This is a genomic window from Cytobacillus depressus, assembly GCF_008923245.1.
Lineage (GTDB): Bacteria > Bacillota > Bacilli > Bacillales > Cytobacillaceae > Cytobacillus > Cytobacillus depressus.
In genome coordinates, this window is record NZ_WBOS01000021.1 from 1 (window position 1) to 57,671 (window position 57,671).

The 57,671-nt window shown below is 40.8% G+C and carries 52 protein-coding genes, 1 tRNA gene, 1 other RNA gene and 1 riboswitch (1 of these 55 running past the window's edge); of the genes, 8 read left to right on the top strand and 46 right to left on the bottom strand.

Annotated elements, in window-relative coordinates:
- Window positions 1–464: 464 nt before the first annotated feature.
- Window positions 465–1,148 carry a YjjG family noncanonical pyrimidine nucleotidase gene (locus F7731_RS23130; protein ID WP_151537159.1) on the bottom strand — a complete coding sequence of 228 codons (684 nt, stop codon included), beginning with the start codon at window positions 1,146–1,148 and terminating at the stop codon, window positions 465–467.
- 202 nt (window positions 1,149–1,350) lie between these two features.
- On the bottom strand, window positions 1,351–2,244 hold the full coding sequence (locus tag F7731_RS23135; RefSeq protein ID WP_151537160.1) for a DMT family transporter: 894 nt from the start codon (window positions 2,242–2,244) through the stop codon (window positions 1,351–1,353).
- 131 nt (window positions 2,245–2,375) lie between these two features.
- On the opposite strand from F7731_RS23135, the gene F7731_RS23140 reads away from it, so the two are divergent.
- Complete coding sequence (locus F7731_RS23140; RefSeq protein ID WP_151537161.1) at window positions 2,376–3,245, top strand: LysR family transcriptional regulator; 870 nt, start codon at window positions 2,376–2,378, stop codon at window positions 3,243–3,245.
- A gap of 120 nt (window positions 3,246–3,365) precedes the next feature.
- Entirely contained in the window at window positions 3,366–3,893 is a 528-nt protein-coding gene (locus tag F7731_RS23145; protein ID WP_151537162.1) for a dihydrofolate reductase family protein, read from the top strand.
- 159 nt (window positions 3,894–4,052) lie between these two features.
- On the opposite strand, the gene ssrA is transcribed toward F7731_RS23145, so the two are convergent.
- The 5 genes from ssrA to secG form a co-directional block, all read right to left on the bottom strand.
- Window positions 4,053–4,411, bottom strand: a transfer-messenger RNA (tmRNA) gene (gene ssrA / locus F7731_RS23150).
- A 148-nt stretch (window positions 4,412–4,559) separates the two neighbouring features.
- Entirely contained in the window at window positions 4,560–5,027 is a 468-nt protein-coding gene (gene smpB / locus F7731_RS23155) for an SsrA-binding protein SmpB (protein ID WP_151537163.1), read from the bottom strand.
- Between the two features lie 173 nt (window positions 5,028–5,200).
- Window positions 5,201–7,534, bottom strand: coding sequence for a ribonuclease R (gene rnr / locus F7731_RS23160; protein WP_151537164.1), 2,334 nt, complete (start codon window positions 7,532–7,534; stop codon window positions 5,201–5,203).
- A gap of 34 nt (window positions 7,535–7,568) precedes the next feature.
- Entirely contained in the window at window positions 7,569–8,315 is a 747-nt protein-coding gene (locus tag F7731_RS23165) for an alpha/beta hydrolase (protein ID WP_151537165.1), read from the bottom strand.
- Between the two features lie 199 nt (window positions 8,316–8,514).
- Window positions 8,515–8,748, bottom strand: a complete 234-nt coding sequence (gene secG, locus F7731_RS23170; protein ID WP_151537166.1) for a preprotein translocase subunit SecG — start codon at window positions 8,746–8,748, stop codon at window positions 8,515–8,517.
- Window positions 8,749–8,895: 147 nt separating this feature from the next.
- Here secG and F7731_RS23175 point away from each other — a divergent pair, with 147 nt between their 5' ends.
- Window positions 8,896–9,888 (top strand): nuclease-related domain-containing protein, encoded by a 993-nt coding sequence (locus F7731_RS23175; protein ID WP_246197414.1) that lies wholly within the window; start codon window positions 8,896–8,898, stop codon window positions 9,886–9,888.
- 118 nt (window positions 9,889–10,006) lie between these two features.
- On the opposite strand, the gene eno is transcribed toward F7731_RS23175, so the two are convergent.
- The 9 genes from eno to F7731_RS23220 form a co-directional block, all read right to left on the bottom strand.
- Window positions 10,007–11,302, bottom strand: coding sequence for a phosphopyruvate hydratase (gene eno, locus F7731_RS23180; protein WP_151537167.1), 1,296 nt, complete (start codon window positions 11,300–11,302; stop codon window positions 10,007–10,009).
- A 91-nt stretch (window positions 11,303–11,393) separates the two neighbouring features.
- On the bottom strand, window positions 11,394–12,929 hold the full coding sequence (gene gpmI / locus F7731_RS23185) for a 2,3-bisphosphoglycerate-independent phosphoglycerate mutase (RefSeq protein WP_151537168.1): 1,536 nt from the start codon (window positions 12,927–12,929) through the stop codon (window positions 11,394–11,396).
- Window positions 12,922–13,671: a triose-phosphate isomerase gene (tpiA, locus tag F7731_RS23190; protein ID WP_151537169.1), complete on the bottom strand. Its 750-nt coding sequence runs from the start codon at window positions 13,669–13,671 to the stop codon at window positions 12,922–12,924. The genes gpmI and tpiA overlap by 8 nt, the downstream gene beginning before the upstream one ends.
- A gap of 110 nt (window positions 13,672–13,781) precedes the next feature.
- Window positions 13,782–14,966, bottom strand: coding sequence for a phosphoglycerate kinase (locus F7731_RS23195; RefSeq protein ID WP_151537170.1), 1,185 nt, complete (start codon window positions 14,964–14,966; stop codon window positions 13,782–13,784).
- A 272-nt stretch (window positions 14,967–15,238) separates the two neighbouring features.
- Entirely contained in the window at window positions 15,239–16,240 is a 1,002-nt protein-coding gene (gene gap / locus F7731_RS23200) for a type I glyceraldehyde-3-phosphate dehydrogenase (RefSeq protein WP_151537171.1), read from the bottom strand.
- A gap of 36 nt (window positions 16,241–16,276) precedes the next feature.
- Window positions 16,277–17,299, bottom strand: coding sequence for a sugar-binding transcriptional regulator (locus F7731_RS23205; RefSeq protein ID WP_151537172.1), 1,023 nt, complete (start codon window positions 17,297–17,299; stop codon window positions 16,277–16,279).
- 124 nt (window positions 17,300–17,423) lie between these two features.
- Entirely contained in the window at window positions 17,424–17,678 is a 255-nt protein-coding gene (locus F7731_RS23210; RefSeq protein ID WP_151537173.1) for a glutaredoxin family protein, read from the bottom strand.
- A 35-nt stretch (window positions 17,679–17,713) separates the two neighbouring features.
- Window positions 17,714–19,054: an RNA polymerase factor sigma-54 gene (gene rpoN, locus F7731_RS23215; RefSeq protein ID WP_151537174.1), complete on the bottom strand. Its 1,341-nt coding sequence runs from the start codon at window positions 19,052–19,054 to the stop codon at window positions 17,714–17,716.
- A 381-nt stretch (window positions 19,055–19,435) separates the two neighbouring features.
- A tRNA-Arg gene (locus tag F7731_RS23220) sits at window positions 19,436–19,507 on the bottom strand.
- 279 nt (window positions 19,508–19,786) lie between these two features.
- Here F7731_RS23220 and clpP point away from each other — a divergent pair.
- Window positions 19,787–20,386 carry an ATP-dependent Clp endopeptidase proteolytic subunit ClpP gene (clpP, locus tag F7731_RS23225; RefSeq protein ID WP_151537175.1) on the top strand — a complete coding sequence of 200 codons (600 nt, stop codon included), beginning with the start codon at window positions 19,787–19,789 and terminating at the stop codon, window positions 20,384–20,386.
- A 120-nt stretch (window positions 20,387–20,506) separates the two neighbouring features.
- Here clpP and F7731_RS23230 read toward each other — a convergent pair whose 3' ends face one another.
- From F7731_RS23230 to ltaE, 10 genes are all read right to left on the bottom strand, one after another.
- Window positions 20,507–20,764 (bottom strand): HPr family phosphocarrier protein, encoded by a 258-nt coding sequence (locus F7731_RS23230; RefSeq protein ID WP_151537176.1) that lies wholly within the window; start codon window positions 20,762–20,764, stop codon window positions 20,507–20,509.
- Between the two features lie 34 nt (window positions 20,765–20,798).
- Window positions 20,799–21,740, bottom strand: a complete 942-nt coding sequence (gene whiA, locus F7731_RS23235; RefSeq protein ID WP_151537177.1) for a DNA-binding protein WhiA — start codon at window positions 21,738–21,740, stop codon at window positions 20,799–20,801.
- 58 nt (window positions 21,741–21,798) lie between these two features.
- Window positions 21,799–22,782: a gluconeogenesis factor YvcK family protein gene (locus F7731_RS23240; protein ID WP_151537178.1), complete on the bottom strand. Its 984-nt coding sequence runs from the start codon at window positions 22,780–22,782 to the stop codon at window positions 21,799–21,801.
- The gene (rapZ, locus tag F7731_RS23245; RefSeq protein ID WP_151537179.1) at window positions 22,779–23,672 is read right to left on the bottom strand and encodes an RNase adapter RapZ; all 894 of its coding nucleotides are present in this window, start codon (window positions 23,670–23,672) and stop codon (window positions 22,779–22,781) included. Before rapZ ends, F7731_RS23240 begins: the two co-directional genes overlap by 4 nt.
- A gap of 30 nt (window positions 23,673–23,702) precedes the next feature.
- Window positions 23,703–24,161 carry an 8-oxo-dGTP diphosphatase gene (locus F7731_RS23250; protein WP_151537180.1) on the bottom strand — a complete coding sequence of 153 codons (459 nt, stop codon included), beginning with the start codon at window positions 24,159–24,161 and terminating at the stop codon, window positions 23,703–23,705.
- Between the two features lie 634 nt (window positions 24,162–24,795).
- Window positions 24,796–27,126: an RNA polymerase recycling motor HelD gene (gene helD / locus F7731_RS23255; RefSeq protein ID WP_151537181.1), complete on the bottom strand. Its 2,331-nt coding sequence runs from the start codon at window positions 27,124–27,126 to the stop codon at window positions 24,796–24,798.
- A gap of 219 nt (window positions 27,127–27,345) precedes the next feature.
- Window positions 27,346–28,302 carry a thioredoxin-disulfide reductase gene (trxB, locus tag F7731_RS23260; RefSeq protein ID WP_151537182.1) on the bottom strand — a complete coding sequence of 319 codons (957 nt, stop codon included), beginning with the start codon at window positions 28,300–28,302 and terminating at the stop codon, window positions 27,346–27,348.
- 299 nt (window positions 28,303–28,601) lie between these two features.
- Complete coding sequence (locus tag F7731_RS23265; RefSeq protein ID WP_151537183.1) at window positions 28,602–30,095, bottom strand: tetratricopeptide repeat protein; 1,494 nt, start codon at window positions 30,093–30,095, stop codon at window positions 28,602–28,604.
- Between the two features lie 681 nt (window positions 30,096–30,776).
- A complete protein-coding gene (locus F7731_RS23270) occupies window positions 30,777–31,403 on the bottom strand; it encodes a methyltransferase domain-containing protein (protein ID WP_151537184.1) in 627 nt (208 codons plus the stop codon).
- Window positions 31,404–31,491: 88 nt separating this feature from the next.
- Window positions 31,492–32,544, bottom strand: coding sequence for a low-specificity L-threonine aldolase (ltaE, locus tag F7731_RS23275; RefSeq protein ID WP_151537185.1), 1,053 nt, complete (start codon window positions 32,542–32,544; stop codon window positions 31,492–31,494).
- Window positions 32,545–32,744: 200 nt separating this feature from the next.
- Window positions 32,745–32,921, top strand: a riboswitch (Lysine riboswitch).
- 113 nt (window positions 32,922–33,034) lie between these two features.
- Between ltaE and F7731_RS23280 the strand changes: the two genes are divergently transcribed.
- On the top strand, window positions 33,035–34,486 hold the full coding sequence (locus F7731_RS23280; protein WP_246197415.1) for an amino acid permease: 1,452 nt from the start codon (window positions 33,035–33,037) through the stop codon (window positions 34,484–34,486).
- Window positions 34,487–34,770: 284 nt separating this feature from the next.
- Here F7731_RS23280 and hisIE read toward each other — a convergent pair whose 3' ends face one another.
- The 13 genes from hisIE to hprK all read right to left on the bottom strand — a co-directional run bounded on the left by hisIE (window position 34,771) and on the right by hprK (window position 46,012).
- Entirely contained in the window at window positions 34,771–35,412 is a 642-nt protein-coding gene (gene hisIE / locus F7731_RS23285; protein ID WP_151537186.1) for a bifunctional phosphoribosyl-AMP cyclohydrolase/phosphoribosyl-ATP diphosphatase HisIE, read from the bottom strand.
- On the bottom strand, window positions 35,409–36,167 hold the full coding sequence (gene hisF / locus F7731_RS23290) for an imidazole glycerol phosphate synthase subunit HisF (RefSeq protein WP_151537187.1): 759 nt from the start codon (window positions 36,165–36,167) through the stop codon (window positions 35,409–35,411). The genes hisIE and hisF overlap by 4 nt, the downstream gene beginning before the upstream one ends.
- Window position 36,168: 1 nt before the next feature.
- Window positions 36,169–36,897 (bottom strand): 1-(5-phosphoribosyl)-5-[(5-phosphoribosylamino)methylideneamino]imidazole-4-carboxamide isomerase, encoded by a 729-nt coding sequence (hisA, locus tag F7731_RS23295; RefSeq protein WP_151537188.1) that lies wholly within the window; start codon window positions 36,895–36,897, stop codon window positions 36,169–36,171.
- Window positions 36,894–37,532: an imidazole glycerol phosphate synthase subunit HisH gene (gene hisH, locus F7731_RS23300; RefSeq protein WP_151537189.1), complete on the bottom strand. Its 639-nt coding sequence runs from the start codon at window positions 37,530–37,532 to the stop codon at window positions 36,894–36,896. The genes hisA and hisH overlap by 4 nt, the downstream gene beginning before the upstream one ends.
- The gene (hisB, locus tag F7731_RS23305) at window positions 37,533–38,120 is read right to left on the bottom strand and encodes an imidazoleglycerol-phosphate dehydratase HisB (protein ID WP_151537190.1); all 588 of its coding nucleotides are present in this window, start codon (window positions 38,118–38,120) and stop codon (window positions 37,533–37,535) included. It abuts the gene before it with no gap.
- Window positions 38,117–39,403: a histidinol dehydrogenase gene (gene hisD / locus F7731_RS23310; RefSeq protein WP_151537191.1), complete on the bottom strand. Its 1,287-nt coding sequence runs from the start codon at window positions 39,401–39,403 to the stop codon at window positions 38,117–38,119. Before hisD ends, hisB begins: the two co-directional genes overlap by 4 nt.
- A gap of 173 nt (window positions 39,404–39,576) precedes the next feature.
- Window positions 39,577–40,224 (bottom strand): ATP phosphoribosyltransferase, encoded by a 648-nt coding sequence (gene hisG, locus F7731_RS23315; RefSeq protein ID WP_151537192.1) that lies wholly within the window; start codon window positions 40,222–40,224, stop codon window positions 39,577–39,579.
- Window positions 40,221–41,405 carry an ATP phosphoribosyltransferase regulatory subunit gene (locus tag F7731_RS23320; protein ID WP_151537193.1) on the bottom strand — a complete coding sequence of 395 codons (1,185 nt, stop codon included), beginning with the start codon at window positions 41,403–41,405 and terminating at the stop codon, window positions 40,221–40,223. The genes hisG and F7731_RS23320 overlap by 4 nt, the downstream gene beginning before the upstream one ends.
- A gap of 422 nt (window positions 41,406–41,827) precedes the next feature.
- Window positions 41,828–42,364 carry an acyltransferase gene (locus tag F7731_RS23325; RefSeq protein ID WP_151537194.1) on the bottom strand — a complete coding sequence of 179 codons (537 nt, stop codon included), beginning with the start codon at window positions 42,362–42,364 and terminating at the stop codon, window positions 41,828–41,830.
- Window positions 42,361–43,014, bottom strand: a complete 654-nt coding sequence (gene ppaX / locus F7731_RS23330) for a pyrophosphatase PpaX (protein ID WP_151537195.1) — start codon at window positions 43,012–43,014, stop codon at window positions 42,361–42,363. Before ppaX ends, F7731_RS23325 begins: the two co-directional genes overlap by 4 nt.
- A complete protein-coding gene (locus F7731_RS23335) occupies window positions 42,998–43,951 on the bottom strand; it encodes a nucleoside recognition domain-containing protein (RefSeq protein ID WP_151537196.1) in 954 nt (317 codons plus the stop codon). Before F7731_RS23335 ends, ppaX begins: the two co-directional genes overlap by 17 nt.
- Before the next feature lie 200 nt (window positions 43,952–44,151).
- Window positions 44,152–44,970: a prolipoprotein diacylglyceryl transferase gene (gene lgt / locus F7731_RS23340; RefSeq protein WP_151537197.1), complete on the bottom strand. Its 819-nt coding sequence runs from the start codon at window positions 44,968–44,970 to the stop codon at window positions 44,152–44,154.
- Window positions 44,971–45,091: 121 nt separating this feature from the next.
- Window positions 45,092–46,012 (bottom strand): HPr(Ser) kinase/phosphatase, encoded by a 921-nt coding sequence (gene hprK / locus F7731_RS23345; RefSeq protein ID WP_151537198.1) that lies wholly within the window; start codon window positions 46,010–46,012, stop codon window positions 45,092–45,094.
- Between the two features lie 423 nt (window positions 46,013–46,435).
- Here hprK and nagB point away from each other — a divergent pair, with 423 nt between their 5' ends.
- Together nagB and F7731_RS23355 are read left to right on the top strand one after the other, a co-directional pair.
- Window positions 46,436–47,161, top strand: a complete 726-nt coding sequence (gene nagB / locus F7731_RS23350; RefSeq protein WP_151537199.1) for a glucosamine-6-phosphate deaminase — start codon at window positions 46,436–46,438, stop codon at window positions 47,159–47,161.
- A gap of 220 nt (window positions 47,162–47,381) precedes the next feature.
- On the top strand, window positions 47,382–48,110 hold the full coding sequence (locus F7731_RS23355) for an N-acetylmuramoyl-L-alanine amidase (protein WP_151537200.1): 729 nt from the start codon (window positions 47,382–47,384) through the stop codon (window positions 48,108–48,110).
- A 263-nt stretch (window positions 48,111–48,373) separates the two neighbouring features.
- On the opposite strand, the gene F7731_RS23360 is transcribed toward F7731_RS23355, so the two are convergent.
- From F7731_RS23360 to F7731_RS23390, 7 genes are all read right to left on the bottom strand, one after another.
- Window positions 48,374–48,730: a phage holin family protein gene (locus tag F7731_RS23360; RefSeq protein WP_151537201.1), complete on the bottom strand. Its 357-nt coding sequence runs from the start codon at window positions 48,728–48,730 to the stop codon at window positions 48,374–48,376.
- 100 nt (window positions 48,731–48,830) lie between these two features.
- The gene (locus F7731_RS23365; protein WP_151537202.1) at window positions 48,831–49,952 is read right to left on the bottom strand and encodes a DUF4097 family beta strand repeat-containing protein; all 1,122 of its coding nucleotides are present in this window, start codon (window positions 49,950–49,952) and stop codon (window positions 48,831–48,833) included.
- A 45-nt stretch (window positions 49,953–49,997) separates the two neighbouring features.
- On the bottom strand, window positions 49,998–50,318 hold the full coding sequence (locus tag F7731_RS23370) for a magnetosome magnetite crystal formation protein family (protein ID WP_151537203.1): 321 nt from the start codon (window positions 50,316–50,318) through the stop codon (window positions 49,998–50,000).
- Window positions 50,319–50,459: 141 nt separating this feature from the next.
- Window positions 50,460–50,804, bottom strand: a complete 345-nt coding sequence (locus F7731_RS23375; protein ID WP_151537204.1) for a hypothetical protein — start codon at window positions 50,802–50,804, stop codon at window positions 50,460–50,462.
- 292 nt (window positions 50,805–51,096) lie between these two features.
- On the bottom strand, window positions 51,097–53,976 hold the full coding sequence (gene uvrA, locus F7731_RS23380) for an excinuclease ABC subunit UvrA (protein WP_151537205.1): 2,880 nt from the start codon (window positions 53,974–53,976) through the stop codon (window positions 51,097–51,099).
- A 7-nt stretch (window positions 53,977–53,983) separates the two neighbouring features.
- Window positions 53,984–55,963 (bottom strand): excinuclease ABC subunit UvrB, encoded by a 1,980-nt coding sequence (gene uvrB, locus F7731_RS23385; RefSeq protein WP_151537206.1) that lies wholly within the window; start codon window positions 55,961–55,963, stop codon window positions 53,984–53,986.
- Window positions 55,964–56,319: 356 nt separating this feature from the next.
- Window positions 56,320–56,997, bottom strand: coding sequence for a GntR family transcriptional regulator (locus F7731_RS23390; RefSeq protein ID WP_151537207.1), 678 nt, complete (start codon window positions 56,995–56,997; stop codon window positions 56,320–56,322).
- Between the two features lie 633 nt (window positions 56,998–57,630).
- Between F7731_RS23390 and brnQ the strand changes: the two genes are divergently transcribed.
- A protein-coding gene (brnQ, locus tag F7731_RS23395; RefSeq protein ID WP_151537208.1) for a branched-chain amino acid transport system II carrier protein crosses the window boundary here: on the top strand, window positions 57,631–57,671 show its 5' portion. Its footprint extends 1,312 nt past the window's final position; only the first 41 of its 1,353 coding nucleotides appear in the window; its start codon is at window positions 57,631–57,633; the stop codon falls past the right edge of the window.

Sequence of the window (57,671 nt, forward strand, 5' to 3'; positions counted from 1 at the left end):
TTTTCAAAGAACTATTTTTTCGAGACAGGATATTAATATATCATCTCGCTCTTAAACTGTCAATCACTTTTTTAAAATAATTTTTTATTTTAGTGGCGACAAGAATATACTTTACAGCATTTCTTATCTAATGTCAACAAATAAATATAATTTATTTTAAAAAATAATTTCTCACTACTTTTTCGTGGTGAGATTTACTATATTACTATCATATTTTTAAAAAGTCAATAGATAAGATTCATATATTTTATACTACCTTCACAATCCCCAATTATTAATCGTTATAACGCTCACTTAATAGTAATAAAAGTAGTTTAGGAGTTCTTTATTTATTAAGGAGCGTCTAGAATACTTAACTCTTTTGAATCTGTCCCGAAAAATACATCAGGTTGCCTGAATAGCAACGTTATAGTTTAGCAGAAATACAGATTATCCAGTTCTCTTAACTTCTCTTAATTACCTCTTTACTTCACAAGCTTTAAAAGATCTGTTAACTCACGGATTTCATACGTCGGTTTAATTCCTAAATTATTTTCCTTAAGATGCGGATTAAACCAACAAGTGTCAATTCCGTAATTTATTCCACCTTGAATATCAGATGTCAAAGAGTCGCCTACGATCAACACCTTAGACTTATCTGCAATTTGTAGCTTCGAAAACGCATAATCAAAAATACCTTTTTCAGGCTTCTGGAAGCCAGCCTCTTCAGAAATAATAATCTGTTCAAAAGTATTGCAGAGTGGAGAGCCTTCAATTCTTGATGTTTGGACTTCTTTAAATCCGTTCGTAATAATAGCGAGTCGACATCCGGAAAGATTTTCACATATATCTACAGCGCCTCGTACAAGGTGTATTTCCTTGCCCAAATATCCAAGGTAAATATCGCTAAATATCTTTTCATTGATTTCAAGATTATGTGCAAGGAACAACCTCCTAAATCTTTCTACTCCCAGTTCAGATATAGTGATAAGTCCTTGTTCTAATTCTCTCCATAGTACTCTGTTAATCTCTTCGTAACTTACTCGATAATCTACTGAACCCGTTGGTAATCCAAACATTGCAAAAACATTATGGAGTGCTTGTTTTTCTGACATAGTAAAGTCTAATAATGTATCATCGACATCAAATAATATGATTTCGTATTTCATAAGTGCTTCCCTCATTTCTGCGATCAAGCGTTTTGATTAATAACACTAGCAGTAATTCTATCATTATATATTCATCAAGCTTGCTGTTACAATATCGAAAGATTTCAGGCTTTGGGAGAGCGTAGATTATAACTACATTCACAATTACTACTTCTTTAAGAGAGGATTTTCTATATACCGAAAAAATCTCTTTCTAAAGCAATCAATATTTTTGGCTATCTTCTTCCGTAAACCTCATTTGATGTTGTTTTTTAGATGTAGCGTTTGCTATGAGTACACCAGATAAAATAAGAATAGCACCAAAATATCCTTGTAATCCCATATTTTCATGCAGGAAGATGAAGGCAAGGATCGCTGAAAAAATAGGTTCAAGTGAAAAGAGAAAACCTGCGCTTTCAGGTGTCGTATACTTTTGAGCAATTGGCTGCATAACAAAGCCATACGCAGAACAGATGAGTGCTAGACCAAGTATCGCAAACCAATGAATCGCATCATTCGGGAAAATAGGCGTTTCAAATAAAAAAATTGAAATGATTGCATAGAGGGCAGCGAATCCCAGTTGGTAAATCCCAAGCTGAAAGGCATCAACTTCACGTACAAATCGGTTTGTCACGATAATATGGATCGCATAAAGAAGGGCAGCTACTAAACAATATAATGCGCCTGATGCAAAACTGAAACTATCTCTGATTATAAGTAAAGCTAAACCGGTAGTAACAATTAAAACACCCCATACTATTTTTTGACTTGGCAGCTTATGTGTAATGAAAGTTTGTAAAACAGGAACGAGAATAACAGTTGTACTCGTCAAAAAACCAGCTGTAGAAGCAGTCGTGTTTTTCACTCCATACATTAGTGCAATGAAAATCCCAAATAGTAGAGCGCCCACAATCGCACTGTATTTCAACGTTTTAGCATCTGTACGGATTATTTTTTTGAAGAATATTGCTCCCATAACGATAAATGCAATGCCAAATCGTAAAACAATAATCATTATTGAAGAAATCTCTTCTACACAAAGCTTCATAAGAATATACGATGCTCCCCAAGCCATTGAAACCGATGCTAATATCAAGTTTGCTTGTCTTTGTGTCATAATCGTAAGCCCTCTCCCCTTTCATCTATTCCTCTCAAGATTAGCTACATCGTATCACCTATATTTGCATTAATAAAACGAATATTTATAATGGAACTATTAGATTTTCTAATGCAAAGGGGCTTGTGAGAATGAATTCGTATTATGCTTTTATTAAAGCCATCGAAACAGGCAGTTTTACCAAAGCTGCTGAAGAGTTAGGCTATACACAGTCTGCCATTAGCCAAATGGTGCAATCATTAGAGGAGGAACTTTCTACTACTCTTATTATCCGGTCTCGAACGGGCATTACACTGACACCAGATGGCGAGGAATTCTTTCCATACATTAAGAGTATTTGTAATTCACATAGGAAATTATTAGAAAAGCATAAAGAAATGGAAGGGCTACATAGTGGGCTTATTCGAATTGGAACATTTTCAAGTGTTTCATGTCATTGGCTACCGGAATTGATGAAAGATTTTAAGAAACAGTACCCAACTGTTCATTTCGAATTACATCAAGGAGAATACACAGATATCTCTAATTGGATTAAAGAAGGAAGCGTAGATTTCGGCTTTGTGAATCCAAAATCAGTATCGAATTTAACAACCATTCCCTTGCAAGAAGATGACATGCTTGCTGTATTGCCAGTCAATCATCCTTTAGCTGCATCTAACAAAGTTACATTGAAAGAATTAACGGATGGGCCTTATATTCTTTTAGATGAGGGAGAAATTAACGAACCACTAACTATTTTCAAACAAAACAACTTTGAACCGAATATTCAATATCGAGTACATGATGATTATACGATTATGTCTATGATTGAGCAGGGGCTCGGCATTTCTATTTTACCGAAACTTGTTTTGAGTAGATGCCCGTATAATATTGTAACTAGAAAAATTACGCCATCTGTCATTCGCACAATTAGTCTGGCATACAAGGACAAAAGGGTATTGCCAATAGCGAGTAGATATTTTATTGATTTTATTATTGAAAGGTATAGGAGTTCTGAATGAAACTTGCAAATATTACATTATTTTATTTTCATGATTCGTCCTTTTTAAAAAATGACAAGTTTTGTCGTAATTAATTGGTATACTAATTTTATCATCTGAAACAAAGGAATGGAGAGTTACATGAAAAAACAGCGTAACATTATTTTATACATCGGTACCTCAATTGATGGCTATATCGCAAATGATGATGGTACATTAGAGTGGTTAGAATCAACAGAAGTAGAAGGAGACTCCGGCTACAATTCACTCCTAGAAAGAATTGACACTGTTATTATGGGAAAAGAAACTTATGATGTTATTCGTGGATTTGATATGAATTATCCTTATAGCGACTATAATAATTATGTATATTCTAAATCTGTTCATGGATCAGATGAATATGCTTCATTTATTGATGAAGATGTCAAAACTTTCATTAATAATATAAAACAAAAGCCTGGTAAAGATATATGGTTAATTGGTGGAGGAAATTTAGCTCGTGAATTTTTCAAAGAAAATTTAATTGATGAATTCCAACTAGCCATTGCACCAATTATTTTAGGAAGAGGAATCTCCCTTTATAACGGAGAGGATATTACTCTAAAATATACATTAACAAAAGTTGAAAAATTAGGTCAACTTGCTATGCTTCATTATGTCAAAAAATAATTTACATCTTCTCTCCCTTTGTTAGTAGGGGAGGAGATTTTTACCTTTTTTTACACTTCCCCATAGAATCATTCACTTTTCAGTTTAAAGCATAATGATGTAGCGGTGACCTTTTTATGCTTTAAGTCACAACAAATAAAAAACCACCAAATATGTATTTGGTGGAGACGGAGGGAGTCGAACCCTCGTCCAGAAATATCGGCACTTAAGCTTCTACGAGTGTAGTCGACATATTCGCGCTTCGCTGATCCTTCTGCCTATCGACAGGCGTCCGGTCAGCTAGTCTGGTTGTTCTCTTCCTTCATCCTCAGACGGTGGAATCCGGCGTAGCCCACTTAGAGTGAGTCCCTTACCCTACCACATGGGCAATGGAGGGAGGAACCGCTAAGCGCTATTAAGCAGCTAAAGCGAAGTTGTTTTGTTGTTTGCCAGTTATAGGCTTTGACGTTTTAACGAGGCCGATCCCCTCGACTCGCGACCTAAGCTCGAACTATCCCTGTCGAATCCGTAGCGTCCCCATTGTAATAGGTCTGCACCGAATCTTATTCTGCATGCTGACAACTAACGGAATGCTCAAGTTTAGCTGAGCTAAGTTATGTGTCACTTCCTCGTGACAGTTATTATTATAACATACTTGACGATAAATTCAATTGTAATTATTTGTAATTACATCTTCTGGCTTTCGCGGAAAGCACGCTCGACTTCACGTTTAGCTTCTTTCTTTTTCAGGTCTTCACGTTTATCGTATTTCTTCTTCCCTTTTGCGAGACCGATTAAAACTTTTGCAAAGCCATTTTTTAAATAAAGCTTTAATGGCACGATGGAATAACCGATTTCCTTTGTATCGCCGATCAATTTATTGATTTCTTTCGCATGAAGAAGCAGCTTTCTTGTTCGCAAAGGATCGTGGTTGTAACGATTACCTTGTTCGTATGGGCTGATATGCAACCCGATGAGGAAGACTTCTCCTTTTTCAATCCTTGCATAAGAATCTTTTAAATTTATTTTTCCAGCTCGAATGGATTTGATCTCTGTTCCTTGAAGCACGATTCCTGCTTCATATGTTTCTTCTATCGCATAATCATGATAAGCCTTTTTATTTTGAGCAATCATTTTTCCGGCGCCTTTTGGCATGGCACTTCCCCCTTACTCTCTTTTCTGCAAGAACAAAACCTTTTGGGGGTTAACTAGCAGAAAAAAATTTCTAGCATAATTTCATTGTAACAAATTTCCCTCACCCTCTCAATGAAGAGCCTCTGGATGATGACAAAGAGAGCCTTCAATCGTGAAGGCTCTCTATCTTTTGACTAACGTTTTTTACTCCTTTTGGCCTTAGGAGCATTTTCATAAAACTTCTTTTTCTTTCTCGGATTTTTTCCTGATCCGCCATCATTTTTATTTTTCCCATGACCTTGATCAGATTTTTCTTTCCGAGGCTTTCGCTCACTGCTACGTGTGCGGATAATCTTTGGCATTTCTCTCGATTCTCGTCTGCGCGGCGTCCCTTTCATGCCGACAATTTCGAAATCAATCGAGCGTTCTTCCTTATTAACCTTAATTACTCTGACCGTAATTTCGTCGCCAATTCTGAAGACATTGCCTGTACGCTCGCCGATCATCGCTAAATGGCGTTCGTCATAGCGATAATAATCATCAGTCATATAACTAACATGGATTAAGCCTTCAATCGTATTCGGCAGTTCGATAAACATGCCAAAATTCGTCACAGAGCTAATAATTCCATCGTATTCTTGGCCAATTTTATCTTCCATGTATTCTGCTTTTTTCAGCTCGTCTGTTTCGCGCTCAGCATCAACCGCTCTTCGCTCCATATTGGAGGAATGCTCAGCAATATCCGGAAGAAGGACATTCCACTTTTCCCTCGTTGTGGCATCCAGTTTCCCTTGAATTAAATACGTTCGGATTAAGCGATGAACGATTAAGTCCGGATAACGGCGAATCGGCGAGGTGAAATGCGTATAAAACTCCGTCGACAGACCGAAGTGTCCGAGACTTTCAGGATCATATTTCGCCTGCTGCATCGAACGAAGCATAACCGTTGAAACAACCATTTCTTCTGGCTTTCCTTGAACCGCTTCGATAATTTCCTGTAAGGCCCGTGGATGTACTGAATTGGCCGTTCCTCTCACTAAATAGCCGAAATTTGTAATAAACTCAAAAAATCTTCTCAGCTTATCCTCTTTCGGATCCTCGTGAATCCGGTAAATGAATGGAACGTCCAGCCAGTGGAAATGCTCGGCAACCGTTTCATTGGCAGCAAGCATGAACTCTTCAATCAGCCTTTCTGCTGTTGAACGTTCGCGAAGCACCACATCACTCGGCTTTCCTTCCTCATCCACAATCACTTTCGCTTCTTTAAAATCGAAGTCAATCGCGCCGCGATTCATTCGCTTTTGCCGTAAAATCTGGGCAAGCTCTCCCATGAGCTGAAACATCGGAATGAGTGGCTCGTAACGTTTGAGAAGCTCCTCATCCTGATCCTCTAGAATTTTATTCACATCTGAATAAGTCATCCGCTCCGTAGTTTTGATCACACTTTGGAAAATCTCGTGGGAAACAGCCTCTCCAGTCGAGGTGATTTCCATTTCACAGGATAAAGTTAGACGATCCACTTGCGGATTCAATGAACAGATGCCATTCGATAGGCGGTGAGGAATCATCGGGATAACCCGGTCAACTAAATATACACTCGTTCCGCGGTCAGAAGCTTCCCGATCAATAGGCGAATCCTCAGTGACATAATGAGTAACGTCAGCAATATGAACACCAAGCTTATAATTTCCGTTGTCTAATTTCTTAACAGTAACGGCATCATCCAAATCCTTTGCATCTGCTCCATCAATCGTGACAATCGTTTCATTTCTTAAATCACGGCGGTTATCCAGATCACTTTCGGCAATCGTTTCTGGCGTTTGATTAGCCTGGTTCAGCACTTCATCCGGAAATGCCATTGGGAGACTATGCTTATGTATAACGGATAGAATGTCTACACCTGGGTCATTTTTATGCCCAAGAATTTGAATGACTTCCCCTTCTGCACTTTTCCTTCCTTCTGGATAGGTCGTAAGTTTTACAACCACTTTATGTCCTTCGACTGCCCCTAAGGATGCATTTTTCGGAATAAAAATATCGCTTGTAAATTTCTTATCATCCGGAAGGACAAAACCGAAATTCTTACTCTCTGTGTAAGTGCCCACGATTTGCTGAATACCGCGTTCCAAAATGCGGACAATGGTTCCTTCTCTTCTTTGTCCCGAGCTTTCAGAGCTGACGCGGGCTAAAACGATATCACCATGCATCGCATTATTTGTTTCATTCGGCGGGATAAAAATATCATCCATCCCCGGCTCCTCCGGAATAACAAAGGCAAATCCCTTCGCATGTCCAGTCAGCTTCCCGCGGATCAAGTTCATTTTTTCCGGCAGTCCGTAGCGATTGCTTCTTGTTCTTACTACAAGACCTTTTTCCTCCATTTGAACTAACGCTTTAACGAAGTCTTTAAATTCGGATGAATCCTCAATCCCGAATGCCGCCTCCATTTCTTGAACCGTTAGCGGCTTATACGCTTCATCTTTCATATAATGGAGCAGCTTATCAATAATTTGTTGAATATTTTCCATTTATTGTTTCCCTCCCTTTTGAGGTTCTTTTCTATTATTCTTCCCAATTTAGCTTTTCTAAAAACCGATATACATCCTCGTGGAGCAAATCCTTTTCTTTATCAAGCGTGATGACATGTCCAGATTCTTCGTACCATTTCAATTCTTTTAAATCATTCTCTACAGCGTTATAAATAATATTCGCACTGTCTGTATTAATCATATGATCATGCCGTGCTTGAGCAACAAATGTCGGCGAATAGACCATATCGACATTATTTCGAACATCCGAAATTAGATTTTGCAGAGCTTTTAATGTTTTCATAGGCGTCTTACGGAAATCTGCCATTTCTTGTTCAATAGCTTCTTCGGTTTTGCCTTCCAATCTTTTATATTCCCGGGCATATTGTAAAATTCCTTCATACATCACTTCTTCACTTTTTATATACATCGGCGCGCACATCGTAACGATTCCCTTTATAGGTACAGTGTATCCTAATTTCATTGAAAATACGCCGCCTAACGAAAGACCGGCAACAGCAATCTCATTATGACCCTTCTTTTTCAAAAACTCATAGCCATCCATTACATTTTTCCACCAGTCTTCAGGACCTGTATGGACAAGTTCTTCAGGCGGCACCCCATGGCCTTTATAAAGTGGTGCGTGACATGTATACCCTTTTCCTTCTAGAAAACGTCCCAACATTCTCACATCAGCCGTATTTCCTGTAAATCCATGCAGCAGCAAAACAGCTCGTTTTCCATTTCCAAAAGTAAACGGCTTCGGTGCAACAATCTTCATCTATGTAGTTCCCCTTTTCTCTTAAACGTTTGAATACTTTTATTTTTAACAAACCAGCGAGTAACAATCCAATGAAAAGCTTGGCTGATTTTCTTATGAATTGGAGGTCGACAAAATCGTGACGTATTGTCGAATCAATACCTCTTGTACATTGCGCTAGAAAAGAAAAAAACCTGACCCACGAAAGGCCAGGCATTTTTTAAAAAGTAAAGTAAGAAACTAAAATTGTTAGAACAAAGAAAAGTACGGCAAGAACAACTGTAACTCGGTGTAAAATTAAATCCAAACCACGTGCTTTTTGTTTTCCAAAAAGCTGCTCCGCTCCTCCAGAAATTGCACCGGAAAGACCAGCACTTTTACCAGATTGAAGAAGCACCACTAGAATAAGTCCGATTGAAACAATCGCTAATAGTACGACGAACAATGTATGCATAAAGGCCACCTCCTGAAAACGCACAACTACAATATTTTAAATTTATCATATTTTAATGAGATGTACAATACCATCTTGATTTCAAAAAAAGAAGGGTTTCTATTCATTAACTCGAATCTATAAATTATGCAAATAAAGGAGTGATATATGTTGATTGCAAAGGAACGATCAATTCCTGAAAAAATTTTAGCAAAGGAAGCGTTGTTATCACGGCTCCCGCCAAACTTTGATTATCGGCCGTTGATTGAAAAGGATTTAGCAAAAAGAAAAGCCGGCTACCGCGGAGAAGAATTTACTGATTACTACGTTAACAAGCTTCCCCATAAGGATTTCACCATTATTCACGACCTGCGTCTCCATAACGGGCAAGGCTACTTCCAAATCGATACTATGATTTTTTCCTCTACTTTTGCACTTATTCTTGAAATCAAGAATATTAGCGGCACCCTCTATTTCGATTCCAAATTCAGACAGCTCATTCGTTATAAAGATGATAATGAAGATGGATTTTTAGACCCAATTACACAAGCGGAAAGGCAAACAAGGGAATTAAGAAAATGGCTACAGCAAAGAAACATTTTCCTTCCTATAGAATATTTAGTAGTGATTAGTAACCCTTCTACAGTGATTAAATCAGATCCGCAAAATTTTTTGGCTTTTAAAACCGTTTTACATTCCCATGAATTATTGGATAGAATTGAAAAATTGCGAAAGTCATTTTTGAAAGAGAAATTAACGCAAAAAGAAATTAAAAAGGTAGCTAAACTTTTGGTTAAAAGCCATACTCCTGAAAAATCCCAAGTACTTGAGAAATACAAACTTTCCGCATTCTCATTAAATACAGGTGTTCAATGTCCCAAGTGTAGAGTATTTCCTATGAAACGTATATACGGAACATGGTTTTGTGCTAGATGTAAGTGTAAAGACAAGACAGCCCATTATAAAGCATTATTAGATTACTGTCTTTTAGTAGAGTCTTCGATTACAAATAAGCAATTCAGGAAATTTATGCAGCTTTCTTCACAAGATACTGCCCAAAAACTATTGAAATCCATGAAATTAGCTCATTCCGGAACTAATAAAGGTAGAGTTTATTACTTAAATCTTAGTTCGCTTTTGGATATCCGCTACTCTGGCTGATATTTCCGCCACATTTTGAATATATCCGCTAGTTTCGCTAGTATATCCGCCACTTTACTCAGTATATCCGCCAGCACACATAAAAAGGGTGACTGCCCAAGCAGTCACCCCTACATGATTACTTACTCAAATTATAAAAACTCTTCAATCCATCATATACCGCTAAATCGCCAAGCTCGTCTTCAATACGAAGAAGCTGGTTGTATTTTGCGATACGATCTGTACGAGACATTGATCCTGTTTTGATTTGGCCAGCGTTTGTCGCAACAGCGATGTCAGCGATTGTTGCGTCTTCTGTTTCACCTGATCGGTGAGAGATCACCGCTGTGTAGCCTGCACGTTTTGCCATTTCGATGGCATCGAATGTTTCAGTTAATGTACCGATTTGGTTCACTTTAATTAGAATCGAGTTGCCTACACCTTGCTCGATTCCTTGCGCAAGCTTCTTTGTATTTGTAACAAATAAATCGTCACCAACTAACTGTACTTTTCCGCCGATGCGCTCTGTTAACAGCTTATGGCCTTCCCAGTCATTTTCATCTAAGCCGTCTTCGATTGAAATGATCGGGAATTCATTTACAAGCTCTTCGTAGAAGTTCACCATATCTTCAGAAGTTAAGCCTGTGCGGCCTTCGCCAGCTAGATCATATTTGCCTGTTTCTTTATTGTAGAATTCCGAAGAAGCAACATCCATCGCAAGAAGAATATCTTTACCAGCTTCGTATCCTGCATTGCGGATTGCTTCGATGATCACTTCTAAAGCTTCACGGTTTGAGCCAAGATTTGGAGCAAAGCCGCCTTCATCACCAACAGCTGTGTTTAAGCCTTTTCCAGATAAAACCTTCTTTAACTCATGGAAAACTTCAGTACCCATACGGATCGCTTCTTTAAAAGTAGGCGCGCCGACAGGCATAATCATGAACTCTTGGAAGTCTACGTTGTTGTCTGCATGTGATCCGCCGTTAATAATGTTCATCATTGGCGTTGGAAGTTGCTTCGCGTTGAATCCGCCAAGGTAGCGGTATAATGGAAGTCCTACAGACTCAGCAGCCGCATGAGCAGCAGCCATTGATACGCCTAAAATTGCGTTTGCGCCGAGCTTCCCTTTATTTTCTGTGCCATCTAATTCGATCATTGTACGGTCAATACCGACTTGATCTGTTACGTCCAAGCCGATAAGTGCTTCTTCAATAACATTGTTCACGTTGTTAACTGCTTTTTGAACACCTTTTCCAAGGTAACGGGATTTGTCGCCGTCACGAAGCTCAACTGCTTCGTATTCACCAGTTGACGCACCAGATGGAACGATCGCACGTCCAAAGAAACCAGACTCTGTGATTACTTCTACTTCAACTGTTGGGTTTCCGCGGGAATCTAAAACTTCACGAGCGTATACATGTTGGATATATGGCATTTTTCATTCTCTCCTTTAATTTCGGGTTTATTTTTTATTGAGAAAAAATTCGAGTTGAACTTATCATTTTAGAAAAATAAGGTTTTGCCTATCACTTAACAATCAGCGTTTTCCCGGTCATCTCAGCCGGTTTTTCCAGTCCTAACAAATCAAGCACAGTTGGCGCCAAGTCGCCAAGAATGCCGTCGTCACGAAGTTCAATCCCAGACTGAGTCACAATCACTGGCACTGGATTCGTCGTATGAGCAGTCATCGGGTTGCCTTCAAGCGTTACCACTTCATCCGCATTCCCATGATCGGCCGTAATGATAGCCTTTCCGCCTTTTGCAATGATCGCATCTACAACTTTCCCTAAGCATTCATCAACCGTTTCCACAGCTTTGATTGTTGGTTCAAGCATTCCGGAATGTCCAACCATATCCGGATTGGCAAAGTTTAAAATAATGGCGTCAAACTTATCCGCTTTGATTTCCCTTAACAAAGCATCTGTTACTTCATAAGCGCTCATTTCTGGCTTTAGGTCATACGTTGCAACCTTTGGTGAATTGATTAAGATTCTTTCTTCACCAGGGAATTCTGCCTCACGACCGCCACTCATAAAAAACGTCACATGCGGATATTTTTCTGTTTCTGCGATACGCAGCTGCTTTAAGCCATTTTGGGAAATAACTTCTCCAAGTGTATTATCTAAATTTGTTGGCTCAAAAGCAACATAGCCATCAACTGTTTCGCTGAAATGAGTAAGACAAACAAAGAATAGATTCTTTGGATGCTTCGGTCCACGCTCAAAAGAACGGAAATCTTCGTTTGTAAATGTGTTCGAAATTTGAATGGCCCGGTCTGGACGGAAATTATAGAAAATCACCGCATCATTGTCTTGAATCGTTGCCACTGGCTCGCCATTTTCCTGCGTAATGACAGAAGGAATGACGAATTCGTCAAAAATTCCGTGGTTGTAGTTATCCTCGACTAAATCAATGGCATTTGTATAAGTAGGCCCTTCTCCGTACACCATGGAACGGTAGGATTTTTCGACACGCTCCCAGCGCTTATCCCGGTCCATAGAGTAATAGCGACCTGAAATCGTGGCAAATTTTCCGACACCGTATTCTTTCATTTTTTCTTCTGCTGCTTTAATATAGCCTTCAGCCGTTTGCGGACCAACATCCCGTCCATCTAAAAATCCGTGGACAAAGACGTTTTTCACACCTTCCTCTGCAGCAAGGTGAAGGAGCGCATACAGATGGTTAATATGACTATGAACGCCACCATCTGAGAGAAGGCCCATAATATGTAAGTTCGTGTCATTCTTTTTTACATGCTCCATCGCTTTCAAGAAGGTTTCATTTTTTTCAAATTTTCCTTCGCGAATGGCTACATTGACCCTCGTTAAGCTTTGATAAACAATCCGTCCCGCCCCGATATTCAAATGGCCAACCTCTGAGTTGCCCATTTGTCCTTTCGGCAGGCCAACTGCTTCTCCACAAGCTGTTAAGGTTGAATGTGGATAAGTATTCCAAAAGCGTTCATAATTTGGCTTTTTTGCTTGCAAAACGGCGTTGCCTTTTTCCTCACTTCTTAAGCCAAATCCGTCTAAAATAATTAATGCTATTGGAGACTTACTCATTTTTCCCTGCCTCCAATAATTGCAGGAAACTTTGCGCTTCAAGACTTGCCCCGCCTACTAAAGCGCCATCAATATGAGCCTGAGCCATATATTCCTTAATGTTAGCCGGCTTTACGCTGCCGCCATATTGAATCCGAATGGCATCTGCGGCTGTTTGTGAAAATTGCTCAGCAACTACTTGGCGAATATGAGCACAAACTTCATTCGCATCTTCAGCTGTAGAAGACTTTCCTGTACCTATTGCCCAAATTGGCTCATAGGCGATGACTGTCTGCTTGACTTGATCTTCTGACAATCCTTTTAATGCCTTTTCAACTTGGGATCCAACAAACGCTTTCGTTTCCCCATTCTCACGCTGTTCGAGTGTTTCACCGACACAAACAATCGGAGTCAAATGATATTTATATGCAGCCAAAGTCTTTTTATTCACAGCTTCATCTGTTTCATTAAACATTTCCCGGCGTTCAGAATGACCGAGGATAACATAGGTTACACCGATATCCTCAAGGGCAACAGGGCTTATTTCTCCTGTATAAGCACCGCTTTCCTCAAAATGCATATTTTGAGCGCCAATTCCGATACCGTAGCCGACTAATGCGTCCAAAAATAAAGCTGGAGCACAGACAACTGTTTCTACCTTTTCATGATCCGGAATCGAGCCATCGATTTCTTCAAAAAATGCTTTCGCCTCTGAAAGCGTTTTATGCATTTTCCAGTTTCCTGCAATAATTGGTTTACGCATGCTGGCACATCCTTTATTTTTAAAAAAATTTACCGATTTCCGAAGAAGGGAGTCATCCACACTTAATGACTGCCTTCGTCTTCAAATTTTTAGCAAGGCTCACGAAAACCTTACTTATCATTTAAAGCTACAACACCCGGTAGAGCTTTTCCTTCCATAAACTCTAGAGACGCTCCACCACCTGTTGATATATGGCTCATGCGGTCAGCTAGATGGAATTTCTCAACAGCTGCTGCAGAATCTCCGCCGCCAATAACTGAATATGTATCATTCGCTTCAGCTAATGTTTCTGCAACTGTTCGTGTTCCGCCGGCAAATTTAGACCATTCAAACACACCCATTGGTCCATTCCAAATGACAAGCTTGGAACTGTAAATGACATCGCTATAAATTTCAGCCGTTTTTGGACCGATATCAAGTGCCATCCAGTCTTCTGGAATCTGATCGATTTCGACTGTTTGAGCGTTAGCCGTTTGGGAGAATTCATCTGCCACAACCGCATCAACTGGCATATAAAATTTAACGCCTTTTTCTTCTGCTTTTTGCATAAAGGATTTAGCTAATTCAATTTTATCTTCTTCTAAAAGTGATTTTCCGATTTCATGGCCTTTTGCTTTAACAAATGTAAAGGCTAATCCGCCGCCGATAATCAGATTATCCACTTTATCAAGTAAATTTTCAATCACATCAATTTTATCTTTTACCTTCGCTCCGCCGATAATCGCTGTGAATGGGCGCTCAGGATTGGAAAGCGCTTTTCCAAGAACATGTAGCTCTTTTTCCATTAAAAGCCCTGATACAGCAGGCAGATAATGCGCGATTCCTTCTGTTGATGCATGAGCACGGTGTGCAGCACCGAAAGCATCATTCACATATACATCTGCTAAATCAGCAAAAGCCTTCGCAAGTTCAGGATCATTTTTTTCTTCGCCAGGGTAGAAACGGACGTTTTCAAGAAGAAGCACATCTCCTTCTGCCATCGTCTCAATCATGCCCTTAACGGTGGCGCCGTACGCTTCATCTGCTTTTTTCACTTCTTTTCCAAGAAGCTCAAATAAACGGACTGCTACTGGAGTCAGGCGCAATTCCTCTACAACATTTCCTTTCGGACGTCCAAGATGGCTGGCTAAAACTACTTTAGCACCTTGGTCAATTAAGTATTTAATCGTGGGGATAGCTGCGCGGATTCGCGTTTCGTCTGTTATTTTGCCATCCTCCATCGGTACATTAAAGTCGACACGGCAAAAAACCCGCTTCCCTTTCAACTCCACATCTTTAACACTCTTTTTGTTCATAGAAATGGTATCCTCCTCTTAGCAAAGCTATTCATTAAAGGTAAAACTTATTATGTATTCTAGAAAAAACTGCCTATAAAAAAGAAGAGTGGTTATATTCCCAGCTCCTCTTTTCCCTCTATCATTATAGTCGTTTATAGTTTTAATTTCCAATATGTTTAGACCATTTTTAAGATTTAATATCAAGTAGAAGTTCCTGTCTTTTTCTGGACAACTTTTATGGATTTCGCCTTTTTCTTGTCCGGAAAACTAAAAATGATCGCTTTTTAAATTCATTTTTGCGCAATGAAATCGACAAGATCAACCACGCGGTGAGAGTAGCCTGTTTCATTGTCATACCAAGAAATAACCTTAACCATATTTCCTTCTAATACCATCGTTGACAGGGCGTCAATCGTAGAAGAGCTTGGGTTTCCGTTGTAATCTCTTGATACGAGTGGAAGCTCACTATAGCTTAAAATACCTTTCAGATCTCCTTCAGATGCTTCCTTCAATGCCACATTGACCTCTTCAGCAGTTACTTCTTTTTCAAGCTCAGCCACTAAATCAACTAATGATACGTTTGGCGTAGGAACACGCACAGCACCGCCGTTAAGTTTTCCTTTTAACTCTGGAAGCACTAGTGAAACGGCCTTTGCTGCTCCAGTCGTTGTTGGAATCATGCTTTCAGCAGCTGCACGGGCACGACGGTAATCTTTATGCGGCAAGTCAAGAATTTGCTGATCATTTGTATAAGAGTGAATTGTTGTCATCATGCCGCGTTTAATGCCGAACTTGTCATTTAATACTTTCGCAAATGGAGCTAAGCAGTTCGTTGTACAAGAAGCATTGGAAATAACATGATGGTTCGCTGGGTCGTATTTATCGTGGTTAACACCCATTACAATCGTAATATCTTCATTCGATGCAGGTGCAGAAATAATAACCTTTTTCGCACCTGCTTCTAAATGCTTCGCGGCATCCTCACGTTTCGTAAAGCGACCTGTTGATTCAACGACGACATCAACTCCAAGCTCTCCCCAGCCAAGGTTTGCCGGATCACGTTCGGCAATAACCTTTACTTTATGGCCGCCTACTATTAAGTATTCTCCATCAACTGTCACTTCTTCCTGTAACGTTCCATGAACAGAATCATATTTCAAAAGATGGGCAAGCATGTTAGCATCTGTTAAATCGTTTACTGCCACTACTTCTACATTCGGGTTATTAAGTGCTGCACGAAATACGACACGACCAATTCTCCCAAATCCATTAATCCCAATTTTAACTGCCATTTTGTTTTCCTCCCAATAAAAAATTATATATTGAAATTATTCATTTATTAGTTCGTTTGCTGCCCCTTCATCCGTAATTAAAATAGTTGATGATGGCGCTTGCTTCATATAGGCGGCAATCGCTTTCGCTTTTGAAGCCCCACCCGCCACAGCAATAATATGCGGAATGTGAGCTAAGTCTGGAAGCTGCAATCCAATCGTCTGGACTTTATAAACGACCTTCCCCGCCTCATTAAAATAATAGCCAAAAGCCTCTCCAACAGCTTTTTCATTCATTATTATTTTCATATCATGTTCATTTGATTTTCGGCGCTCTGCCATTGTCATAGCGTCCCCAATTCCATGTAAAACCATGCTAGCAGACTGAATCTGTCCTAAAACTTCCTTTATTTCAGGCTCCTTCGTCATGAACTCATACATTTCTTGGCTTACTTGATCTGGTACATATAAAACGCGGTGGTTTGATTTCGTTTCATCGGCCATCGTTGCACATATCGTGTTGGCCTGGTTTTTCACATCTTCACCAATTCCGCCTCTTGCCGGAACGAACAGCAAATCATATTCAGCTAAGTCCGGTGTTAACATTTTTGCGACCGCTGCAATTGTAGAGCCGCCTGTCACTGTAATGATATCGTTTTGCTTAAGATGTGATTTCATATAGGCAGCAGCTGCTCTTCCAAGCTCGTTTTTGACCCAAGGAGTTTCATCCGAATCCCCGGTTACAACAATGACTTTTTGAATACGAAGCTTGCTTTGCAGTTTTTCCTCAATCGTATGCACACCCGTTATGTCTCTCATTACGTCTCTTAGCTGGCCAAGAAGTTCTTTTCCATCCACCGTTAAACTCATCCCTGCACTTGTAATTGTGAGGAGATTTTGAGCTTTCAAAAACTCTACCTCACTGCGGAGCACTCGTTCAGTTAAGTCTAGACTCCCTGCGAGGCTCCTTCTTCCGACGGGCTCCATTAAATGGATGAAGTGAAGAATTTGATAGCGTTTTTGCATAATGGCTAATACATCAGGTAATAATCTTTTTTGAATATCAATTAGCGAATACATTTTTAACTTTCCACCTCGTATGGACATTATATGTCCCGCGTAGCCATTTTGTGTCCCGCGAAGAGTAAAAAAAATCGCCCTTGCGTTAATTTCATTTTAGCAGGGGGCGATAATAAGTTCAACTTTAATATTTTTGAATTTGTTTGAAAAATTCTTCGATCGTAATGGAATCGATTTGCCCGTATTGAACCTCGATTCCGTCTACCTCAACGACGGGGATCATCAGGCCGTATTTTTCCGTTAGCTCATCACTTGTATCAATATCTACTTCTATATTATGAAAATCTAATGATTCTTTTAGCACCATAATGATTGTCTTCGCGTTATCACATAAATGACAGCGGTCCCTTGTGTAAAGGACTAGCGTAGGTTTGTTCACATGTATTCTCCTTTAAGAGGTGGTTCAAAAAGTCTTTAACTATCATAGCGTTTCCGCTTTGAGGATGATGGGATACCGAGCTGATCGCGATATTTGGCAATCGTTCTTCGCGAAACAACCATCCCTTCCCGCTCTTTTAATAATTGTACTAACTCCTGATCGGACAGCGGCTTTTGCTTATTTTCATCATTAATGAATTGGCTGATCATCGTCTTCACCTGTGTCGATGAAGTATTTTCATCAGATGTCGTCTTAATCGTGCTGGAAAAGAAGGACCGTAATTCAAATGTGCCAAAAGGAGTTTGCGCATATTTTTCCCGTACAGCTCGGCTGACAGTCGATTCATGAATGTCAAGCTCATCAGCAATTTCCTTCATCGTCATCGGCTTTAAATTCTTCGGCCCTTTAATGAAAAACTCCTGCTGCTTTTCAACAATTTTCAGTGACACCTTTGATAAGGTTTCCTTTCGCTGCTCGACGCTCCTCATAATCCAAAAATAATCTTGTTGATTTTCCTGTAAGAAACGTTTCACTTGTTTATCTTTATTCGCGGAAAACCGTTTAAAATATTCATTATTAAAGCTGATTTTCGGTAAGGCTTCATCAAAGACACTGACAAGAAAGGATTCCCCATCCCACTCAATAATGACATCGGGGACAATATATGAAGATCGTTCATGCTGATAAGACGCCGCCGGTCTTGGGTTTAGCGTTTGGATAAAATCGAAGACTTCTTGAATCTCCGACATTTTCACCCCAAGAGCCTTAGAAATTTCCCGCCACTTCTTTTCTGCAAAAAGATCAAAATACTTTTCTATTATTTCTTCCGCAAGATCGTTTCTCTTCACTTGCCGATTTAATTGTAAAAGAATGCACTCCTGTAAATTGCGGGCACCAATTCCTGCTGGCTCCACACTTTGCAGTAGTTTAATAGCTTGATTGGCTTCATCTTCGGAAATACGAAAGCGAGTCATAATATCGCTAGCTTCCGCACGCAAGTAACCGTTTTCATCGAGGCAGTCAATAAGGTAATCAAAAACCTTTTCCCCATTCGTGATCGTTTGCACTTGCTTAAAGTCTATTTGAGATTTCATATGTTCATCAAGAAAAGGCTCTTTCCTGCCAATCTGCTCGATCCAATTTTGTTTATCCTTTTCAAGCTTTTTCCTCGATGGCTTCGCACGGTCAAAGCGGGGGTCCATCGCTTGAACATTCCCGGATTCAATTTGCAATAAAGGATTTTCCAACGCTTTATTTTCAAGAAATTCCGAAAGCTCCTGCGCATTATATTGTAACAATGCAATCGCCTGTGTCAGCTCTTGCGTCATTGTTAACTTCAACGTTTGCTGCTGCCATAATCCAGCCTGTAACTTCATCCTCCATCCCCCCTCTATCCATTCTACATGATGGAGGACAAATGGTGAATGGGAATATACTGGGATGGGAAGGCGTTTACGCAAGAAATTTGATAGCTAATCCTATGTGTTGTTTGAATTTTTATTGTTTTCAGAGGTTTTGAAGAGAGAAATTATTTTTTATCGAAAAAAAAGCGGAGTGTTTACTGGCTAATAAGCAATGGAGAGTGGCTGATATTTTCCATAATACTAAGAGTTACGCCTGACAATTGACTTTTGAACAAGTTCTCAAGAAAAGCAGCGAAGCTGTCCAAATAACTTTTTTCTAAATTAAATACGAAAGCATCTGTTTTGAAAACAACAAAAAATCTCCCATCCAAAATGGACAGGAGATTGAAGTAGCGCCCTCGGCAGGAATCGAACCCACATCTTAAGAACCGGAATCTCACGTGCTATCCGTTGCACCACGAGGGCAAATAAATAGTATTAGTTATTAAAAGCACTACGATTACATATTATATGATAAATTTTCTAACTTTGCAAGTCTTCTTTGTTTAAAAAGCCGTACAGCGGGTATGATGGAAACGAAGGATTTTTCCAATCAGACGTTGTCGAACGATTGGCTTGAACAAAGAAAGTGAATTGTTTGACCTTTATTGACCATCAGTGTATCATAATATTACATAAAGAAAAACATCTTTCGTCTTTTTAGACTTTGGTTGTTTACCTTACTTTTTAAGGAGGAATTTAAAGATGAACTTAATCCCTACGGTTATTGAACAAACAAACAGGGGGGAGCGTGCTTATGATATTTACTCCCGTCTATTAAAAGACCGCATTATTATGCTTGGCAGCGCGATTGACGATAATGTAGCAAATTCTATCGTGGCGCAGCTTCTTTTCCTTGAAGCGGAAAACCCTGAAAAGGATATCACATTATATATTAACAGCCCAGGTGGCAGCATCACAGCGGGAATGGCGATTTACGACACGATGCAATATATTAAAGCGAACGTTTCTACTGTATGTATCGGGATGGCTGCTTCAATGGGTGCTTTCTTGCTTGCAGCGGGTGAAAAAGGCAAGCGTTTCGTGCTTCCAAACAGTGAAGTCATGATTCACCAGCCACTTGGAGGCGCTCAAGGTCAAGCAACGGAAATTGAAATTGCGGCAAAACGTATTTTATTCCTGCGCGACAAGCTAAATCAAATTCTTGCTGACCGCACTGGCCAGCCGCTCGAAGTCATTGCGAGAGATACGGACCGCGATAACTTCATGACTGCTGAAAAGGCGCTTGAGTATGGTTTAGTTGATAAAATTATTTCTCGCTTAGATGAAAAGAAAGACAAATAATACGAAAATAGAAAACGCCTGTAGGGTATCAGATTTGATCTGAACACATGCCTTACAGGCTTTTTAAATCCAAAAATAAAAACAACTCACATGCTCAATTCGTGCGAGTTGTTTTTATCATCAATGCTCGTGCTGAATATAATCAGCAAGCTCTTCAATCGCTTTTTCTTCATCATTGCCGTCGACAATTAATGTAATGACTGTGCCTGAGCTAACTGCAAGGCTCATTAAGCCCATGATGCTTTTGGCATTTACTTTTTTTCCATCCTTTTCAAGGTAGACATCGGATGAAAAGCGGTTCGCTTCTTGAACGAATAGGGCTGCAGGTCTTGCCTGTAAGCCTGTTTTTAATTTCACTTCCACCTGTTTTTCTATCATTAACTCTTTCCTCCCCTATAAGAACCAAAATTTTTCAAATCGATTCTCCTGCTCTCAGTTTATCTGCTATCTCGTCTATTTTTCTTAAACGGTGATTAATTCCTGACTTACTAATGGCACCGCCAGAAACCATTTCACCAAGCTCCTTTAATGTAACATCTTGATAAGTTACGCGAAGCTCCGCAATCTCTCTTAATTTGTCAGGCAAAATATGAAGGCCGACTGTTTCATCAATAAATCGAATATTTTCCACTTGTCTTAGAGCAGCGCCAATGGTTTTGTTTAAGTTCGCTGTCTCACAATTTACGAGACGATTGACTGAATTTCGCATATCTCGCACAATTCGTATATCTTCAAACCTAAGAAGGGCATTGTGAGCTCCAACCACACCTAGAAAATCTGTAATTTTCTCCGCTTCCTTTAAGTAAGTGATAAATCCCTTTTTTCTTTCTAGTGTTTTACTATTTAGGTCAAAAGTATTCATCAATTCGCAAAGAGAATCATTATGTTCTTTATAAAGAGAAAAAACTTCAAGGTGATAAGAAGAGGTTTCCGGATTATTTACAGATCCCCCCGCTAAAAAAGCACCTCTGAGATAAGAACGCTTACAGCATTTCTTCTTAATTAGCTCTTCGGAAATATTATTTGTAAAAACAAAGCCTTCACTAAGTATCTTTAAAACATCGAGAATTTCGCTTGCTTGTTCAGACAATCGGACAATGTAGACATTATTCTTCTTCAGCCGCATTTTTTTTCGCACAAGGAGCTCTACTTGAACATGAAAATTCTTTTTAATTAAAATATAGATTCTCCTTGCGATAGCTGCATTTTCTGTCTGAATATCAACGATTAACTTTTTGTTGGAAAAAGAAAGGGAGCCGTTCATCCGAATTAATGCAGATAATTCGGCTTTCCCGCAGCAATCCTTTACCTCTAGATTCGTTAATTCCTTTTTCGTTTCTGAAGCGAAAGACAACTCCTTCACCCCTTCTAAGTACAGAGGTCGCCCTTTTAAAAGTGGGGGCCCCTAGGTATTATTTTTTATTTTGCTTCTTCATTTCATCTATTAAAATTGAGTATAACATGGATGCGACTTCTTGCGTATCATGACGAATGATGCCGTCTTTTAAGCTGATGATTTCTCCAGGAATCACTTCTAACCCCATCTCATGAAGCCGCTCAATATCAAAAATGACTGGCTGCGATTTCTCTTTATGATAACGGTCCCGAATTTCAGGCGGAATTTCTTCATTATTAACAAGAATGGTGTTAATGAAGGCACAGTTCATATGGTCATAGATTGCCTGAATATGATCTCCAGCTGAATAGTTATACGTTTCTCCAGCTTGTGTCATTAAATTGCATATATAAACCTTTTTCGCTTTCGCGCGGCAAACCTCCGCTCCCAATTTAGGAACGAGCAGATTTGGCAAAATGCTCGTATATAAACTTCCAGGCCCGATAATAATTAAGTCCGCTTTTCGAATAGCGGAAATCGTTTCGGGAAGCGATTTAATATGCTTGGGCGTCAAAAATACCTTTTTGATTTTTTTCCCCGAGTAAGGAATTTTGGATTCGCCGGAAACGACTGTCCCATCCTCCATTTCCGCATGCAAAACAACACTTTGATTCGCAGCTGGCAAAACCTTGCCTCGAACATTCAACACCTTGCTCATCTCTTGAATGGCATGAACAAAATTGCCTGTAATGGATGTCATGGCAGCAAGAATTAAATTACCGAGGGAGTGGCCCGCTAATTCATTTGAGGTCGTAAAACGGTGCTGAAACATCTCCTCTATGAGTGGCTCAACATCAGAAAGGGCAGCTAGTACGTTTCGAATGTCGCCAGGGGGAGGAATATGCAAATCATTTCTGAGCCGGCCTGAGCTTCCGCCATCATCAGCAACCGTCACAATGGCCGTAATATCAACAGGGTGTTTCTTTAATCCACGCAAAAGAACAGGCAGTCCTGTTCCTCCGCCGATGATGACAACTCTCGGCTGTCGATTCGTAGTCATTCTCCCTTTTCCTTTCTCTTTTGAATATCACGGTGCGTAATTCGTGTATGATAATCATTTTTGAAATAATTTGCAATATACTCTGTCAAGGCAACGGAACGATGCTGGCCGCCTGTACAGCCAATCGCAATGACAAGCTGTGCTTTTCCTTCCCGTTTATAATGGGGCAGCATAAAGGTGAGCAGCTCTGTTACCTTTTCGAGAAATTTAGTCGTCTCTGTCCATTTATGAACATAGGTGTATACTTCTTCGTCGAGCCCAGTTTTCGGGCGCATATGTTCAATATAATGAGGATTTGGCAAAAAGCGTACATCAAAAACGAGATCAGCGTCAATCGGGATGCCATGTTTAAAACCAAACGACATCACATTCACAGTAAACATCGTTGTTTTATTAATAGAGAATTCTGTTAAAATCTTTTCACGAAGCTCTCTAGGTTTTAGCTGTGTTGTATTGTAGATCAATTGCGCACGCCCTTTAAGCTCCTCCAAAAGCTCCCGCTCCAGCTTAATTCCCTCTAAAGGCAGTCCAGAAGGAGCAAGCGGGTGACATCTCCGTGTTTCTTTATATCTACGGACCAATGTCGAATCATCCGCATCTAAAAAAAGAATTTGCGGGGTAACCCATGAAGTTTCTGAAAGGTCATCGAGCGCATTAAATAAGTGTTCAAAAAATTCACGGCCACGTAAATCCATCACTAATGCGACCTTATTCATTTTATTCCCAGAATCCCTCATAAGTTCAAGAAATTTAGGGAGCAACGTCGGCGGCAGATTATCGACACAAAAAAAACCAAGATCCTCAAAGCTTTGGATGGCGACCGTTTTTCCCGCTCCCGACATCCCGGTAATAATGACGATTTGCGTTTCGTTCACAGCACCCGTACTCATAACTTTTTCCCCCTGACGCATTCAGTCTACTTAGCTTGGATCTAATCGATAGCTAATTAGCTCAAAATTTGGCGTATATGTGAAAGTACCATAAATAATCCCTTTGCCATGAATCATATAGTCGAGAATATGATAATCCCCCGCAGCCATCGGCAGGTTTTTAATTTCCTCAAAAGGATGCCAGTGGATTTTCCCTTCCTCTGACTCATCTAAATTTAAGCCGTCCGCATCCGTTGCGAAAAAGGTAAACATCATCCATTCAGAAAGAACCTTGTCTCCCTCTTTCATAATAAAGGTAAAAATCCCCTTTATATTCGGATTCCGTAAATAGATGCCTGTTTCCTCTCTGAATTCGCGGATGCAGGAGTCCCGAACAGATTCTCCCGGCTCCATCTTGCCGCCAGGAGCAACCCACCAGCCCCGTCTCGGCTTTTGCAATAACAACACTTGATTATCCTTAATTAAAACACAGTTGGTGACTCGCTGCATCATCTTCACCCCAATTATATACTCAATACTTTAGTCGGCATATGTCACTTCATTATACTATTTTTGTTATCTAGGAACAATAAAGTGAAACTTCCATTAGTAGAGTTTTCAAAGGATAACCATTTTTAATATTGTCTTAATTTAAAAAACAAACTCATATTCCACCCTAATAACCTACTAATGGTTAGTTGAACCAATCACGTTCAAAACGTCACTTCCTCCCAAAAGCCTTGCTTTTGGTCGTGCGATGTATCGCTACCGTAGTATTCCTTGTCCTGTGGCTTTTACCTGACTAGGACATCCTTTCCGTCGTCGGGCCTTTACGGGCAGTTGCCCCCACTAAAATTAATTTGAATAGTCAAACAAATAACATCAAGGGCTTACCGCCAGTTAATCTACGATTAATTGAAGCCTTCATCTTTTGGTAAAAAACTTCCGCCCCTCAATCCTTTTTCGCCAAAAAAAAGAGCACAGATCGAGTCTGTGCTTTAAAAGGATTATATCTTAAAAGGGGGTCAATTTCTATTTATATTTTACCCGATTATTATTTCACTTCTGTTACAGGAAAATTAAAACACAGTTACTTTTTGTTAAGATTTTCCTTGATGTTTTAAAAACGAAAATCCCCGCCGGTTTAGTTAATTTCAGTTTGAATGACCCCCTCCTCCGAAGCATTCACCAGAAATTGGCTTGGATTGCCGACACTGAATAGGTACAAGTAATGCATAGCTCTCGTGCAGGCGGTGTAGAACAATCTGCGCAAACTTTCATTTCCATACACTTGAACAGATGCGTCATAAATAATGACAGCATCGAATTCGATGCCTTTAGCCAAATACGCCGGTATGACGACAACACCTTGTTCATATTCTTTCGAACCGCTTTTCACAAGCTTGATTTCTTCGACACTGCTTAATGCCTCGAATGCAGCGGCACTTTCCTTAGCCGACTTGCATATGATAGCGATTGTATTATACTTCTGCTTCCGTAAGTCGGCGACTTTAGCAGCAATACTTCGATGTAGTTCAATACGATTGGATAATTGAGTCAGCATAGGCTTCTCGCCATCACGTTCAAAAGGAGTAATTCCTTTGCTTCCTGGCACTAGTTTGCGAGTAAATTCAACAATTGGTTTTGTGGATCTGTAGCTGCGGGTCAAGTTGATCGTATCCGTTTCATCTGGTCCATATAAGTCATTAAGTGTGTGGAAATCGACCATTTCGCTGGCATGAGCGAATATCGCTTGGTTAAAGTCACCGAGTACGGTCATTCTCGCTGAAGGAAACAAGCGTTTCAAAAACTCGAATTGAAAAGGAGAGTAATCTTGTGCTTCATCTACTAGCACATGTTTAATAGAAATATTCGTCTGAAAGCCTTGAATTAGCTCTTTCAAAAGTAAAAATGGAGTAGCGTCTTCGTAAAACAACTTGCCTTCATTTAGCATTTTCATAGTCAGCAGGCAAATATCCTCCCAATCTTCGGGTGCTTTACCTTCTATTTGCACTGAATCTGCGAAAAGCTGCTTGTAAATGCCTGTAAAGTCGATAAAGCGCAGTGCGCGAACCCATTTACGTAATGGTTTTAGCTTTTTGCGTACGATCATGCGCCCAAGGAGTCTTCTCTCTTGCTCATAATTAATCATGTCTTTAGTAAAACCTCGTTGTTTTTGCATGTGGGCATATACTTTTTGATAATCCTCATTGCTAAGCAGCTCGATTTCTTCCTGCACCCATTCTTTAGTCATTTCAAGTTTTTCAGTTTCATCAATTCGTTTAATTAGCCATTCTGTCAACTTCTCAATCCTATTGTGAAAGCGAAGTGACGTATCGCAGTTATAAAATCTTTCCGACATTTCTTGGGCGGAGATGAGCAGTTTTCCTCTGAATTTAATCCCTTTGAAAATCATACCCGATAACTCCAACGACTGTCTGTATGTTTTAATCGCATCAAAAAACCGGGTAGTAGTCTTGAAGCCAATACTTGCACTTCTTATTTGATAGGAAGGGTCATGCTCTGCAGTCAGCACAAATTCTAATTGATCGTAAGGATCCTCGATTTGAAACTCACCGCTCAATCGATGAACTAAATATTCCTGAAATGTGACCTGTTGCATATTCTCTTCTCCAAGTTCAGGCAACACCGTGGACACATAGCTGTTAAACATCGCGTTAGGGGAAAATAGAATAATCTGATCAGCTTTCAGCCTATCCCGATATTTGTAGAGTAAATAAGCAATCCGTTGCAAGGCGGCCGATGTCTTGCCGCTGCCCGCAGCACCGTGAACGATGAGCAGTCGTCCGCGGTCATGCCGGATAATCCGATTTTGCTCCTGTTGAATGGTCGCCACAATACTATGCAAATGTTTGTCTGTGCTTTTCCCAAGCACATGCTGCAGTATCTCGTCCCCGATCGTGAGACTCGTATCAAACAGCGATTCGATGGCACCGCCGCGGATAATGTATTGCCATTTTTGTTCCAGCGAACCGCGCACGACTCCACCAGGTGTGACGTACTCAGCCGGACCAGGAGGATAATCGTAGTAGATACTTGAAATAGGTGCTCTCCAGTCGTAAATCAGAAAGTTTTCGCCGCTTGGATCCGTGAGTGATGAAAGACCAATATAGATATTTTCTGCTGTTGAAGCTCCCTCATCGATAAAATCAATTCGTCCAAAATAGGGAGTTTCGTGCATACGACGCAGTATAGATAGCCGATTAAAAGAATGCTTATGTGTGAGCTGACTGACGGAAAGGGCTTGAGCCTGTTGTCTTAAGCCGATGATTGTCTCGAGATAATCGTCAAAAGTATCTGTGTTCACCTTCACATCATCCCAAAAGTGCTTACGAATATGAATCACTTCTTTTCGACGTTGCCCTGCTTCGTTCTCCAACTTGCCGATTTGATCTGTAATTGTCTCTATTACCCTATTCAATCGTTCTTGCTCCAGCCTAAGCTCATTGTCCATATACAGCACTCCTTTAAAAAAATGAAAATTAGTGTTGACATTATACGAGGGTATGTTGTATCATTATAATAGGGATATTATAATGATATTTTTAAAAATGCGTTTCTATACTAATTTAACATATTTTCACGTGCTTATCAATATACATAGGTTATTATTAATGAATAGAAATAAAGCCGCACTCCGATTTAGGTCAGAGTGCGGCTTTTCTGTTTATTTTTAAGCTTCAGCTTTTACTTGTAATTTTTCTCTCAATTCCTCGATATAATGCTGTGCGCTTTGTGCAGCGATGCTTCCATCACCTGTTGCTGTAACGATTTGGCGCAGCATTTTTTCGCGGATGTCACCAGCTGCAAAAATGCCTGGGACCTTCGTTTCCATTTTTTCATTTGTTTCGATATAGCCGTTTTCATTCGTAATGCCAAGATTTCCGAACGGCTTTGATAATGGCAGCATTCCGACATAAACGAATACGCCGTCGGTTTTGAATTCTTGCTCTTCACCCGTTTTCGTAGAAACAAGTGTAACGCTGCCGACTTTACCGTCTTTATCGTTTACTTCTTTAACAGTATTGCTCCAAATGAAGTCAATTTTCTCGTTATCAAATGCACGCTTCTGTAAAATCGCTTGTGCGCGTAGCTCGTCACGGCGATGGACGATTGTCACTTTTGAAGCAAAACGTGTTAAGTATACACCTTCTTCAACAGCTGAATCTCCGCCTCCAACAACAACAAGCTCTTTTCCTTTAAAGAAAGCACCGTCACAAACAGCGCAGTATGATACGCCGCGGCCGCCCAAGTCCTTCTCGCCTGGAACACCAAGCTTCTTATACTCTGCGCCTGTTGAAATAATCACTGCGCGAGCCTTATATTGCTTAGAGCCCGCAACAACTGTCTTGAACTCTTCCCCATCAATAATTTCTTTAATGTCACCATATGCATATTCGGCACCGAATTTTTTCGCATGGTCAAACATTTTTGTCGATAGCTCAGGTCCTAAAATATGGTCAAAACCAGGATAGTTTTCAACCTCTTCCGTGTTCGCCATTTGTCCGCCCGGAACGCCGCGTTCAATCATTAAAGTAGACAAATTAGCTCTCGATGTATAGACAGCGGCTGTCATTCCCGCTGGACCAGCCCCAACAATAATGACATCATAAATTTTTTCTTCAGACATGTTGCTTCACTCCTTCTATCTTCAGCTGTTTTTTAGAAAAACAGCAGCTCACAGCTCTGTAGTCTTGGCCATAATACACACATCCTTATTATGGCCTCCCTACATTTATCCTATAAAAATAAGTGAATAATGTCTAAGCAAATGCTCATAGAAAAGCGGAAGCGCCTGGAACAGGGGCGACAAGCACAAGACGAGCTTCTTGGAAAGGTGTTCTTTACCTTTCTGAGAAGTTTGGCTTGTGACCTCGAGCCCCTAGGCGCTGGAGCTAGACAAAGAAAAGCGGAAGCGCCTGGAACGATTTATTCAAAAGCTTTAACAACCTTGATATATTTTTGCAAGGTTGAGGAGGAAATGCCATATTTATTAGCGATTTGTTGTTGGGAAATGTCCCCGCCTCTTTGTTTAAGCCACACGTACTCGACGGCAGCTGCCCAGGCTGCTGTGTTTTTAAAAGCTTGATTTTGATTCATCGCTTCAACAAAAATCGTAAACCACATTAAATATAAGCCCGCTTCAACTGTGCCAATCGGTTGATAGCTTCCGTAAAGGAGAGCGGCAACTTCGTGAACGGGAACTGAATTTATGTTATTTTTCTTCCGCAGAAAAGCAATATAGTCCCTCTCAAGATGAGAAAACTTTGCATTTTGGTTCATTTCCTTTGCGGCGAGAATTTGCTCTTTCTCATCAGACATTGCCGTTAAGAAAAGGGCAAAAAGCCGCTCTTCAATGTGATCACTACTTAGTTTTTTTAGAATCAAAGAAAGATGGTTTTCAAATCCTTCGTGAGCCTCTTTTTCCTCGTTCCAAGGTTCAAACCCGGCTTTTTCGGGATTTAATACAAGCGTTTTTTCCCAGGCGGATTTTGCAATTTTTTCATGCCCTGTATAATAAGCAGCATAAGAAAGCCAATAATAAAAAGGAGCCCCATCACCATCAAAACCCTTTTTCTGCAGCTTTCTGAGCCACATAAAAGCAGCCTCATACTCACCAACTAACGCGAAAGTGGCACCAAGCTTAAATTGATGTTCAATCGATATAGGGTTGATTTTTTTGAGAACTTCTTTCAGCATTTTTACTTCCTTATAATCCCTCTCATAAAAGGCGAATACGAGCTTATTGCATAAGGCGTGCAAGTTACCGGGATTTTCTGTAAATACCTTTTCAAGAATTTCGCCTGCTTTTTGCGTTTCGCCAAGATAAAAATAGGCTAAGGCAAGATTATTATAAGCAGACCAATATTCCGGATACTCATCTATGACGGAATTGAGAAGCTCCACTGCTTTCGGAAAATGGCCGGACTCCAGCAGTTCTCTCGCCTGCTCCTGCTTCGTAATTAAATCATCCTGCTCATAAAGCTCTTCATCCATTTCTTCTGCTTCCATCGTCAGCAATTCAAGCAAATCGAGCGTTTCGTCGGCAAACTCCCCATCTTCATCTAATTCCATATATAAATTGGCGTGGTAATAAGCATCCTTAAAGAAGCCTAAATGGGCATAATTATTAGCAAGAAAATAGTGGCATTCCACCATTTCGGAATCTAGCTCGTCAATAATTTTCAGCAAAAGCTTGTTGGCTTGCTGATACTCTCCCATTTCCGAAAAAATCACAGCTAGTTGACAGACAATCATTGGCTCATCTGGCTCAAGCTGCACCGCGCGCTGTACATATTTTTTTGCTTTATATAAATCCCTTTTATGGTAAGCCTTTAAGCCTTTTGAAAAATAATACTCACCTGTCGGGTTAAATATTAGTAATTGTCCTTTTGTTTGTCTTGCTTTAGAGTCTTTGCTCATGAAATCCTCCACCTTCATATTAACTCAAGTAGTATATCATAGAAGCAAGCTGTTGGAGAAGGGATTGGAGAATATTACACGATTCCTATGGGTTCCTCTTTTTGGAATGGGTTTGTAATACATAGGGGGGATTTTTGGAGAGTTCGGGGAAAATCGGATGCTATGAAGACGTCATGGGACGCGTTTGGGACGGTGGACTCTGAAAACGAGTACCATGAAGCCGTCATGGGACGCATTTGGGACGCCGGACTCTGAAAACGTGGGCCATGAAGCCGTCATGGGACGCGTTTGGGATGATGGACTCTGAAAACGTGTGCCATGAAGCCGTCATGGGACGCGTTTGGGATGATAGACTCTGAAAACGTGGGCCATGAAGCCGTCATGGGACGCGTTTGGGACGGTGGACTCTGAAAACGAGTACCATGAAGCCGTCATGGGACGCATTTGGGATGATGGATTCTGAAAACGAGTACCATGAAGCGTAAATGTTCTTTATGACCATCATGGCAGACAATTTTTAAGATGACTTGAAAAAGCTGTGCGGTAAGTCAGGCAGTAAGGACTTTTCGCACAGCCCCGTTCTCTTCGAATAAAATAAATTGCCCCACCTTGGTCCGCATTATTTTAATAGGCGTGGTAGGTTCTGTTACATATAAAATAGTCAAGAAAAATTACAATATATCACTTAGTTATAACGAATACCCCGCCACAGTGAGATATCGGAAAAAACTCACAATGACAATCATTCTTTAATGATGTTTGGAGTTCATTAAAGACAAAATAATATTCATCATGATCCCAGTAATCTAAACTCTTATGGTGGCACTCATCAAGTTGTTCCCTTGTTTCAAACGAAATGTCGCCAATTAATATTTTTCCATCCTCTTTCAGAAGGGGGAGTAAGGATTTTATGAATGAGACTTTTTCTTCGTCTGTTAAATGGTGTAATGTATATGTACTTACGACGGATTCGTATTTATTATTTTGAATTTCAAGGGGGATTCCATTTGAAATATCCCATTCAATTAAATTGGCATTAGGCATTTTCTGTATAGCAATGGAAATCATTTTTGATGAAAAATCTAAGCCATCGATTGTATGGCCATTTTCATATAATTTACTTGTTAAAACTCCCGTCCCAAATCCTATATCTAAAACATTTGAGTTCTTTTTTTGCATCACTTCATTAAAGATTATGTTTAGTATTTGTTTGTATCCAGCAAAAGGGTAGAGATTGTTTTCTTCACTAACCTGAACGGCCTGATCATATTGGTCCGCCCATAAATTAAATCCTTGATTATTCAGCATGAATGCTCCTCCATGTTCAAAAAATTTACGAATCCAGATCTGTGATTTGGGAATATTTCATGTGGAGGGTTCTCCTAATCTGTTAACCTTACTGTTTCACTTTCATAAAATTAACTGCAATCTCCTTAATCGCCTCAACCGTTCTGTCAACATGCTCACCCGTTATCTCTCGATGTGTAACCAATCTAATTCTATTCAGGCTAGCAGAGGTCACCAATATACCGAACTGGTTTAATTGGTTAATAAATTCTTCAGAGCTCATTCCTAGTCCATCAATTGATAGCATAATAATATTACTTTCGACAGCATCAACATCTATCTCAATTCCGTCAATACGTGATAATCCTTGTGCAAGGGCTTTTGCGTGAAGATGATCTTCTTCCAGCCGATCGATCATTTCTTCTAATGCCACAATCCCCGCAGCACCAACAATCCCTACTTGGCGGGTTCCCCCACCTAACATTTTTCTCCACTTTCTAGCTTTTTCGATCGTTTCCTTTGGACCAACTAACATAGAACCCATTGGGGCACTTAATCCCTTTGATAAACAGAACTGCACAGTATCAGTATATTTTGCAATTTCTTTCGGATGGACGCCTAAACCAATTGCTGCATTGAATAATCTTGCTCCATCTAAATGGATTGGGATGCTATGCTGTCTAGAGAGACGATAAACCTCTTCCATATAGCTTAATGGCAATATCCGGCCGCCCGAAAGTGCATGGGTATTCTCTAAGCAGATCAAGCCTGTTCTTGGAAAATGAATATTGGTGTGGTCTCGGATGGATTGCTCAATTTCAGCGATCGGCATCTGTCCATTTATCCCTTTAATTGTCCTCGCTTGCACACCAGCAATAGTTGAGAGTCCGCCCGTTTCATAGTAAAAAATATGGGCATTCTCTTCAACGATCACTTCATCCCCACGTTTTGTATGGCTTAATACCGCTACTTGATTGCCCTGTGTTCCACTTGTCACAAATAAGGCCGCTTCTTTTCCTAAGACTTTCGCAGCTAGCTCCTCTAATTGATTAATTGTAGGATCTTCTCCATACACATCATCCCCAACCACTGCATCACGCATGGCATCTCTCATTTTTTGCGTCGGGGTTGTAACTGTATCACTTCTTAAATCTATTTTCATGGTGGTCCTCCCTCTAAATTTATCTAAACTTCCATATTTCAATACTAGCAAAATTCCGAATTATTTTGCATAATATTTTCAAAAGAGGGAAAATTGATTTTATTATTCTTTATGGTCATAACATCATTTATAGTTTTTTCCATTGCATAGGAGAACAGCGTAGATTATACTTATTATATTAAAATAATATTCCCATTCACCGATGGGGTAGAGGCTGCGGCTTATAAGAGTAAAGCGGACGAGATGTAATGAGATTGATAACTCCGCTTAAAAGGATAAGCTGCCGAAGTATGGATAAATCATTGTTTGTCTATGCTGGGGGAGTTTCCGAATAGGAACTTCACTGTCACGTATGAACGTGGAGAGCTATCTTCGGAAGGATTTAACGGACTTGTTAACAGCCGTCGATCTTTTTCGATGGCTGTTTTTTATTTTTTCGAGACAAAAGTTCGAACGGAATGCGGTTCTTTAACAAAGGGAGTGTAGAGATTTGTCAAATACATCATCATCGAACCCAACTCAATTGAGGAGAACACTGAAAGCTCGCCACCTGACAATGATTTCTCTCGGAGGATCAATCGGGACAGGCATATTTTTAGCAAGTGGCGGAGCCATTCATACAGCAGGGCCTGGTGGCGCTTTACTTGCCTATTTTGCAATCGCCATAATGGTCTATTTCCTCATGACAAGCCTTGCTGAAATGGCGGCATATATGCCAGTAGCTGGATCATTCAAAGTATATGCAACAAAATTCGTTGATCCCGCATTCGGCTTTGCCATTGGATGGAACTATTGGTATAACTGGGCCATTACGATTGCGGCTGAGCTCGCCGCCGTTGTATTGATTATGAAGTTCTGGTTTCCTGACAGTCCTTCATTTATTTGGAGCGGTATTGCCCTCTTGCTTATGTTCGGCTTCAATTATTTGTCGGTCAAAGGATTTGGTGAGGCAGAGTTCTGGTTTGCCCTTATTAAAATTATCACTGTTATCATCTTTATCATCACTGGATTTTTTATGATTTTTGGGATTATGAATGGTGAAGCAATTGGCCTGACAAATTTCACCATTGGAGATGCTCCATTTAGCGGCGGATTCTTTGCGATATTAGGGGTATTTATGGCGGCCGGCTTCTCTTTTCAAGGTACAGAATTACTTGGGGTTGCAGCTGGAGAAAGTGAAAATCCCGAAAAATCAATTCCAAAGGCGATTAACACCGTTTTTTGGCGAATTCTTCTGTTCTATATTTTTGCCATCTTTGTCATCGGAGCGATTATTCCTTATACAGATGAACGGTTATTAAGTGAAGCTGTATCTGTGAGTCCCTTCACACTCGTTTTTGAAAGGGCCGGACTCGCTTTCGCTGCTTCTGTTATGAATGCAGTAATTTTAACAGCCGTATTATCTGCTGGTAATTCCGGAATGTACGCCTCAACAAGAATGCTTTGGAATCTAGCACGAGAAGGGAATGCCCCCAAATTTTTAGGAAAGTTAAATAAAAGAGGCGTGCCCGTCAATGCATTAATTGTCACAGCCGTAATTGGCTCTTTTGCGTTTTTATCTACTTTCTTCGGGGATGGACAAGTGTATATTTGGCTATTAAACGCCTCTGGTATGGCTGGGTTTATCACGTGGCTTGGAATCGCCATCAGTCATTACCGTTTCCGCAGGGCTTATCTTGCTCAAGGCGGCGACCTCAATAAACTTCCATATCGGGCTAAATTATTTCCATTTGGTCCGTTATTCGCTTTAGTTCTATGTACGATTATTATTATCGGACAAAATTTTCAGGCCATTACCAATGGGCACATCGATTGGCAAGGTTTATTCGCTGCCTATATCGGGATCCCACTTTTCCTAATCGTTTGGCTCGGTTATAAAATGAAACACAAAACGAAGCTTGTTCCTTTGAAGGACTGTGATTTTGAAAAAATGGATAGCTAAAGTTTTAAGAGGAAGTTCAAAAAGTCCGGGAAAAATAGCTGTCGAATTTCTTCGTCAGCTTGCTGCTCCGCTCCTCACGTATTAAAAGCATACGCTCCGGTGCTCGCAGACTGCGCTTCCTCGAACTTCTCGGCTCTTTTTGTCCTCCTTTTTGAACACACACTTTAAGGTCGATTCATTGGATTTTTGAATGAATCGACCTTTTTTTTGCAAGAGCTATGTTTTTGATTGTCCCAAAAGAACACACCATTTACGAATTCCGAAAAACAGTATGTGAGTAACCTTTATTCAGCTGCTTTCTTCTCATTCCTCTTATTCAGTACGCTTAACACTTCTTTAAATGGCAGGTCTTGCTCTCTAAGCAGAACGAGTAAATGATAAATCAAGTCTGCCGCTTCCCATTTAAGCTCTTCTTTGTCGCGGTTTTTCGCAGCGATGATCACTTCGGATGCTTCTTCGCCGACCTTTTTCAAAATTTTGTCGACGCCTTTTTCGAATAAATAGGTTGTGTAGGCTCCTTCAGGTCGTTCTGCTTCGCGCATTCTAATAAGATTTTCAAGAGACAAAAGAATGCTATAGTCGGACAGGCTTCCGGAAATTCCGTCTGACTGATATAGACTTTCTTCAAAGCAGCTGACTGTCCCGTTATGGCAGGCTGGTCCCTTAGGATCAACGAGCACGACAATGGCATCCTTGTCACAGTCGAATTTCATTTCTACAATTCGCTGTGTGTTTCCGCTCGTTGCCCCTTTATGCCAAAGCTCTTGCCTTGAGCGGCTGAAAAACCAAGTCTCGCCTGACTCCAGCGATTTTTCTAGGGATTCCCGATTCATATAGGCTAGTGTTAGGACTTCTTTCGTTGTCGCATCCTGAACAATTGCCGGGATGAGGCCTTTTTCATCAAATGTCAATTCTGCGATATTCATCGGACAGGCACCCCTTTTTCCTTTAAATAACTCTTCACTTCAGCAACAGATGTTTCTTTATAGTGGAAAATGGAAGCGGCTAAGGCGGCATCGGCTTTCGCTTTCATAAAAGCTTCGGCAAAATGTTCAGCATTCCCTGCCCCTCCAGAAGCAATAACCGGAACCGATACTGCTTCACTAACAGCTTTTGTTAAAGCAATATCAAAGCCATTTTTCTCCCCATCTGAATCCATGCTTGTGAGCAAAATTTCCCCTGCACCAAGCTTCGTCACTTCTTTCGCCCACTCAATGACTTCCCAATGAGATGGTGTTCGGCCACCATGAGTGTAAACACGCCATGATTCAAGCCCCTGATCATACTTCGCATCGATCGCAACAACGATGCATTGGGAACCGAAAAACTCGGCCCCTTCCTTAATCAAACCCGGATTGTTTACAGCAGCCGTATTAAGGGAAACCTTATCGGCACCTGCCCGCAAAATTCTTTTCATATCTTCGAGTGAGTTAATCCCTCCGCCAACCGTAAACGGAATTGCTAACTCAGAAGCTACCGCCTTCACAACCTCGGTCATCGTTTTACGCCCTTCAACGGATGCTGAAATATCAAGGAAAACGAGCTCATCAGCCCCCTGCTCATCATAAAAACGAGCTAGCTCAACAGGATCTCCCGCATCACGAAGCTGCACAAATTGTATGCCTTTGACGACCCGCCCTTCTTTTACATCCAGGCACGGAATAATTCTCTTTGTCAGCATGTCACTTCACCTCTCCCAACGCTTCCTTTACTGTAAAGCGCCCTTCATAGATGGCTTTTCCAATGATAACCCCTGTTACACCATCCACATAAAACTCTTTTAAACTAGTTAAATCCGCTAGCTCGCTAACTCCTCCCGATGCGATAACACTCTTTCTGGTTTCTTCTGCAAGCTGTCTAACTGCATCTATATTCGGACCGGAAAGCATGCCATCTGTTGCAATATCGGTAAAAATAAACGTCTCTGCTCCCGCATCAGCAAAGCGTTTACCTAGCTCAACCGCCTTAACTTCAGAAGTGTTCAACCAGCCATGTGTTGCCACATAGCCATTTTTCGCATCCAATCCGACAGCGATTTTGCTCCCATATTTACGGATCATTTCGGTAGCGAAATCTGGTTTTGATACCGCGATACTGCCGATGATGACACGGGAAATGCCATTTTCCAAATAATGAGCGATATCTTCTTCAGTTCGGATGCCGCCGCCAATTTGAATTTGCGCCTTCAGCTCTTTCGCCGCTTGAATAACAGACGCATCATTGACTCTTTTTCCATCCTTGGCGCCATCAAGATCAACCATATGGATCCAGCTTGCCCCTTCATCCGCGAATTTTTTCGCCATCTCAAAAGGAGAATCCCCGTATATTGTTTCTTGATTATAGTCCCCTTGCAGAAGGCGGACACATTTGCCGCCTCGCATATCAATTGCTGGATAAATAGTAAAGCTCATTTTCCGGTCATCCTTTCCCATACAAGTCCAGTAAAATTACTTAATAGTTCCATGCCTAACTGTCCACTTTTTTCCGGATGGAATTGCATCCCAAATATATTTTCCCTGCCGACAACAGCTGGGACCGCTACATCATAGCTGCTTTCCGCAATAACGATACTCCTATCAGCTGTATCTACATAATAAGAGTGAACAAAATAAGCATAATTTTCTCGCACCGATTGAAGAATCGGGGACGGTTGAACAAATGAAAGGCGATTCCAGCCCATGTGCGGAACTTTATAAGGCACTCCAGCTCCTGAAATTCCTGAAAATCTCCTCACAGAACCCGGAAGCAAAGACAGCCCCTTCGTCCACCCGTTCTCTTCACTTTCTGCAAATAATAGCTGCATTCCTAAACAAATCCCAAGCAGTGGTTTTCCATGCTGAACATACTCTTTAATCATGCTCGATAAATCTAATTGCTCCAACAGCTCCATCGCATCTTTAAACGACCCGACACCAGGGAGAATGAGTCCACTTGCCCTCAGCAGCTCTTCTCTTTTACTTGAAATAAAGTACGGAGTGTCCAATCGTTCAAGCGCTTTGCTGACGCTGAAAAGATTCCCCATTCCGTAATCAATGATTCCGATCATTTACAACAGCCCTTTCGTAGATGGCACTCCTTTAATGTTAGGGGCGATTGTTGTTGCTTCATTTAAGGCACGTCCTAATGCTTTAAAAATGGCTTCAATAATATGGTGAGTATTTTGTCCGTAGTGGACAATCACATGCAGATTCATCCTTGCTTCCAAGGCAAGCTTCCATAAAAATTCATGGACAAGCTCTGTATCAAATGTGCCCACTTTTTGGCTTGGAAACTCCGCTCTAATTTCAAGGTGAGGGCGATTGCTTAAATCAACTACAACCTGTGCCAGCGCCTCATCCATCGGAACAAACGCATTTCCATAGCGCTTTATCCCTTTTTTATCGCCAAGCGCTTCTCGTAAAACTTGTCCAAGACAAATCCCAATATCCTCGGTTGTATGGTGATCATCCACCTCAATATCACCCCTTGCAGCGACCGTTAAATCAAATTGCCCATGTTTCGTAAACAAGTCAAGCATATGGGTTAAAAACGGGACACCCGTTTCCAGCTTGCTCTCCCCTTGCCCGTCAATATTAAAAGCTAAAAAGATGTCCGTTTCATTTGTTCTTCTTTTTATTTCTGTTGACCTTGTCATGTTCTTTCCCCCTCGTCCCTCAATCTAATGTCAATTGCCCGCGCATGGGCTTCTAATCCTTCAAGCCGTGCAAATGCAGAAATTTTCTCTCCGTTTTCTTTTAATGCTTTTTCACTGTAATAAATGATGCTCGATTTTTTCTGAAAATCTTCTACATTGAGCGGACTTGAAAAACGGGCTGTTCCGTTTGTCGGCAATACGTGGTTCGGTCCGGCAAAATAGTCGCCGACTGGTTCGGGACTAAAACGTCCGAGAAAAATGGCTCCAGCATGTTTTATTTTCCCTAAAAGCTCGAGCGGATTTTCCGTCATGATTTCTAAATGCTCTGGTGCAAGACTATTAATGGTGTTAATAGCTTCCTCCATCGTATCCGTCACATAAATGGCCCCGAAATTTTCAATGGATTGGGAAGCAATTTCCCGGCGCGGGAGCTCAGTCAATTGCTTCTCAACTTCAGACGCCACAGCTGCTGCCAACGCTTCAGACGGCGTAACAAGAACGCTGCAGGCAAAAACATCATGTTCCGCCTGTGATAATAAATCAGCCGCCACTTCAGCCGGTTTTGCCATATCATCCGCGATAATCGCAATTTCACTCGGACCGGCAATCATGTCAATATCAACATCTCCAAAAACCTCTCGCTTCGCTAAAGCGACAAAAATATTTCCCGGACCTGTGATTTTATCGACAGGAGCAATCGTTTCGGTTCCATATGCCAATGCCGCAATCGCTTGGGCACCGCCGACTTTATAAATTTCTTCTGCCCCTGCCTCCTGAGCAGCTACAAGAACAGCTGGAGGAAGCTTCCCTGTTTTTTTATCAGGTGGGGATGTGATAACAATCCGGGTAACTCCCGCCACTTTTGCAGGTAGCACATTCATGAGCACAGATGAAGGATAAGCCGCTGTCCCGCCAGGCACATATAGACCGACTGAATCAAGCGGGGTCACCTTTTGGCCAAGCATCGTTCCATTTTCATCGGTTGTCATCCAAGAAGGGCGCAGCTGTTTTTCATGAAAGGAGCGTATATTAGCCGCCGCCTCGCGGATAATCGCCAGAATCTCTTCATCGATTTCTTCATAAGCTTCCCATTTTTCTTCTTCCGTAACAGCGATATTTGCTAATGAAATCCCGTCGAATTTTTCCGTAAAGTCCTTTAATGCTTGATCCCCATCCTCGCGAACCTTTGCAATAATCCCCTTTACAATCGCCCGCTGTTCCTCTGTTCCGCTATCGACAGACCTTTTGATGGAGATTTCATCTGTTATTTTCAAAATCCTCATTTGCTTCAACTCCTTATAATGTGTGTTCAAAAAGGAGGACAAAAAGAGCCGAGGAGTTCAAGGAAGTGCAGCCTTCGAGCACCGGAACGTATGCTTTTAATACGTGAGGAGCGGAGAAGCAAGCTGACGCCGAAATTCGACAGCTATTTTTCCCGAACTTTTTGAACATCCTCTTATAGGGTCTCAAAGCTTTGCAATCTCTTCACTTCACTTAAACGCTCAACAAGCTCACTGATTCGTTCATCCTTCATGCGAAAGCTAGCCGGATTGACAATCAATCTTGACGTAATATCAACGATTCGCTCGTATTCAACTAATCCGTTTTCTTTCAAAGTTCTCCCCGTCGAAACAATATCGACAATCCGATCAGCAAGACCAATTAAAGGGGCAAGCTCAATCGAGCCATTTAATTTAATTATTTCGACCTGCTCCCCTTGTTCCCGGAAATAGGCTGCCGCTACGTTCGGATATTTTGTCGCCACTTTTGGCGCAATAAGATTCATTTTCGTATTAGGCAAGCCTGCGACAGCTAGATAACAGGCACTGATTTTCAAATCAAGAAGCTCATAAACGACTCGCTCTTCCTCCAGCATGACATCTTTTCCGGCAATGCCAATATCAGCGACGCCATGCTCCACATAGGTAGGAACATCCATTGGCTTTGCAAGAATAAAACGAAAGCTTTCTTCTGGCACATCAATGATCAATTTCCTTGAATCATCAAACTCCGGAGGAAGACGGAAGCCAGCCTGGCGGAGAAGTTCTACAGCGTCCTCGAAAATTCTCCCTTTTGGCATCGCAATGGTTAAAATATCCTTCATATTCCCGTCTCCCTCCCCGCTTTGCCGACTAAAAAGGTGATATCATCATATTGATTTGTGCATTGATCAATATCCTTCACACCATTTATATCTTGAAGAACAACTCTTTTTCCTGCCCTTCGCTGCTCAGCTGCATATTGAAAGGCTTCCTTCCGCCGTTCCGGGCTAAAAAGAATGCAATAGACCGGCACATTTGCTCCCTCTTCCTTGAGTGCTTCTAGCAAGCGGTCAATCCGAATCGCAAAGCCTGTTGCACCTGCTGTCTTGCCGAATTTTTGCAGCAATAAATCATAGCGGCCGCCACTGGCAATCGGAAAACCAACATTCCCTGCATATACCTCGAAAAGGATCCCCGTATAATAGCTCATATGGCTAACGAGCGTTAAGTCAAATTTCACTTTTTCCTCCAGCCCATAGTCAATCATGATTTCAAAAAGCTGCTGCAGCTCCAGAAGATCCTCTCTTCCTGTGTCATTTTCAAGCAGGCTAAACGCTATTTCGATGATTTCTTCCCCGCCTCTAAGCGCTAAAAAATCAAGGAGCCGCTGCTTATCAATTGAAGAAAGAGCTAAACTTTTCACATGCTCTCGGTAGCCAACATAGTTTTTCTCATATAAAAATCTAGTTAATGCATCGACTCTCTCCTCTGTTCCCAAAATTTCTAGGAAAAGAGTGCGGGCAAACCCGATATGGCCAACAGAGAGCTGAAAATCTTCTAATCCTGCTTCCTGTAAAGAACTGATAATTAGTGCAAGTCCTTCTGCATCAGCGCTGACCGTATAATCGCCAATACACTCGACGCCAATTTGTTCAAATTCCGCGGGACGTCCGCCCTCTCTTTGCTGGGCGCGAAAAACATTGGCGGTATAGGCGAGCCGGATGGGCAGATCATTTTTTAACAGTCGCGAAGCTGCCACCCGCGCAATCGGAGCAGTCATATCAGGGCGAAGGACTAATGTATGCCCCTCCTGATCAAGTAATTTAAATAATTGCTGATCGAGAATAGCTGAAGCTGCCCCCACGGTTTCATAGTATTCTAGTGTGGGAGTTTCAATAAACTGGTAGCCCCAACGCTCCATTTCCCGTTCAATCGAAGCCCTTACCATTCGCTTGCGATTGAATAAATCTGGGAGTGTGTCTCTCATGCCTAACGGCTTCTCAAACATAAATAAGCGGCTCAATTCCGTTCACCTCATACTTTATGGAAAATTTCAAGTTTATTTGATTTTGTAATCTTAAAAACGGGTTAAACGACAGATTTAATAGGGTTACGCTGGTTTGTGTCCTTTAAAATGGTTATAAAGGACAGGTTTTGATGGTTTTCATGTTTTGTGTCCCTAAAAAAAGGGTTAAAAGACAAGTTCGGAAGGTTTCCGTTAGTTAATGTCCTTTAAATGTCAAACTTATTGCATCCTTAAGTTTTTTAGACCTTATATTAATTATATTCACAGAATCCTTTAGTTCGCTAATATGGTAGCAAGTTAAAATTATATGTTATTTTAACTCTCTTTAAGTTATCCGTCAACAAATAATTCTGAATATATTTAAAGCACAAAACAAAAAAGCCCTGTTTAGCATGTACACTAAACAGAGCTTCTATGTATTAATTTTCGCTTTTTCCGTAAATGGGATCATTCGCCCAGCGCTTTTCCATTTCTTCCATCGTATAGATTACCCGCATCGGATTTCCGCCAACAAAGGAGCCTGCGGGGACATCTTTATGTACAAGTGTGCCAGCAGATACGATGGCCCCATCGCCAATCGTGACACCAGGCAAAATCGTTGAATTCGCGCCAATCATCACTTCGCTGCCAATTTCCACATTTCCTAATCTAAATTCTTTAATCAAATATTCATGGGCAAGAATCGTCGTATTATAGCCGATCACTGTATTCCGGCCGACACTGATTTTTTCCGGGAACATCACATCAAGCATCACCATTAAGGCAAATGACGTTTGGTCCCCAACCTTCATACGCAGAAACGTTCGATACAGCCAATTTTTCATCCCTAGGAAAGGGGTGTAACGAGCAAGCTGAATGACAGCAAAATTTTTCACTACCTTCCAAAAAGGAACAGTTTTGTACACGTGCCAAAGGGAATTGGCTCCCTTCACTTGGTAGCGTTCCGTTCTTCTCATCTCGATTGTACCTGTAAAATATCGAGCAGATCAGCCATATGATCGAGGATATAATCAGGTTCAAATCCAGCCAAAAACTCTTTCCCTTTTAAACTCCAAGCAACGCCAACCGTTTTGGTGCCTGCATTTTTCCCGCCTAGAATGTCATGGGAATTATCGCCGACCATGAGCGCCTCTTCCGGCTTTGACCCTAGCTGCTCTAGCGCTTTTAAAATCGGTTCTGGATCTGGCTTGGGATTTTTAACATGGTCTAAAGCAACGACCACATCAAAAAATTGATCAAGATTCGTGAGGGCAAGACCCATTTTTACCGTTTTCATCATCTTCGTCGTGACAATCCCAATCTTATAGCCAGATTCTTTTAATGTGCGAATCGTTTCAAAAACACCGGGAAACTCTGTAACGAGCAGGTCATGATTCGTAATATTAAAATCCCTATAAGCTTCGATCATTTCTTCAACTTTTTCCGGATTAATCGATTCGAAAGTTTCTCTAAGTGTTGGCCCCATGAATGGATAAATATCTTCACGCTTATAGCGATTCGGGTAATAACTTCCAAGGACATGCAAAAAGGAAGAAATAATTAAATCATTTGTATCAATTAATGTGCCATCTAAATCGAATAATATCGTATTAACCTGTGTGTCCATAAGCTGTTTCCTTTCTTTTATTCAATTCGGTTCGATTCCAAATCAATGAAACAATTAAAGTTAATAAAATGGCCACGCCTAATCGAATGAACAGGAGAGGCAGAACAGGGATGCCGAGCGGAACAAAAATTAATGTATCCTCAACAACCGCATGGCAGGCAACCAGGAAAATAAATGCAAGCGTAACATCCTTTTTGCTGACGCCATCTTCTTTTACCGCATCAATCATCACTCCAGCTCCAAAAGCAAGCCCGAATAATAATCCAGCAGCTAGCGTTGTCGAAGTATTTTCCCGCATTCCTAAAGCTTTCGTGAATGGTGCCACCCATTTTGAAAAGACCGCGAGCCAGTTTAAATCCTTTAAAAACTGAATCACAATCATAAGCGGAATGACGATGATCGCGAGCTGTAATATACCAAGACCCGCTTTTTGCAACGCATCTAACAGGATCGCTGCCCAGCCGGTGAGCTCTTCTTCTTTTACTGGAATCAAGCCATACTTCGCTATCTCCGAACCGCCATGCCAAACTAAGTTAATGGCGAATCCAGATATGATGGCTAAGCCCAATCGGACAGCGACAATAATCCAGATTTTCACGCCAACCTTTACCGCAACACTCGACTCAATGAGCAGATTATGCGAAAACGATAGCATAACAGCGATAATAAATACTTCTTTTACCGTTAAATCAAGAGTGAGGATCGCGCCAATCCCCGCATAGAGATTGAGGAAATTCCCTAATACGAGGGGAATCGCAGCATCCCCTGACAAGCCGAACACGTTCATCAACGGGGCGATAAGCTTGATCACCCAAGGCAAGACAGGAGTATGCTTTAAAATGGCCACAATTAATGTGACTGGAAAGATTACTTTTCCAAGCGTCCAAGTTGTCTTCAGGCCAGCCATTATCCCCTTTTTGGACGAATCAAGTATCATGGTTTTTCTCCCTTTTTATCATTTATTTATAGCTTTTGATAGGCAATTTTTTCGGTTATAGACGGAATTTTGATTTTTTTTGGTGCTTCGATAAGTATATCCGCCAGATTCAATGGCATATCCGCCACTTTGGGCATTATATCCGCCAGTTTAGTCGATATATCCGCTACTTTTCACGATATATCCGCCAATTTCCTATCTCAAGCACCATTATCTAAATATCTTACATCCGCATAACCCTTCAATCTTCTTACTACAATGAGTACGACCGCAAGTACAATCAGTGTGATCGAAATCGTTTGGGCCATTCTTAAGTGCTCGGTCAGCATCAAGCTGTCTGTTCGCAAGCCTTCCACAAAAAAGCGGCCGATCGAATACCAAATGACATAAGTGAGGAAAAGCTCGCCGCGGCGCAGATTGACTTTTCTTAATAAGATAAGAATGACAAAGCCGATAATATTCCAAACGGATTCATATAAAAAAGTAGGATGATAGTAAGCACCATTAATATACATTTGATTAATAATAAATTCCGGAAGATGCAAATTTTCTAGGAACGCTCTGCTTACCTCTCCGCCATGGGCCTCCTGATTCATAAAGTTTCCCCAGCGGCCGATTGCCTGGCCTAAAATAATGCTTGGAGCTGCAATATCAGTGAGCTTCCAAAAAGAAACTCCCCGCTTTTTCGCAAAAACATAGGTGGTGATGACTGCACCGATCAAGGCTCCATGAATTGCAATGCCGCCTTCCCAAATTTTCACGATTTCCCCAGGGTTTTGGCTATAATAGCCCCATTGAAAAATAACATAATAGATACGTGCGGAAATGATTGCAATCGGGATCGCCCAAAGCAGCAAATCCGCAAATAAGTCTTTTTGCAGCCCTCTTCTTTCCGCTTCCCTCATTACAACAACCAAGGCTAAAGCAATGCCAATCCCGATAATAACCCCATACCAACGGATTGAAATAGGCCCGAAAGAAAGGAGAACTGGATTAAGCGGCTGTATAGTTGATTCCATAGTCACTACTCCTTATTTTTTTTCGATGTTGCACGTATGAACTTTTTAACAGAAGTGCCCTTCATGCTGTCCACTCCACATGTAAAAAGTTGTGGAATGTCCACGCGAGGTGTCTGACACCTTACTTGTCGTCGATGACGTCAGCAAGGCGGTTGGTGAATTGCTCGGCTGAATTGATTCCCATGCGTTTTAAGCGAAAATTCATGGCTGCTACTTCAATAATAACAGCTAAATTCCGGCCAGGATGGACAGGGATGGTAAGCTTCGGGATCTCAATATCAATGATTTTTATTTTTTCTTCATCCAGGCCGATCCGCTCATAATTCTTCGTAGATTCCCATAAGTCTAAATCTATAACCATCGAGATTTTCTTATTGCTCAGAACGGAACCTGCTCCGAAAAGAGTCATTACGTTAATGATTCCAAGTCCGCGAATTTCCAATAAATGTTCAATTAATTCCGGTGACGTGCCAACAAGAGTATACTCGTCCTCCTGCCGAATCTCGACACAATCATCGGCTACTAATCGATGCCCGCGTTTCACAAGCTCTAGAGCGGTTTCGCTTTTACCGATTCCGCTTTTCCCTGTAATGAGCACGCCTACGCCATACACATCAACAAGAACCCCGTGAACAGCCGTTGTCGGAGCGAACTTGCTCTCCAGATAATTCGTTAGGAGACTCGAAAAGCGGGTCGTTTTTTGCTTTGTTCGTAAGACCGGAACAGATTCACGCACGGCTGCTTGAATTAACTCCGGTGGAACGTCCAAGCCTCTTGAAATAATAATGCCAGGTGTAATATCTGTACAAAGCCGCTCAAACCTCAGTTGCCTTTCGATCACAAGTAAATTTTCAGCAAAGGTTAATTCTGTTTTTCCAATCAATTGAATTCTTTCGGCTGGGTAAAATTCGAAATATCCAGAGATTTCAATTCCAGGTCTGGAAATATCACTCGTAGTAATCGGCCGATGAATTCCCTCTTCCCCGCAAATTAACTCGAGGCCAAATTTTTCTACTATGTCTTTTGTACAGACTTTTGCCATTTCCTTACCTCCTTTTTGAAAAACTTAAGCGGAGCTCCGTCCTATTCCTTCATACAAAAACATATGTATGTTCAATATATCACCTATTTTAGCATTTTTTAGAGCAGAACCAAATTTTACATTCTGATTCGGGAAAAATTACTGCCTAATTACATTTTTATTTCAAAATAGACAGCGTCTATAAATGATTTTATAATAAAAGGCATACGAATAATAATAAGAAATACAGATTTTAAAAAAATACTAATTTCTTATATTGGGAAATGAGAACCAAGTAGGTCGAGGAATCGAGTGAGGAAGCACCGGAACGTACGTAATGTGGTACGTAAGGATGCTGACGAGTGAAGATGACGAAGAGATACAACCGCTTATCATTTTCCAAGCTTTAAAAAGCAAATGGAGTTTTATATGAGGAGGACCTGCATGAAAATAATTAGAACGGCCAATTATGAAGAAATGAGCTTGAAGGCAGCCGAAATAATGATCGATCGGATCCGAAATAATCCTGAGATCACTCTTGGCTTGGCAACAGGCAGCACCCCTAGAGGCGTTTATCAAAAGCTAATCAAAGACCATGTTCAAAACCATACATCTTATAAAAAGGTTAAGACGATCAATCTTGATGAATATATGGGAATTTCCGAAGATGATCCAAATAGCTACCATTATTTCATGAAAACTGAGCTATTGGACCATATTGATATTCCGACTGCGCAAACTCATCTTCCAGATGGAAGGGCGGAAGATCTTCATGCTGAATGCGCAAATTACGAAAATAATATTCAATCGATCGGCGGTATTGATTTGCAGCTGCTCGGCATTGGGGAAAATGGCCATATTGGCTTTAATGAGCCCGGTACTCCATTCGACATCCTCACTCATCCGGTGAAGCTTGAGGAAGATACTCGTCAGGCGAATGCAAGATTTTTCAATTCCATTGATGAAGTTCCGACTCATGCCGTTACAATGGGAATTGGCACAATCATGGCTAGTAAGGAAATTATTCTTCTCGCATCAGGAGCAAATAAAGCGAAGGCAATGAGCTTGCTGATCAACGGAGCAATTCATGAAAGTGTTCCCGCCACGGCACTAAGAAACCATAATAATTTCACAATCATCGCCGATGAAGAGGCGTTAAAACTTGTTTAGGAGAGATGGCTATTGCCGTCTCTTTTTTATTTTTGGCATACATGCAATCAATTGACACCATTTTTTAAATTTGTTGTGGTAATTAATGGGGATCTCCACTTTTCTGCTGCTTCCCATGTCCTTTTCAAAGCTCTATTCATATGATAAAGGTGAAAAGCGATTCATATGCTCTGTTTTATTTTTCAGATAGATGGAAAAATTATCGGAAAGGAGCAAAATGATGAAAATCATGCTGGATGCAGGTCATGGGTATAACACTCCTGGAAAACGAACCCCTGACGGAATGCCAGAATATCAATTTAACCGAGCAGTGGCAGCATATGCAAAAAAGGCATTAGAAAGCTATCAAAATACAACTGTTTATTTTGCGCACGATGACAGCCGCGATGTTCCTCTCAAGGAGCGGACAGATAAAGCCAATAATCTAAAAGTCGACGTTTATGTTGCCATTCATGCGAATGCATATGGCTCAACTTGGAATAATGCCAATGGGATTGAAACATATGTTTACCCAACTAAGCCAAAAGAAGCCTCAGAACTCGCACAGAAAATCCAGAGAAATTTAGTTATTTCTACTGGGCTAACCGACCGTGGAGTAAAAACTGCTGATTTTCACGTTCTTAGGGAAACTCATATGACTGCCGTTTTAGCCGAATGCGGATTCATGACGAACCGGAATGAAGCCACTTTATTACAATCTGAAACATATCGAAAAACCTGTGCAGAAGCCATTGTTAAGGCCCTTGCCGATCAATATAAGCTGAAATTGAAACCCAAAACAGACACAAACATTCCGAGCCCTAATACGAGTATATTGCCTTCACCGCTATCAAATGCGAAAGGGCTTTATAAAGTCCAAGTTGGGGCCTTTAATGATAGGAAAAATGCAGAAGCTCTTATAAACGAGCTAAAAAAGCATGGATTCTCACCATTCATTTATTTTGAATAAAGAAAACTCGTCGATTGGCGAGCCTTGGAAAGGCGAAGACAGAGGCGTAGTTGCACTTATCGCGCTCATGGCAGCCACGTCCTGTGGCATTCGCCCGACTAGGGCATCCTGCCCGTCGTACTTAATTCCTAAAATTGGCGACTACGTCGAATCAACTTCTTCGCTGACAATTTATACTTTCTTAACGTGAAAGAAAGAGGCTGACCGAAATTAAAGTGCCCTTGGTTAAGGGGACACTATAATTTACGTCAGCCTCTTTTTTATCAATCCCTATCTTTATTTAACACGGCTTTTTGAATAATCAAATTAGCAATGGACATAATGACAGCTACTAAAATCGCGGTGCCAAAGCTTGAGATTTCAAATGAGCTTCCCATAATTTGGTCTGTAATTTGCAGCGTAATGGCATTAATGACAAACAGAAATAGCCCAAGAGTTAATAATGTAACTGGTAAAGTTAAAATAATTAAAATCGGACGAACCAGAATATTTAATATCGAGAGGATTGCACTTGCCCCGACAGCTGCACCGAAGCTTGCTACATGAAAGGAATCATCTAAAAAACCCGCAATTGCCACAAAAAGAATAGCATTTATTAATATTCCTACAACCCATCTCATTCTCAATACACCTCAATATCATCTATAAGAAAGTCGCTTATTGAACAAGTTTACGGATTTTGCGCTATTTTGTCCAATATATTCATTTCTCTTCTTCTATTCATTTTTTAAAAGCAACCGATTTTGCTTTATTAATTTGAATAGCTCCTGTTTTTGTTTCAGCCGTTAGCCTTAATGACTTCTCTGAATGATTGACTGATTGGAAGCGAAGCACCTTTTGGATGACATCACTTTTATCCTCAATAATCTGGATGCCATCTAAATTCACATGTAAGCTTCCAAGATTTGTTTTTAACTCCCCGTTCACAGTTAACTGATCGGGAAGCTGGATCTCAACCTTGCCTGCGACAGCTTTCGCATGTATGACATGGCAATTTCCTTCATTCATGGCAAAGAAAACATCACCGCTAAACGATTGAAGATCAACTTTATCATAAACTCCATCTACATGTATGGCTCCATTTAATGTCTCCGCTTCGATTTGGTCCATATGGCTTTTTTGAATGGAGATTTTCCCATTGGCCGTCTCCACCTCGGCAAGTTTACTGATCATATTTTGCAGAGAAATTTTCCCATTGGCTGTTTTCGCTTTATAGCTCCTTACATTTAAATGGCTACTATCAATGGAACCATTAAACAAACGAAGTCTCACTTTATTATATTCCGTTTGCGGAATATAAATGATTGATTCCACCTTCATCCATTTTTGCTGTGTAGCAAAGCGCAGTCTTTGTCCGTCAACGGCAAAAGTGACATCATTTAAGAAATTTTTCCGCGCCTCATCCTGTGTTTCAACCCGGTACACTTTGGCCTTACACTCAATCCGAACATCGTTTTGCCCCCACGGCACAACCGCCACCTTCCCATTGGCGATATCGATATCGACTTCTTGGAAGGAAACATCCCCTTGCTGAAAAATATGGCTAATATCCACTGAATGCCCGAAATTAAAATCCAAATCTACATCCTTAATTTTTTTAAATGCCGTATCAACAAAATCCATAATTTTATCTTTTGCTGATTGGAATTTGTAATTGAATGGCTCATCCTTTTTCGCTTCTTCAAATTTGACTGTCGTCGATAACTCTTGGACAAGCTCTGCCTTCTTTTCTTCAGCGGTTTGACTCGACTTCTCAAGCTCTTCTAATAAGAAAAGCGCTTCATCCACAGTCAGCTTGCCATTCTCCACCATTTTCAATATTCGTTTACGTTCGTCTTGCATGCAAACCCCTCCAGTTTTTGTGCATTTTCTTTCTTGTGACCTTTTTTAGGAAAATTGATCATTCGTCAAAATTTGGATGCCCTTTATAATATTCCAAATCACTACAATTAATCCTAGAATAATGGTAAATAGGATACTACTTATAAACAACACTGGCATCTTTTCAGGATTCCCAATTTGTGAAATGGTTGCATAAATAACGACTGGTGTCGGTAATAATGGAATCAAGTGCGACAAAAATGCCTTTTTGGCATGAGCTTTCGTTCTTTTATCCTCCGTGGCAAAAAACAAAACAATAGGGAAAAGAATTCCAGCAAATAAAACACTCAAATAACTGAGTCCAGACAGCACTCTGCTCGTTTCCATCGCCATCAGCTCCTTTTCCATTATTTACGAAAAGGAAATGAGGAAAGTTTCATTTTTGGCAAAATAAAAAACCGTCTTTTTAGACGGCTAACTTACCTATGGGTTTAGTTTTTTGTGGAGGAATTGTGCTGAGAGGGACCTTTATTTAAAGGCAGCGACTAAATCGATTTTGGGAGCTTCCCTTTTTTTCACTTCATCAATCTTATTAACGAACATTTGAAACACTTTTCTTTTTTCATCGAGATCCTTTACGTATTCCTTCAGCTCATTATATTTTTCCTCAAATGGCTTATGATATCTTTCACGGATACTCTCAATAATTTCTTCATTAACGGTCGATTGGATCACCTGCTTCGTAATCCCGTATTTATATGTATAAACCTTTAATTCCTTCATGATTTCACCATACTCTTGATTGATCTGATCAAGAATTTCCGAGATATCCTCTTTCCACTCTTCTAAAGATTTTTCTAAATACTCTTCCAAGTTGACCCTCCTCATCTATTTATCTTTTTACAGTAGAGTTGTCCTTAGTCCGATTATAACGCACTTGCTTTACACAGAAGTTTCTATTGGATTACAATGCATTGTCAATGTTTTCGGGTCTTATGGTGAGAGAGGGTTATAGTGAGCGTTTCGAGATGCAACTTTTAAAAGCCATACCATGAAAGCCTTATGACAAGTGTTTCTATTAGTAACTTTTAAAATGATTACCATAAAACCTCCCTTCAATCAAAAAAGAAGCAGCACCGATAAATGGCACTGCTCCATGAGTAGTTTATACTTTCGTCACACTAGCTTCTTTCTCTTCAATTTGCTTTTTCATCCTTAACCGATCGCGTTCTAAAATAGGCTTTAAGTATTTTCCGGTATAGGATGCTGGAACTTCGGCTACTTGTTCAGGGGTGCCGGTGGCGATGATCGTTCCGCCTTTATCCCCGCCCTCTGGACCGAGATCGATGAGATAGTCTGCTGCTTTAATGACGTCTAAATTATGTTCGATGACTAAAACGGTGTCTCCGTTTTCTACGAGTCGCTGCAGGACAACAAGCAAGCGTGAAATATCATCTACATGCAGCCCCGTTGTTGGCTCATCGAGTATATAAAGGGAACGACCAGTTGAACGGCGATGCAGTTCAGATGCGAGCTTTACACGCTGGGCTTCTCCACCAGAAAGAGTGGTAGCTGGCTGACCGAGCTTGACATAGCCGAGTCCGACATCTTCAATTGTTTGAAGCTTGCGGCTGATTTTTGGAATGTTTTCAAAAAATACGACCGCATCTTCAACCGTCATTTCGAGGACGTCAGAAATGTTTTTCCCTTTGTATTTTACTTCAAGCGTTTCGCGATTATAGCGTTTTCCATGACACACTTCGCATGGAACATATACATCCGGCAAGAAGTGCATTTCTATTTTGATAATTCCATCACCGCGGCATGCTTCACAGCGGCCACCTTTGACGTTAAAGCTAAATCGGCCTTTTTTATAGCCGCGTACCTTCGCTTCATTTGTCGTTGCGAAGACATCGCGAATATCGTCAAACACTCCCGTATATGTTGCTGGGTTCGAACGTGGTGTTCTTCCTATTGGTGATTGATCAATATCGATGACTTTATCTAAATGCTCAATTCCCTTTATTTCCTTGTGCTCGCCAGGCCTTGTTTTCGCTCTATTAAGCTTTTGTGCTAATGTTTTATGAAGAATTTCATTGATTAATGTACTTTTTCCGGAGCCGGAAACACCTGTGACAGAAATAAACGTGCCTAGCGGAATTTTTACACTGACATTTTTCAGGTTATTTTCCTTTGCTCCTTTTATTTCAATAAAGCGGCCATCATTTTTACGGCGTTCGACCGGAAGCGGAATAAATTTTTTCCCGGAAAGATATTGACCTGTCAATGAGTTTGGATCATTCATAACTTCTTCCGGCGTTCCAGCAGAAATAATCGTCCCGCCGTGAACACCAGCGCCTGGACCGATATCAATTAAATAATCAGCCGCCATCATCGTATCCTCGTCATGTTCAACAACGATGAGCGTATTTCCGATATCGCGCATATTTTTCATCGTATCAATGAGGCGGTCATTATCACGCTGGTGAAGCCCGATCGAAGGCTCATCCAAAATGTAGAGCACTCCAGTTAATCGTGAACCAATTTGCGTGGCAAGCCGGATTCGCTGGGCTTCTCCACCAGACAATGTTCCCGCAGCTCGGCTTAATGTTAAATAATCAAGCCCTACGTTGACTAAAAAGCCTAGACGCTCTTTAATTTCACGGAAAATCAGATTAGCAATCTTCATTTCTTTTTCAGATAGGTTTAGTTGATCAAAGAATGTAAAGGCCTCTTCTACAGACAGCTCCGTTACCTTGCCAATATGCTGGCCAGAAATGAGAACGGCAAGCGTTTCTTTTTTCAAACGGTAGCCTTTACATGCTGGACAGGGCTGCTGGCCCATATACTTTTCCATCTGCTCACGAATATAATCTGAGCTCGTTTCCTTATAGCGGCGCTCCACATTGCGGATCACACCTTCAAATTCTATAAGCCCTTCTCTCACTTGACCAAAATCATTTTCATAGTGGAAAAAGATTTTTTCTCCATTAGAGCCGTATAAAACTTTCTCAAGCAGATGGTCTGGAATATCCTTCACTGGAATATCCATGTCAATGCCATAATGTGTGCAAACAGCCTCAAGCAGTTGCGGGTAGTATTGTGAGCTTGTTGGCTCCCAAGGCGCAATTGCATGCTGGCGTAATGATAATTCCCGATTCGGAATGACTAAATCGACATCCACCTCAAGCTTTGATCCAAGTCCGTCACATTCTGAACAAGCGCCAAACGGGCTGTTAAAAGAAAACATTCGTGGCTCAAGCTCTTCGATGGAAAAACCGCAAAGGGGACAAGCGTGATTTTCGCTGAAAAGATGTTCCTCTTCACCGATAACATCGATAAGAACATTTCCGTTTCCTAGCTTCAGAGCTGTTTCAATAGAGTCAGCTAGACGAGCAGAAACACCATCTTTAACAACAATCCGGTCGATAACAACTTCAATAGAATGTTTCTTATTCTTTTCAAGCTCAATTTCCTCACTTAGGTCAAGCATCTCCCCATCCACCCGGACACGAACATACCCTTCCTTTTTAACTTCATCTAAGATTTTCACATGGGTGCCTTTTCTTCCCGAAACAATGGGAGCAAGCACTTGTAGCTTTGTCCGCTCAGGGTATTCAAGAATGCGGTCCACCATCTGTTCAATCGTTTGTGATGAGATTTCAATCCCATGATTCGGACAAGTGGGGCGACCGACTCTCGCATATAATAATCTTAAATAGTCATATATTTCGGTCACAGTTCCAACGGTTGAGCGCGGGTTGCGGCTCGTCGTTTTTTGGTCAATCGAAATCGCCGGTGATAAGCCTTCTATCGCGTCGACGTCAGGTTTGTCCATTTGTCCAAGAAATTGCCGTGCATAGGCAGACAACGATTCTACATATCTGCGTTGCCCTTCCGCATAGATCGTGTCAAAAGCGAGCGAGGACTTTCCAGATCCAGAAAGCCCTGTCAGCACAACTAATTTATCTCTCGGAATGGTGACATCAATATTTTTCAGATTATGTGCTCTGGCGCCTTTTACAATGATATTTTCCATCGCCATTTTTACGTCATCCTTCCGCTTTCAGCTCTAAAATTAAATCACGAAGCTCAGCCGCACGTTCGAAATTGAGTGCTTTCGCCTCTATCTTCATTTCCTTTTCCATATTTTCAATCAATTTTTCTCTTTCTTTCTTGTTCAGCTTGCTAAATTGTGAGGATACTTTATATTCTTCCTGGTCCTCCGCAGCAATCGTCGCACGAATAACATCACGGATTTCCTTTTGAATCGTTTTCGGGGTAATGCCATGTTTTCGGTTATATTCTTCTTGAATAGAACGGCGTCGTTTCGTTTCACTAATCGCTAGCTCCATTGAATTTGTCATTTTATCCGCATACATGATGACATAGCCGTTTGCATTTCTCGCTGCCCGACCGATTGTTTGAATAAGTGAACGTTCCGAACGAAGGAAGCCTTCTTTATCAGCATCAAGAATCGCCACTAATGATACTTCTGGAATATCAAGCCCTTCTCTTAAAAGGTTGATTCCTACTAACACATCATACGTGCCAAGGCGCAGCTCACGGAGTATTTCAATTCTTTCTAACGTTTTCACTTCGGAATGCAAATATTGAACTTTGATGCCAATTTCCTTTAAATAATCGGTTAAGTCTTCAGACATTTTTTTCGTCAAGGTTGTTATAAGAACGCGCTCATTCCGCTTAATTCGGTCATGAATTTCTCCAATTAAATCATCAATTTGTCCTTCAATTGGGCGCACATCGATGATTGGATCAAGCAGACCAGTCGGTCGGATAATTTGCTGAATCATCTTCGGTGTATGTTCAATCTCGTACGGTCCCGGCGTAGCGGATACATAGACAATCTGATTAATATGCTTTTCGAATTCATTGAACATCAGTGGCCGATTGTCTAATGCTGAAGGCAGCCGGAAGCCGTGATCGACAAGCACTGATTTTCTCGCCTGGTCCCCATTGTACATCCCGCGAATTTGCGGCAAGGTGACATGGGACTCATCAATGACAATAAGTAAATCTTCAGGGAAAAAGTCCATTAATGTGTATGGTGTTGAGCAAGGTGGTCTTAAAGTTAAATGTCTAGAATAGTTTTCAATCCCTGAGCAAAAGCCCATTTCTTTCATCATTTCGAGATCATACCGCGTCCGCTGCTCAAGACGCTGAGCTTCCAGAAGCTTATCATTCTCTCGCAATTCCTTCAGCTGAGCATCCAGTTCTTCCTCGATACTTTGGATGGCGACACGCATTTTTTCTTCGCGAGTAACGAAGTGGGACCGTGGAAAAATCGCAACATGCTCGCGATCCCCGATAATTTCGCCTGTCAGTGAATCTACTTCGCGAATGCGATCAATTTCATCTCCGAAAAACTCCACACGAATACAGCGCTCATCCTTTGACGCTGGGATAATTTCCACTACATCTCCGCGCACACGGAAAGTCCCGCGCTGGAATGCAATATCATTTCTTTCATACTGAATATCAACAAGCCGATGAAGGAGCTGATTTCTTTCAATTTCCATGCCTGTTCTTAGGGATAACACAAGCTCCCTATATTCTTCAGGAGAACCTAAACCATAAATACAGGACACACTGGCAATAACAATGACATCTTTTCGCTCAAATAATGAAGAAGTTGCCGAGTGACGCAGCTTATCAATCTCATCATTAATGCTTGCATCTTTTTCAATAAAGGTATCAGTTTGTGGCACATAGGCTTCCGGCTGAAAGTAATCGTAATAGCTGACGAAATATTCAACTGCATTATCAGGAAAAAAATCTTTAAACTCGCTATATAGCTGACCAGCCAATGTTTTATTATGCGCAATAATAAGAGTTGGTTTGTTGACCTGCTGAATGACATTTGAAACCGTAAAAGTCTTTCCTGTTCCAGTCGCACCTAGTAATGTTTGATGCTTCTTACCGGAATTAAGCCCCTCTACTAGCTGCTTAATGGCTTCTGGCTGATCTCCTTGGGGAGTATATTTTGAGACTAGTTTAAATTGGTCCTTCATAAAAACCTCCCGTTTCCTTCTATATGAAATGAAACTTTAATCAGAGAGTGTTTTCCCCTCAACTTCTTGAAGTGGGAGTCTTACACCCGTTAATCTGCGATAAAATTAATTAGCAAAATTTATTTTCAAAGTATGTAATGTCATAATTTAACTTAAAACCTCTATAAACATTCTACCACAAAGATGTAAAAACAAACCACTAATATGCGAACGGATATTCGATTATTTTCAAAATATAGGGAAGGTAAAAAATGGGGAGGGATTTCCGCGATAAATTTATTAATCAAAGGCTTGATTAGAAGTTTGGTACGCATACAAAAACCTGCCCAAAAATGGCAGGCTATTATCTTTCTATTTTAGTCCTTAATTTTTCCATTTTCCTGCTCAGCATAGAAAATATCAATAGCATGAACAACATTAATTCGGGCAATGCGGGCAGCTTCTTCTTTATTTTTCTCCTCAAGGGCTTTCAATATGGCTTCATGCTCCTCAATTGACTTCGGAGTTAGAATGATTGAGTTGTGAAAATAAAGCCTGCGCACATGTGACTGGAGTGTGGAAACGGTGCTAGAAATATACGAATTATCAATTACGTCTACAATGCTTTGGTGAAATTCCTCATCAAGCTTTAAAGCCATGTAGGATTCTCCCGTTTTTACGGCCTCAGCAAATTGATTATTAAGTTCACGAAGAGATTCAATCTGTTCCTTACTAATAATCGGTGTCGCTAATTCAGTGGCTAAAGCTTGCAGTACGCCTAATGGCGGCAAGATTTTGCTAATATCCTCTTGATTTACTGATGTAACTTGAGTTCCCACCCCTGGATACATTTCAACAAACCCTTGAAAACTTAGCAGCTGCAAAGCCTCTCTAATGGGAGTTCGGCTTACGCCTAAGCTTCTCGCAAGTTCTGCATCATTCAACCTTTCTTTAGGATGCAAAGTCCCGTCAATAATCCATTCAAGAATTTGAGAAAAGGCACGCTTTTTTGCGGACATCCGAATAGGAGTGGAAAAATTAGCAGGGATCGGCATATCAGTACCCCCTTCATCATTATCAAATGCGCCTTGGCGTATTTGCGCCCAGATTTTATCGAGCTACGCTCGATAAATTTCCTTTTAAAATCTGAGGCATCCGCCGAAGGCTTTAACTTTATTCAGCCAAGGTAGACCCCAAATGAATTGAATACTAAATAGCATCAATTCCACCACTTATAGAAGTAGGGGATTTCAGCTGAATGAAGTTAAATAATTCATCCTGCACATGTAAAACGCTTACATTTCTCAGATAATGATTTTATTATATTAGACAAATATCAAGAATACAATATATTACATTTAAAATAAAACTTTATACCCTATCAATCATTAATTAATTTTTTTAATATAACTTTATTTTCAGAAATATATTGCATACATATAACCCATATGATATATTTTTCTTAACAACATTAATAGTTTTTGTATTTCGCATGGAAATCAGAAGAATATTTGAATAATTATATTTCCTTTAAGAACAAAAATACAATGTTTGGATTTATGAAATTGAAAATAATAAAAACACTATAATAATTTACTGTTCTGTTTTGGGTTCCATAGATTAATAGATAAACAATCCCCCTATCAGGAATGCAGTTCATTATTTTCAGGGAAAACAGGAGGATAATTATGCCATCAAAAGGGTCATTTTCATTTATGATTGCTGCCGG

What these genes read in the sequence shown, in the direction of transcription:
- F7731_RS23270 (WP_151537184.1), bottom strand. Translation starts at nt 31,403, where the DNA reads ATGCTGAATAATCAAGGATTTAATTTATGGGCGGACCAATATGATCAG.
- F7731_RS23140 (WP_151537161.1), top strand. Translation starts at nt 2,376, where the DNA reads ATGAATTCGTATTATGCTTTTATTAAAGCCATCGAAACAGGCAGTTTT.
- ppaX (WP_151537195.1), bottom strand. Translation starts at nt 43,014, where the DNA reads ATGGACACACAGGTTAATACGATATTATTCGATTTAGATGGCACATTA.
- hisA (WP_151537188.1), bottom strand. Translation starts at nt 36,897, where the DNA reads ATGAGCTTTACTATTTATCCAGCAATTGATATGCGAGGCGGCAAATGT.
- F7731_RS23360 (WP_151537201.1), bottom strand. Translation starts at nt 48,730, where the DNA reads ATGAGATGGGTTGTAGGAATATTAATAAATGCTATTCTTTTTGTGGCA.
- F7731_RS23175 (WP_246197414.1), top strand. Translation starts at nt 8,896, where the DNA reads ATGTTGATTGCAAAGGAACGATCAATTCCTGAAAAAATTTTAGCAAAG.
- uvrA (WP_151537205.1), bottom strand. Translation starts at nt 53,976, where the DNA reads ATGGCGATGGAAAATATCATTGTAAAAGGCGCCAGAGCACATAATCTG.
- hisB (WP_151537190.1), bottom strand. Translation starts at nt 38,120, where the DNA reads ATGACAAGGTCAACAGAAATAAAAAGAAGAACAAATGAAACGGACATC.
- F7731_RS23230 (WP_151537176.1), bottom strand. Translation starts at nt 20,764, where the DNA reads ATGATAGAAAAACAGGTGGAAGTGAAATTAAAAACAGGCTTACAGGCA.
- clpP (WP_151537175.1), top strand. Translation starts at nt 19,787, where the DNA reads ATGAACTTAATCCCTACGGTTATTGAACAAACAAACAGGGGGGAGCGT.
- smpB (WP_151537163.1), bottom strand. Translation starts at nt 5,027, where the DNA reads ATGCCAAAAGGCGCCGGAAAAATGATTGCTCAAAATAAAAAGGCTTAT.
- hisH (WP_151537189.1), bottom strand. Translation starts at nt 37,532, where the DNA reads ATGATCGGAATCATTGATTACGGAATGGGGAATCTTTTCAGCGTCAGC.
- hisG (WP_151537192.1), bottom strand. Translation starts at nt 40,224, where the DNA reads ATGAAGGATATTTTAACCATTGCGATGCCAAAAGGGAGAATTTTCGAG.
- F7731_RS23135 (WP_151537160.1), bottom strand. Translation starts at nt 2,244, where the DNA reads ATGACACAAAGACAAGCAAACTTGATATTAGCATCGGTTTCAATGGCT.
- F7731_RS23145 (WP_151537162.1), top strand. Translation starts at nt 3,366, where the DNA reads ATGAAAAAACAGCGTAACATTATTTTATACATCGGTACCTCAATTGAT.
- F7731_RS23205 (WP_151537172.1), bottom strand. Translation starts at nt 17,299, where the DNA reads ATGTATTCGCTAATTGATATTCAAAAAAGATTATTACCTGATGTATTA.
- hisF (WP_151537187.1), bottom strand. Translation starts at nt 36,167, where the DNA reads ATGCTGACAAAGAGAATTATTCCGTGCCTGGATGTAAAAGAAGGGCGG.
- hisD (WP_151537191.1), bottom strand. Translation starts at nt 39,403, where the DNA reads ATGAGGATTTTGAAAATAACAGATGAAATCTCCATCAAAAGGTCTGTC.
- trxB (WP_151537182.1), bottom strand. Translation starts at nt 28,302, where the DNA reads ATGTCTGAAGAAAAAATTTATGATGTCATTATTGTTGGGGCTGGTCCA.
- nagB (WP_151537199.1), top strand. Translation starts at nt 46,436, where the DNA reads ATGAAAATAATTAGAACGGCCAATTATGAAGAAATGAGCTTGAAGGCA.
- lgt (WP_151537197.1), bottom strand. Translation starts at nt 44,970, where the DNA reads ATGGAATCAACTATACAGCCGCTTAATCCAGTTCTCCTTTCTTTCGGG.
- gap (WP_151537171.1), bottom strand. Translation starts at nt 16,240, where the DNA reads ATGGCAGTTAAAATTGGGATTAATGGATTTGGGAGAATTGGTCGTGTC.
- helD (WP_151537181.1), bottom strand. Translation starts at nt 27,126, where the DNA reads ATGGACAATGAGCTTAGGCTGGAGCAAGAACGATTGAATAGGGTAATA.
- eno (WP_151537167.1), bottom strand. Translation starts at nt 11,302, where the DNA reads ATGCCATATATCCAACATGTATACGCTCGTGAAGTTTTAGATTCCCGC.
- F7731_RS23325 (WP_151537194.1), bottom strand. Translation starts at nt 42,364, where the DNA reads ATGAGAAGAACGGAACGCTACCAAGTGAAGGGAGCCAATTCCCTTTGG.
- F7731_RS23335 (WP_151537196.1), bottom strand. Translation starts at nt 43,951, where the DNA reads ATGATACTTGATTCGTCCAAAAAGGGGATAATGGCTGGCCTGAAGACA.
- hisIE (WP_151537186.1), bottom strand. Translation starts at nt 35,412, where the DNA reads ATGAATATCGCAGAATTGACATTTGATGAAAAAGGCCTCATCCCGGCA.
- secG (WP_151537166.1), bottom strand. Translation starts at nt 8,748, where the DNA reads ATGCATACATTGTTCGTCGTACTATTAGCGATTGTTTCAATCGGACTT.
- F7731_RS23165 (WP_151537165.1), bottom strand. Translation starts at nt 8,315, where the DNA reads ATGAAGATTGTTGCACCGAAGCCGTTTACTTTTGGAAATGGAAAACGA.
- rapZ (WP_151537179.1), bottom strand. Translation starts at nt 23,672, where the DNA reads ATGAGTACGGGTGCTGTGAACGAAACGCAAATCGTCATTATTACCGGG.
- F7731_RS23250 (WP_151537180.1), bottom strand. Translation starts at nt 24,161, where the DNA reads ATGCAGCGAGTCACCAACTGTGTTTTAATTAAGGATAATCAAGTGTTG.
- F7731_RS23265 (WP_151537183.1), bottom strand. Translation starts at nt 30,095, where the DNA reads ATGAGCAAAGACTCTAAAGCAAGACAAACAAAAGGACAATTACTAATA.
- tpiA (WP_151537169.1), bottom strand. Translation starts at nt 13,671, where the DNA reads ATGCGTAAACCAATTATTGCAGGAAACTGGAAAATGCATAAAACGCTT.
- hprK (WP_151537198.1), bottom strand. Translation starts at nt 46,012, where the DNA reads ATGGCAAAAGTCTGTACAAAAGACATAGTAGAAAAATTTGGCCTCGAG.
- gpmI (WP_151537168.1), bottom strand. Translation starts at nt 12,929, where the DNA reads ATGAGTAAGTCTCCAATAGCATTAATTATTTTAGACGGATTTGGCTTA.
- F7731_RS23195 (WP_151537170.1), bottom strand. Translation starts at nt 14,966, where the DNA reads ATGAACAAAAAGAGTGTTAAAGATGTGGAGTTGAAAGGGAAGCGGGTT.
- F7731_RS23240 (WP_151537178.1), bottom strand. Translation starts at nt 22,782, where the DNA reads ATGACTACGAATCGACAGCCGAGAGTTGTCATCATCGGCGGAGGAACA.
- F7731_RS23370 (WP_151537203.1), bottom strand. Translation starts at nt 50,318, where the DNA reads ATGGAAACGAGCAGAGTGCTGTCTGGACTCAGTTATTTGAGTGTTTTA.
- F7731_RS23390 (WP_151537207.1), bottom strand. Translation starts at nt 56,997, where the DNA reads ATGCCGATCCCTGCTAATTTTTCCACTCCTATTCGGATGTCCGCAAAA.
- F7731_RS23355 (WP_151537200.1), top strand. Translation starts at nt 47,382, where the DNA reads ATGAAAATCATGCTGGATGCAGGTCATGGGTATAACACTCCTGGAAAA.
- uvrB (WP_151537206.1), bottom strand. Translation starts at nt 55,963, where the DNA reads ATGAAGGACCAATTTAAACTAGTCTCAAAATATACTCCCCAAGGAGAT.
- F7731_RS23365 (WP_151537202.1), bottom strand. Translation starts at nt 49,952, where the DNA reads ATGCAAGACGAACGTAAACGAATATTGAAAATGGTGGAGAATGGCAAG.
- rnr (WP_151537164.1), bottom strand. Translation starts at nt 7,534, where the DNA reads ATGGAAAATATTCAACAAATTATTGATAAGCTGCTCCATTATATGAAA.
- rpoN (WP_151537174.1), bottom strand. Translation starts at nt 19,054, where the DNA reads ATGAAGTTACAGGCTGGATTATGGCAGCAGCAAACGTTGAAGTTAACA.
- F7731_RS23130 (WP_151537159.1), bottom strand. Translation starts at nt 1,148, where the DNA reads ATGAAATACGAAATCATATTATTTGATGTCGATGATACATTATTAGAC.
- ltaE (WP_151537185.1), bottom strand. Translation starts at nt 32,544, where the DNA reads ATGAAAATAGATTTAAGAAGTGATACAGTTACAACCCCGACGCAAAAA.